48 protein-coding genes and 2 pseudogenes (2 of these 50 running past the window's edge) are annotated in these 57,671 nt (G+C 48.9%); 25 read left to right on the top strand and 25 right to left on the bottom strand.

Features of this window, described 5'->3' with window-relative positions; genetic code table 11:
- The 7 genes from fimA to fimH all read left to right on the top strand — a co-directional run.
- Positions 1-381, top strand: partial view of a type 1 fimbrial major subunit FimA gene (gene fimA / locus FQ015_RS20110; RefSeq protein ID WP_160524419.1) — the 3' portion only. 168 nt of this gene lie to the left of the window's left edge; only the last 381 of its 549 coding nucleotides appear in the window; its start codon lies beyond the left edge, outside the window; the stop codon is at positions 379-381.
- A 64-nt stretch (positions 382-445) separates the two neighbouring features.
- Positions 446-985, top strand: a complete 540-nt coding sequence (locus tag FQ015_RS20105) for a fimbrial protein (protein WP_000824095.1) — start codon at positions 446-448, stop codon at positions 983-985.
- 36 nt (positions 986-1,021) lie between these two features.
- Positions 1,022-1,747: a type 1 fimbria chaperone FimC gene (fimC, locus tag FQ015_RS20100; protein WP_160524418.1), complete on the top strand. Its 726-nt coding sequence runs from the start codon at positions 1,022-1,024 to the stop codon at positions 1,745-1,747.
- Positions 1,748-1,813: 66 nt separating this feature from the next.
- On the top strand, positions 1,814-4,450 hold the full coding sequence (gene fimD / locus FQ015_RS20095) for a fimbrial usher FimD (RefSeq protein WP_160524417.1): 2,637 nt from the start codon (positions 1,814-1,816) through the stop codon (positions 4,448-4,450).
- Positions 4,451-4,459: 9 nt separating this feature from the next.
- Complete coding sequence (gene fimF, locus FQ015_RS20090; protein ID WP_001355117.1) at positions 4,460-4,990, top strand: type 1 fimbria minor subunit FimF; 531 nt, start codon at positions 4,460-4,462, stop codon at positions 4,988-4,990.
- Between the two features lie 72 nt (positions 4,991-5,062).
- Complete coding sequence (locus FQ015_RS20085; protein WP_373569429.1) at positions 5,063-5,506, top strand: fimbrial protein; 444 nt, start codon at positions 5,063-5,065, stop codon at positions 5,504-5,506.
- Between the two features lie 19 nt (positions 5,507-5,525).
- Entirely contained in the window at positions 5,526-6,428 is a 903-nt protein-coding gene (fimH, locus tag FQ015_RS20080; RefSeq protein ID WP_000832227.1) for a type 1 fimbria D-mannose specific adhesin FimH, read from the top strand.
- Positions 6,429-6,601: 173 nt separating this feature from the next.
- Here fimH and gntP read toward each other — a convergent pair whose 3' ends face one another.
- On the bottom strand, positions 6,602-7,945 hold the full coding sequence (gene gntP, locus FQ015_RS20075; protein ID WP_000558243.1) for a gluconate permease GntP: 1,344 nt from the start codon (positions 7,943-7,945) through the stop codon (positions 6,602-6,604).
- Between the two features lie 339 nt (positions 7,946-8,284).
- Between gntP and uxuA the strand changes: the two genes are divergently transcribed.
- From uxuA to uxuR, 3 genes are all read left to right on the top strand, one after another.
- Positions 8,285-9,469, top strand: a complete 1,185-nt coding sequence (uxuA, locus tag FQ015_RS20070) for a mannonate dehydratase (RefSeq protein WP_000438605.1) — start codon at positions 8,285-8,287, stop codon at positions 9,467-9,469.
- A gap of 80 nt (positions 9,470-9,549) precedes the next feature.
- Positions 9,550-11,010, top strand: a complete 1,461-nt coding sequence (locus FQ015_RS20065; protein ID WP_106907634.1) for a fructuronate reductase — start codon at positions 9,550-9,552, stop codon at positions 11,008-11,010.
- 213 nt (positions 11,011-11,223) lie between these two features.
- Complete coding sequence (gene uxuR / locus FQ015_RS20060) at positions 11,224-11,997, top strand: Uxu operon transcriptional regulator (RefSeq protein ID WP_000833681.1); 774 nt, start codon at positions 11,224-11,226, stop codon at positions 11,995-11,997.
- Between the two features lie 140 nt (positions 11,998-12,137).
- On the opposite strand, the gene FQ015_RS20055 is transcribed toward uxuR, so the two are convergent.
- Positions 12,138-12,959, bottom strand: coding sequence for a DUF2686 family protein (locus FQ015_RS20055; RefSeq protein ID WP_000062493.1), 822 nt, complete (start codon positions 12,957-12,959; stop codon positions 12,138-12,140).
- A gap of 239 nt (positions 12,960-13,198) precedes the next feature.
- Here FQ015_RS20055 and FQ015_RS24765 point away from each other — a divergent pair, with 239 nt between their 5' ends.
- The 4 genes and pseudogenes from FQ015_RS24765 to iraD all read left to right on the top strand — a co-directional run bounded on the left by FQ015_RS24765 (position 13,199) and on the right by iraD (position 14,024).
- On the top strand, positions 13,199-13,315 hold the full coding sequence (locus tag FQ015_RS24765) for a hypothetical protein (protein WP_418933164.1): 117 nt from the start codon (positions 13,199-13,201) through the stop codon (positions 13,313-13,315).
- Positions 13,294-13,436, top strand: a pseudogene (locus FQ015_RS24570) (hypothetical protein). The gene FQ015_RS24765 and the pseudogene FQ015_RS24570 overlap by 22 nt, the downstream one beginning before the upstream one ends.
- 115 nt (positions 13,437-13,551) lie before the next feature.
- Positions 13,552-13,635: an iraD leader peptide IdlP gene (gene idlP, locus FQ015_RS20050; protein ID WP_123009414.1), complete on the top strand. Its 84-nt coding sequence runs from the start codon at positions 13,552-13,554 to the stop codon at positions 13,633-13,635.
- Positions 13,632-14,024, top strand: coding sequence for an anti-adapter protein IraD (iraD, locus tag FQ015_RS20045; protein ID WP_000986225.1), 393 nt, complete (start codon positions 13,632-13,634; stop codon positions 14,022-14,024). Before idlP ends, iraD begins: the two co-directional genes overlap by 4 nt.
- On the opposite strand, the gene hypT is transcribed toward iraD, so the two are convergent.
- The 4 genes from hypT to FQ015_RS20025 all read right to left on the bottom strand — a co-directional run bounded on the left by hypT (position 14,017) and on the right by FQ015_RS20025 (position 17,319).
- Entirely contained in the window at positions 14,017-14,928 is a 912-nt protein-coding gene (gene hypT / locus FQ015_RS20040; protein ID WP_000340767.1) for a hypochlorite stress DNA-binding transcriptional regulator HypT, read from the bottom strand. The two genes, iraD and hypT, sit on opposite strands and share 8 nt — an antisense overlap.
- 64 nt (positions 14,929-14,992) lie before the next feature.
- The gene (gene iadA / locus FQ015_RS20035; RefSeq protein WP_160524416.1) at positions 14,993-16,165 is read right to left on the bottom strand and encodes a beta-aspartyl-peptidase; all 1,173 of its coding nucleotides are present in this window, start codon (positions 16,163-16,165) and stop codon (positions 14,993-14,995) included.
- A 12-nt stretch (positions 16,166-16,177) separates the two neighbouring features.
- Entirely contained in the window at positions 16,178-16,639 is a 462-nt protein-coding gene (locus FQ015_RS20030) for a YjiG family protein (protein ID WP_000211971.1), read from the bottom strand.
- Positions 16,636-17,319, bottom strand: coding sequence for a nucleoside recognition domain-containing protein (locus FQ015_RS20025; RefSeq protein ID WP_001295597.1), 684 nt, complete (start codon positions 17,317-17,319; stop codon positions 16,636-16,638). Before FQ015_RS20025 ends, FQ015_RS20030 begins: the two co-directional genes overlap by 4 nt.
- A gap of 249 nt (positions 17,320-17,568) precedes the next feature.
- Here FQ015_RS20025 and kptA point away from each other — a divergent pair, with 249 nt between their 5' ends.
- Positions 17,569-18,141 (top strand): RNA 2'-phosphotransferase, encoded by a 573-nt coding sequence (kptA, locus tag FQ015_RS20020; protein WP_160524415.1) that lies wholly within the window; start codon positions 17,569-17,571, stop codon positions 18,139-18,141.
- Positions 18,142-18,321: 180 nt separating this feature from the next.
- Here the strand turns inward: kptA and iatD are convergent, their stop codons facing one another.
- From iatD to mdtM, 9 genes are all read right to left on the bottom strand, one after another.
- Positions 18,322-23,496 carry an inverse autotransporter IatD gene (iatD, locus tag FQ015_RS20015; RefSeq protein WP_160524414.1) on the bottom strand — a complete coding sequence of 1,725 codons (5,175 nt, stop codon included), beginning with the start codon at positions 23,494-23,496 and terminating at the stop codon, positions 18,322-18,324.
- 209 nt (positions 23,497-23,705) lie between these two features.
- On the bottom strand, positions 23,706-24,884 hold the full coding sequence (locus tag FQ015_RS20010; RefSeq protein WP_103253460.1) for an MFS transporter: 1,179 nt from the start codon (positions 24,882-24,884) through the stop codon (positions 23,706-23,708).
- Positions 24,885-24,951: 67 nt separating this feature from the next.
- Complete coding sequence (locus FQ015_RS20005) at positions 24,952-25,794, bottom strand: SdiA-regulated domain-containing protein (RefSeq protein WP_160524413.1); 843 nt, start codon at positions 25,792-25,794, stop codon at positions 24,952-24,954.
- A gap of 259 nt (positions 25,795-26,053) precedes the next feature.
- Positions 26,054-28,144 carry a pentapeptide repeat-containing protein gene (locus FQ015_RS20000; RefSeq protein ID WP_160524412.1) on the bottom strand — a complete coding sequence of 697 codons (2,091 nt, stop codon included), beginning with the start codon at positions 28,142-28,144 and terminating at the stop codon, positions 26,054-26,056.
- 307 nt (positions 28,145-28,451) lie between these two features.
- Positions 28,452-28,718, bottom strand: coding sequence for a DUF3343 domain-containing protein (locus FQ015_RS19995; RefSeq protein WP_105271141.1), 267 nt, complete (start codon positions 28,716-28,718; stop codon positions 28,452-28,454).
- Positions 28,715-29,482, bottom strand: coding sequence for a putative 2-hydroxyacyl-CoA dehydratase activator YjiL (yjiL, locus tag FQ015_RS19990; RefSeq protein ID WP_160524411.1), 768 nt, complete (start codon positions 29,480-29,482; stop codon positions 28,715-28,717). Before yjiL ends, FQ015_RS19995 begins: the two co-directional genes overlap by 4 nt.
- Before the next feature lie 9 nt (positions 29,483-29,491).
- Positions 29,492-30,643 (bottom strand): double-cubane-cluster-containing anaerobic reductase, encoded by a 1,152-nt coding sequence (locus tag FQ015_RS19985; protein ID WP_106907627.1) that lies wholly within the window; start codon positions 30,641-30,643, stop codon positions 29,492-29,494.
- 115 nt (positions 30,644-30,758) lie between these two features.
- A complete protein-coding gene (locus tag FQ015_RS19980; RefSeq protein WP_160524410.1) occupies positions 30,759-32,039 on the bottom strand; it encodes a DUF445 domain-containing protein in 1,281 nt (426 codons plus the stop codon).
- Positions 32,040-32,079: 40 nt separating this feature from the next.
- On the bottom strand, positions 32,080-33,312 hold the full coding sequence (gene mdtM / locus FQ015_RS19975) for a multidrug efflux MFS transporter MdtM (RefSeq protein WP_039020410.1): 1,233 nt from the start codon (positions 33,310-33,312) through the stop codon (positions 32,080-32,082).
- Between the two features lie 479 nt (positions 33,313-33,791).
- On the opposite strand from mdtM, the gene FQ015_RS19970 reads away from it, so the two are divergent.
- The gene (locus FQ015_RS19970; protein WP_160524409.1) at positions 33,792-34,748 is read left to right on the top strand and encodes an Rpn family recombination-promoting nuclease/putative transposase; all 957 of its coding nucleotides are present in this window, start codon (positions 33,792-33,794) and stop codon (positions 34,746-34,748) included.
- Between the two features lie 242 nt (positions 34,749-34,990).
- Here the strand turns inward: FQ015_RS19970 and FQ015_RS19965 are convergent, their stop codons facing one another.
- Positions 34,991-36,403, bottom strand: coding sequence for an aminotransferase-like domain-containing protein (locus FQ015_RS19965; protein WP_039020408.1), 1,413 nt, complete (start codon positions 36,401-36,403; stop codon positions 34,991-34,993).
- Positions 36,404-36,579: 176 nt separating this feature from the next.
- Between FQ015_RS19965 and FQ015_RS24760 the strand changes: the two genes are divergently transcribed.
- The 3 genes and pseudogenes from FQ015_RS24760 (at position 36,580) to FQ015_RS24365 (ending at position 38,934) form a co-directional block, all read left to right on the top strand.
- Positions 36,580-36,744, top strand: coding sequence for a DUF1127 domain-containing protein (locus FQ015_RS24760; RefSeq protein WP_160524408.1), 165 nt, complete (start codon positions 36,580-36,582; stop codon positions 36,742-36,744).
- A 96-nt stretch (positions 36,745-36,840) separates the two neighbouring features.
- Positions 36,841-37,494, top strand: a pseudogene (locus tag FQ015_RS24370) (DUF262 domain-containing protein); the annotation flags it as partial.
- Between the two features lie 276 nt (positions 37,495-37,770).
- Positions 37,771-38,934, top strand: coding sequence for a GmrSD restriction endonuclease domain-containing protein (locus tag FQ015_RS24365; protein WP_160524407.1), 1,164 nt, complete (start codon positions 37,771-37,773; stop codon positions 38,932-38,934).
- Between the two features lie 46 nt (positions 38,935-38,980).
- Here FQ015_RS24365 and symE read toward each other — a convergent pair whose 3' ends face one another.
- The 4 genes from symE to hsdR all read right to left on the bottom strand — a co-directional run bounded on the left by symE (position 38,981) and on the right by hsdR (position 45,262).
- The gene (gene symE, locus FQ015_RS19945) at positions 38,981-39,322 is read right to left on the bottom strand and encodes an endoribonuclease SymE (RefSeq protein WP_039020406.1); all 342 of its coding nucleotides are present in this window, start codon (positions 39,320-39,322) and stop codon (positions 38,981-38,983) included.
- Between the two features lie 220 nt (positions 39,323-39,542).
- Positions 39,543-41,294 (bottom strand): restriction endonuclease subunit S, encoded by a 1,752-nt coding sequence (locus tag FQ015_RS19940; RefSeq protein ID WP_160524406.1) that lies wholly within the window; start codon positions 41,292-41,294, stop codon positions 39,543-39,545.
- Entirely contained in the window at positions 41,294-42,763 is a 1,470-nt protein-coding gene (locus FQ015_RS19935) for a type I restriction-modification system subunit M (RefSeq protein WP_001387312.1), read from the bottom strand. The genes FQ015_RS19940 and FQ015_RS19935 overlap by 1 nt, the downstream gene beginning before the upstream one ends.
- A gap of 66 nt (positions 42,764-42,829) precedes the next feature.
- Positions 42,830-45,262 (bottom strand): EcoAI/FtnUII family type I restriction enzme subunit R, encoded by a 2,433-nt coding sequence (gene hsdR, locus FQ015_RS19930; protein WP_032205355.1) that lies wholly within the window; start codon positions 45,260-45,262, stop codon positions 42,830-42,832.
- 140 nt (positions 45,263-45,402) lie between these two features.
- On the opposite strand from hsdR, the gene FQ015_RS19925 reads away from it, so the two are divergent.
- A complete protein-coding gene (locus FQ015_RS19925; protein ID WP_160524405.1) occupies positions 45,403-46,371 on the top strand; it encodes a hypothetical protein in 969 nt (322 codons plus the stop codon).
- Between the two features lie 39 nt (positions 46,372-46,410).
- On the top strand, positions 46,411-46,602 hold the full coding sequence (locus FQ015_RS19920) for a hypothetical protein (RefSeq protein WP_000061760.1): 192 nt from the start codon (positions 46,411-46,413) through the stop codon (positions 46,600-46,602).
- Between the two features lie 86 nt (positions 46,603-46,688).
- On the opposite strand, the gene yjiA is transcribed toward FQ015_RS19920, so the two are convergent.
- The 4 genes from yjiA to FQ015_RS19900 all read right to left on the bottom strand — a co-directional run bounded on the left by yjiA (position 46,689) and on the right by FQ015_RS19900 (position 51,547).
- The gene (yjiA, locus tag FQ015_RS19915; protein WP_001297640.1) at positions 46,689-47,645 is read right to left on the bottom strand and encodes a GTPase; all 957 of its coding nucleotides are present in this window, start codon (positions 47,643-47,645) and stop codon (positions 46,689-46,691) included.
- Between the two features lie 10 nt (positions 47,646-47,655).
- The gene (locus FQ015_RS19910; RefSeq protein ID WP_000467859.1) at positions 47,656-47,859 is read right to left on the bottom strand and encodes a YbdD/YjiX family protein; all 204 of its coding nucleotides are present in this window, start codon (positions 47,857-47,859) and stop codon (positions 47,656-47,658) included.
- Positions 47,860-47,908: 49 nt separating this feature from the next.
- A complete protein-coding gene (gene btsT / locus FQ015_RS19905; protein WP_001314407.1) occupies positions 47,909-50,059 on the bottom strand; it encodes a pyruvate/proton symporter BtsT in 2,151 nt (716 codons plus the stop codon).
- A gap of 267 nt (positions 50,060-50,326) precedes the next feature.
- Positions 50,327-51,547, bottom strand: coding sequence for an amino acid deaminase (locus FQ015_RS19900; protein ID WP_160524404.1), 1,221 nt, complete (start codon positions 51,545-51,547; stop codon positions 50,327-50,329).
- 200 nt (positions 51,548-51,747) lie between these two features.
- On the opposite strand from FQ015_RS19900, the gene FQ015_RS19895 reads away from it, so the two are divergent.
- From FQ015_RS19895 to FQ015_RS19885, 3 genes are all read left to right on the top strand, one after another.
- On the top strand, positions 51,748-53,190 hold the full coding sequence (locus FQ015_RS19895; RefSeq protein WP_160524403.1) for an N-acyl-D-amino-acid deacylase family protein: 1,443 nt from the start codon (positions 51,748-51,750) through the stop codon (positions 53,188-53,190).
- Positions 53,191-53,199: 9 nt separating this feature from the next.
- Complete coding sequence (locus tag FQ015_RS19890) at positions 53,200-53,589, top strand: RidA family protein (RefSeq protein WP_000023754.1); 390 nt, start codon at positions 53,200-53,202, stop codon at positions 53,587-53,589.
- 102 nt (positions 53,590-53,691) lie between these two features.
- Positions 53,692-55,161, top strand: coding sequence for a sodium:solute symporter family protein (locus tag FQ015_RS19885; protein ID WP_001084236.1), 1,470 nt, complete (start codon positions 53,692-53,694; stop codon positions 55,159-55,161).
- Between the two features lie 9 nt (positions 55,162-55,170).
- Here the strand turns inward: FQ015_RS19885 and FQ015_RS19880 are convergent, their stop codons facing one another.
- A complete protein-coding gene (locus FQ015_RS19880; RefSeq protein WP_039020398.1) occupies positions 55,171-56,034 on the bottom strand; it encodes a MurR/RpiR family transcriptional regulator in 864 nt (287 codons plus the stop codon).
- 181 nt (positions 56,035-56,215) lie between these two features.
- On the opposite strand from FQ015_RS19880, the gene tsr reads away from it, so the two are divergent.
- Positions 56,216-57,671 carry the 5' portion of a methyl-accepting chemotaxis protein gene (gene tsr / locus FQ015_RS19875; RefSeq protein ID WP_039020397.1) on the top strand. 200 nt of this gene lie beyond the right edge of the window, so the window shows 1,456 of its 1,656 coding nt (coding positions 1-1,456); it begins with the start codon at positions 56,216-56,218; its stop codon lies off the right edge, out of view.

Here is a 57,671-nt window from a genome sequence, read left to right as displayed (position 1 = left end):
TTAGGACAGGTTCGTACCGCATCGCTGGCACGGGAAGGAGCAACCAGTTCTGCTGTCGGTTTTAACATTCAACTGAACGATTGTGACACTACTGTTGCAGACAAAGCAGCTATTGCCTTCCTTGGTACCGCAATTGATGGAAATCATCCTAACGTATTGGCTTTGCAGAGTTCAGCTGCGGGTAGCGCAACAAAAGTTGGTGTGCAGATCCTGGACAGAACGGGTGCTGCGCTGGCGCTGGACGGTGCGACATTTAGTGCACAAACAACCCTGAATAACGGAACCAACACCATTCCGTTCCAGGCGCGTTACTTTGCAACCGGTGCCGCAACCCCAGGTGCTGCTAATGCGGATGCGACCTTCAAGGTTCAGTATCAATAACCTACCCAGGTTCAGGGACGTCATTATGGGCAGGGATGCCCACCCTTGTGCGATAAAAATAATGATGAAAAGGAAGAGATTATTTCTATTAGCGTCGTTGCTGCCAATGTTTGCTCTGGCCGGAAATAAATGGAACACCACGTTGCCCGGCGGAAATATGCAATTTCAGGGCGTCATTATTGCAGAAGCTTGCCGGATTGAAGCTGGTGATAAACAAATGACGGTCAATATGGGGCAAATCAGCAGTAACCGGTTTCATGCGGTTGGGGAAGATAGCGCACCGGTGCCTTTTGTTATTCATTTACGGGAATGTAGCACGGTGGTGAGTGAACGTGTGGGTGTGGCGTTTCACGGTGTCGCGGATGGTAAAAATCCGGATGTGCTTTCCGTGGGAGAGGGGCCAGGGATTGCCACCAATATTGGCGTAGCGTTGTTTGATGATGAAGGAAACCTTGTACCGATTAATCGTCCTCCAGCAAACTGGAAACGGCTTTACTCAGGCTCTACGTCGTTACATTTCATCGCCAAATATCGTGCTACCGGGCGTCGGGTTACTGGCGGCATCGCCAATGCTCAGGCCTGGTTCTCTTTAACCTATCAGTAATTGTTCAGCAGATAATGTGATAACAGGAACAGGACAGTGAGTAATAAAAACGTCAATGTAAGGAAATTGCAGGAAATAACATTCTGCTTGCTGGCAGGTATCCTGATGATCATGGCAATGATGACTGCCGGACGCGCGGAAGCAGGAGTGGCCTTAGGTGCGACTCGCGTAATTTATCCGGCAGGGCAAAAACAAGTGCAACTTGCCGTGACAAATAATGATGATAATAGTACCTATTTAATTCAATCATGGGTGGAAAATGCCGATGGTGTAAAGGATGGCCGTTTTATCGTGACGCCTCCTCTGTTTGCGATGAAGGGAAAAAAAGAGAATACCTTGCGTATTCTTGATGCCACAAATAACCAATTGCCACAGGACCGGGAAAGTTTATTCTGGATGAACGTTAAAGCGATTCCGTCAATGGATAAATCAAAATTGACTGAGAATACGCTACAGCTCGCAATTATCAGCCGCATTAAATTGTACTATCGCCCGGCTAAATTAGCGTTGCCACCCGATCAGGCCGCAGAAAAGTTAAGATTTCGTCGTAGCGCGAATTCTCTGACGCTGATTAACCCGACACCCTATTACCTGACGGTAACAGAGTTGAATGCCGGAACTCGGGTTCTTGAAAATGAATTGGTGCCTCCAATGGGCGAAAGCACAGTTAAATTACCTTCTGATGCAGGAAGCAACATTACTTACCGAACAATAAATGATTATGGCGCACTTACTCCAAAAATGACGGGCGTAATGGAATAACGCAGGGGGAATTTTTCGCCTGAATAAAAAGAATTGACTGCCGGGTAATTTTAAACCGGAGGAATAATGTCATATCTGAATTTAAGACTTTACCAGCGAAACACACAATGCTTGCATATTCGTAAGCCTCGTCTGGCTGGTTTTTTTGTTCGGCTCTCTGTTGCCTGTGTTTTTGCCACACAGGCACCTTTGTCATCTGCCGAACTCTATTTTAACCCGCGTTTTTTAGCGGATGATCCCCAGGCTGTGGCTGATTTATCGCGTTTTGAGAATGGTCAAGAATTACCACCTGGGACGTATCGCGTCGATATCTATTTGAATAATGGTTATATGGCAACGCGTGATGTCACCTTTAATACGGGCGACAGTGAACAAGGGATTGTTCCCTGCCTGACGCGCGCTCAACTTGCCAGTATGGGGCTGAATACGGCTTCTGTCTCCGGTATGAATCTGCTGGCGGATGATGCCTGCGTGCCATTAACCTCAATGATCCATGACGCTACTGCGCATTTAGATGTTGGTCAGCAGCGACTCAACCTGACGATCCCTCAGGCATTTATGAGTAATCGCGCGCGTGGTTATATTCCTCCTGAGTTATGGGATCCCGGTATTAATGCCGGATTGCTCAATTATAATTTCAGCGGAAATAGTGTACAGAATCGGATTGGTGGTAACAGTCATTATGCATATTTAAACCTACAGAGTGGGTTAAATATTGGTGCGTGGCGTTTACGCGACAATACCACCTGGAGTTATAACAGTAGCGACAGTTCATCTGGTAGCAAAAATAAATGGCAACATATCAATACCTGGCTTGAGCGAGACATAATACCGTTGCGTTCCCGGCTGACGCTGGGTGATGGTTATACTCAGGGCGATATTTTCGATGGTATTAACTTCCGCGGCGCACAATTGGCCTCAGATGACAATATGTTACCCGATAGCCAAAGAGGATTTGCCCCGGTGATCCACGGTATTGCTCGTGGTACTGCACAGGTCACTATTAAACAAAATGGGTATGACATTTATAATAGTACGGTGCCACCGGGGCCTTTTACCATCAACGATATCTATGCCGCAGGTAATAGTGGTGACTTGCAGGTAACGATTAAAGAGGCTGACGGTAGCACGCAGATCTTTACCGTACCCTATTCGTCAGTCCCGCTTTTGCAACGTGAAGGGCATACTCGTTATTCCATTACGGCAGGAGAATACCGTAGTGGAAATGCGCAACAGGATAAACCCCGTTTTTTCCAGAGTACATTACTCCACGGCCTTCCGGCTGGCTGGACAATATATGGTGGAACGCAACTGGCGGATCGTTATCGCGCTTTTAATTTCGGTATCGGGAAAAACATGGGGGCACTGGGCGCTCTGTCCGTGGATATGACGCAGGCTAATTCCACACTTCCTGATGACAGTCAGCATGACGGGCAATCGGTGCGTTTTCTCTATAACAAATCGCTCAATGAGTCAGGTACGAATTTTCAGTTAGTGGGTTACCGTTACTCGACCAGCGGGTATTTTAATTTCGCTGATACAACATACAGCCGAATGAGTGGCTACAACATCGAAACACAGGATGGTGTTATTCAGGTTAAGCCGAAATTTACCGACTATTACAATCTCGCTTATAACAAACGCGGGAAATTACAGCTCACTGTTACTCAGCAACTCGGACGCACATCAACACTGTATTTGAGTGGTAGCCATCAAACTTATTGGGGAACGAGTAATGTCGATGAGCAATTCCAGGCTGGATTAAATACTGCTTTCGAAGATATCAACTGGACGCTCAGCTATAGCCTGACGAAAAACGCGTGGCAAAAAGGACGGGATCAGATGTTGGCTCTTAACGTCAATATTCCTTTCAGCCACTGGCTGCGTTCTGACAGTAAATCTCAGTGGCGAAATGCCAGTGCCAGCTACAGCATGTCACACGATCTCAACGGTCGGATGACCAACCTTGCGGGCGTATACGGTACGTTGCTGGAAGACAATAACCTCAGCTATAGCGTGCAAACCGGCTATGCCGGGGGAGGCGATGGTAATAGCGGAAGTACAGGCTACGCCGCGCTGAATTATCGCGGTGGCTACGGCAATGCCAACATTGGTTACAGCCATAGCGATGATATTAAGCAGCTCTATTACGGAATCAGCGGTGGGGTATTGGCTCATGCCAATGGCGTAACGCTGGGGCAGCCGTTAAACGATACGGTGGTGCTAGTTAAAGCGCCTGGCGCAAAAGATGCAAAAGTTGAAAACCAGACGGGGGTGCGTACCGACTGGCGCGGCTATGCCGTGCTGCCTTATGCCACAGAATATCGGGAAAATAGAGTGGCGCTGGATACCAATACCCTGGCTGATAACGTCGATTTAGATAACGCGGTTGCTAACGTTGTTCCCACCCGTGGGGCAATTGTGCGAGCAGAGTTTAAAGCGCGTGTTGGGATAAAACTGCTCATGACGCTAACCCATAATAATAAGCCGCTGCCGTTTGGGGCGATGGTCACATCAGAGAGTAGCCAGAGTAGCGGCATTGTTGCGGATAATGGTCAGGTTTATCTCAGCGGGATGCCTTTAGCGGGAAAAGTTCAGGTGAAATGGGGAGAAGAGGAAAATGCTCACTGTGTCGCCAATTATCAACTGCCACCAGAGAGTCAGCAGCAGTTATTAACCCAGCTATCAGCTGAATGTCGTTAAGGGGGCGTGATGAAAAGCAAACCTTTTTATCTTCTGTGCGCTTTTTTGTGGCTGGCGGTAAGTCACGCTTTGGCTGCGGATAGCACGATTACTATCCGCGGCTATGTCAGAGATAACGGCTGTAGTGTGGCCGCTGAATCAACCAATTTTACTGTTGATCTGATGGAAAACGCGGCGAAGCAATTTAACAACATTGGCGCGACGACTCCTGTCGTTCCATTTCGTATTTTGCTGTCACCCTGTGGTAATGCCGTTTCTGCCGTAAAGGTTGGGTTTACCGGCGTTGCAGATAGTCACAATGCCAACCTGCTTGCACTTGAAAATACGGTGTCAGCGGCTGCGGGGCTGGGAATACAGCTTCTGAATGAGCAACAAAATCAGATCCCCCTTAATGCGCCATCCTCCGCGATTTCGTGGACGACCCTGACGCCGGGTAAACCAAATACGCTGAATTTTTACGCCCGGCTAATGGCGACACAGGTGCCTGTCACTGCGGGGCATATCAATGCCACGGCTACCTTCACTCTTGAATATCAGTAACTGGAGATGCTCATGAAATGGCGCAAACGTGGGTATTTATTGGCGGCAATGTTGGCGCTCGCAAGTGCGACGATACAGGCAGCCGATGTCACCATCACGGTGAACGGTAAGGTCGTCGCCAAACCGTGCACGGTTTCCACCACCAATGCCACGGTAGATCTCGGCGATCTTTATTCTTTCAGTCTCGTGTCTGCCGGTGCGGCATCGGCCTGGCATGATGTTGCGTTAGAGTTGACTCATTGTCCGGTGGGAACATCGAGGGTCACCGCCAGCTTCAGCGGGGCAGCCGATAGTACGGGATATTATAAAAACCAGGGGACCGCGCAAAACATCCAGTTAGAGCTGCAAGATGACAGTGGCAACACATTGAATACTGGCGCAACCAAAACAGTTCAGGTGGATGATTCCTCACAATCAGCGCACTTCCCGTTACAGGTTAGAGCATTGACGGTAAATGGCGGAGCCACTCAGGGAACCATTCAGGCAGTGATTAGCATCACCTATACCTACAGCTGAATCCGAAGAGATGATTGTAATGAAAAGAGTTATTACCCTGTTTGCTGTACTGTTGATGGGTTGGTCGGTAAATGCCTGGTCATTCGCCTGTAAAACCGCCAATGGCACCGCTATCCCTATTGGCGGTGGCAGCGCCAATGTCTATGTAAACCTTGCGCCTGCCGTGAATGTGGGGCAAAACCTGGTCGTAGATCTTTCGACGCAAATCTTTTGCCATAACGATTACCCGGAAACCATTACAGACTATGTCACACTGCAACGAGGTTCGGCTTATGGCGGCGTGTTATCTAATTTTTCCGGGACCGTAAAATATAGTGGCAGTAGCTATCCATTTCCTACCACCAGCGAAACGCCGCGCGTTGTTTATAATTCGAGAACGGATAAGCCGTGGCCGGTGGCGCTTTATTTGACGCCTGTGAGCAGTGCGGGCGGGGTGGCGATTAAAGCTGGCTCATTAATTGCCGTGCTTATTTTGCGACAGACCAACAACTATAACAGCGATGATTTCCAGTTTGTGTGGAATATTTACGCCAATAATGATGTGGTGGTGCCTACTGGCGGCTGCGATGTTTCTGCTCGTGATGTCACCGTTACTCTGCCAGACTACCCTGGTTCAGTGCCGATTCCTCTTACCGTTTATTGTGCGAAAAGCCAAAACCTGGGGTATTACCTCTCCGGCACAACCGCAGATGCGGGCAATTCGATTTTCACCAATACCGCGTCGTTTTCACCAGCGCAGGGCGTCGGCGTACAGTTAACGCGCAACGGTACGATTATTCCAGCGAATAACACGGTATCGTTAGGAGCAGTAGGGACTTCGGCGGTAAGTCTGGGATTAACGGCAAATTACGCACGTACCGGAGGGCAGGTGACTGCAGGGAATGTGCAATCGATTATTGGCGTGACTTTTGTTTATCAATAAAGAAATCACAGAACATTGCTAATGCTGGTACGCAATATTGCCTGAAGCTAAAAACCTGCACGTTAGCCCTTTGTAGGCCAGATAAGACGCGTCAGCGTCGCATCTGGCATAAACAAAGCGCACTTTGCCGACAATCCGAACTGAGCCTGCCATTGGCAGGCTCTGGTGTTCTTTTACGCTACCATGCTAATAATCAACACAATAATCAGCCCAACCACGGAGTTGACCAGCTCCAGCAGACCCCATGTTTTCAACGTGTCTTTTACTGACAGGTCAAAGTAACCTTTGAACAACCAGAATGAGGCATCGTTAATGTGGGTGAGGGTGTTGGAACCCGCAGCCGTCGCCAGTACCAGCAGCGCCGGATTCACGCCAACCAGTTGACCGGTTGCTGGATCAAGGATTGCAGCACTGATAATCCCGGCGGCGGTCATCGCTGATACCACACCCTGACCCGTCGCCAGACGAATCAGTACGGTGATCAGCCATGCCATGATGTAGGGCGAGATATTGCCGTGGGACATCAACATGCCGATGGTGTCACCAATGCCGGTGTCGATGATGGTCTGCTTCAGCACGCCGCCCGCACCGATGATCAGAATCACCATCGCAATGCTTTTTACCGCGCTTTCAAAGGCGTTCATCACCCACTGCATGTCATGACCACGCGCGGTGCCAAAGAGTACGAATGCAACCACCATCGCAATAAACATTGCAATCGGCGATGAACCTATAAAGTTAACCACTTCCCACGCAGGGGTGTCTTTGACCAGCCAGATATTGGCGATGGTGGTGGAGATCATAATGATTGCCGGGATCAGCGGCACCAGAATCGAAACGCCGAAAGAGGGCAGATTATTCATATCTACCGGTTGATCTGCTTTCAGGAATGATGGCGTTGGGCGCTCAAGATTACCGAGGAACTTCGGCAGAATCAGGCCTGCGCAGATTACGCTTGGGATTGTCACCAGTACACCATAGATATAAACCATCCCCATATCTGCACCATAAGCATTCACCAGCGCCACCGGACCCGGCTGCGGAGGGAAAAGTGAATGTGCGGTGGTAGCAGCCGCTACTGCCGGAATAGCCAGTTTCAGGAACGGAATTTTAGCTTCGGCGGCAATGACGATAACCAGCGGCGCTAACATGATAAAGGCCACTTCATAGAACATCGCCAGACCAAAAATCAGGCCGATGATAATCACCGATATCTGGACATAGCGCAGGCCGAGACGCGCCAGCAGCGTATGCGCTATCTGGTGCGCCGCGCCGGAGTCGACCATCAATTTACCAATGACCGCACCGAACACAACAATGATTGCCAGTTCCCCCAGCGTGTTGCCGAAGCCCGCTTTCATGGTGTGCAGCAGCGACATCAAATCCATGCCCGCCAACATCCCGACGGATAGCGCCGCCACTAGCAAAGCCACCATTGAATTGATTTTGAACTTCAAATTCAGTACCAGCATCAGGCCGATACCGAATACTACCCAAAGAATGTTAAGCACATGCATAACGTTTTACCTTACCTGGTTGAACCGTTGTTATTTTGGGCGACATGTTATGTAAATTGGTCAACCATTGTTGCGATGAATGTCACACCCTCTGATTAATAACTATCAATTACCCTTTGCTGCAATTTGCAGCAACGAGCGTGCGCGTGAAAATCTTGTGATGTGGTTAACCAATTTTGGAATTCGGGTTGACATGTATTACCAAAAGGTAGAACTTATACGCCATCTCATCCGATGCAATGCCACGGCTGCGGTCTGGTTGTTCATCCGGATACCTAAACAACTCCAGGGTTCCGCGTCTCTTTGCTGTGGAACCCACTATGTGAAAGAGGAAAAATCATGGAACAGACCTGGCGCTGGTACGGCCCTAATGATCCGGTCACTTTAGCTGATGTCCGTCAGGCGGGCGCGACTGGCGTGGTTACCGCTTTGCACCATATCCCGAACGGGGAAGTATGGTCCGTAGAAGAGATCCTCAAACGCAAGGCGATCGTTGAAGACGCAGGCCTGGTGTGGTCTGTCGTAGAAAGCGTGCCAATTCACGAAGATATCAAAACTCATACTGGCAACTACGAGCAGTGGATCGCTAACTATCAGCAAACTCTGCGCAATCTGGCGCAGTGCGGCATTCGCACCGTGTGCTACAACTTCATGCCGGTGCTCGACTGGACCCGTACTGACCTCGAATACGTGCTGCCAGATGGCTCCAAAGCTCTGCGCTTCGACCAGATCGAATTTGCTGCGTTTGAAATGCACATCCTCAAGCGTCCAGGCGCGGAAGCGGATTACACCGAAGAAGAAATTGCTCAGGCCGCTGAACGCTTCGCCACTATGAGCGACGAAGACAAAGCGCGTCTGACCCGTAACATCATTGCCGGTCTGCCGGGCGCGGAAGAAGGGTACACCCTTGACCAGTTCCGTAAGCACCTGGAGCTGTACAAAGATATCGACAAAGCCAAACTGCGCGAAAACTTTGCGGTCTTCCTGAAGGCGATCATTCCAGTTGCGGAAGAAGTTGGCGTGCGTATGGCTGTTCACCCGGACGATCCGCCGCGCCCAATCCTCGGCCTGCCGCGTATCGTTTCCACCATTGAAGATATGCAGTGGATGGTTGATACCGTAAACAGCATGGCGAACGGTTTCACCATGTGCACCGGTTCCTACGGCGTGCGTGCTGACAACGATCTGGTTGATATGATCAAGCAGTTCGGTCCGCGTATTTACTTCACCCATCTGCGTTCCACCATGCGTGAAGATAACCCGAAAACCTTCCACGAAGCGGCGCACCTGAACGGTGACGTTGATATGTACGAAGTGGTGAAAGCGATTGTTGAAGAAGAACACCGTCGTAAAGCGGAAGGCAAAGAAGACCTGATCCCGATGCGTCCGGACCACGGTCATCAGATGCTGGACGACCTGAAGAAGAAAACCAACCCAGGTTACTCCGCAATTGGTCGTTTGAAAGGTCTGGCTGAAGTTCGCGGCGTCGAAATGGCGATCCAGCGCGCTTTCTTTAGCCGTTAATATCCACCGGCATGGCTGCGCGCCGTGCCGGTTCCTTCTTCCTTGCCGTCACTCTCTGAAGACGGATTCTGGAGTTTACGATGACTACTATTGTTGACAGCAATCTGCCGGTTGCCCGCCCGTCATGGGATCATTCTCGTCTGGAATCACGCATTGTGCATCTCGGTTGCGGGGCGTTTCACCGCGCGCACCAGGCGCTGTACACCCATCACCTGCTGGAAAGCACGGATAGCGACTGGGGGATCTGCGAAGTTAACCTGATGCCAGGTAACGACCGCGTGCTGATCGAAAACCTGAAAAAACAGCAACTGCTGTACACCGTGGCGGAAAAAGGCGCAGAAAGCACCGAGCTGAAAATTATTGGCTCGATGAAAGAAGCGCTGCACCCGGAAATCGACGGTTGTGAAGGTATTCTCATCGCGATGGCGCGTCCGCAGACGGCGATTGTCTCCCTGACGGTCACAGAGAAAGGTTATTGCGCCGATGCGGCAAGCGGTCAGCTGGATCTCAATAATCCGCTGATTAAGCACGATCTGGAAAACCCGACTGCGCCGAAGTCCGCGATTGGTTACATCGTCGAAGCGTTGCGTCTGCGTCGTGAAAAAGGGCTGAAAGCGTTTACGGTGATGTCCTGCGACAACGTGCGTGAAAACGGTCACGTGGCAAAAGTTGCCGTTCTGGGGCTGGCTCAGGCGCGCGATCCGCAACTGGCGGCATGGATTGAAGAGAACGTCACCTTCCCGTGCACCATGGTTGACCGTATCGTTCCTGCCGCTACCCCAGAAACGTTGCAGGAAATTGCTGACCAGCTGGGCGTTTACGACCCGTGCGCCATTGCCTGCGAACCGTTCCGTCAGTGGGTCATTGAAGATAACTTCGTTAATGGTCGCCCGGACTGGGATAAAGTGGGCGCACAGTTCGTTGCAGACGTTGTGCCGTTCGAAATGATGAAACTGCGTATGCTGAACGGCAGCCACTCTTTCCTGGCGTACCTCGGTTACCTCGGCGGCTATGAAACTATTGCCGACACCATGACTAACCCGGATTATCGCAAAGCGGCCTTTGCCCTGATGATGCAGGAACAAGCGCCAACGCTGTCGATGCCGGAAGGTACGGACCTGAACGCCTATGCGACGCTGCTGATCGAGCGTTTCAGCAACCCGTCTCTGCGTCACCGTACCTGGCAGATTGCGATGGACGGCAGCCAGAAGTTACCGCAGCGTCTGTTGGACCCGGTGCGTCTGCACTTGCAAAACGGCGGTAGCTGGCGTCACCTGGCGCTCGGCGTGGCTGGCTGGATGCGTTACACCCAGGGGGTGGATGAGCAGGGGAATGCCATTGATGTGGTCGACCCGATGCTGGCGGAGTTCCAGAAGATCAATGCGCAGTATCAGGGCGCAGACCGCGTGAAAGCGCTGCTGGGCCTGAGCGGTATTTTTGCCGATGATCTGCCGCAGAATGCCGACTTTGTTGGCGCGGTGACGGCGGCATATCAGCAGCTGTGTGAACGCGGTGCGCGCGAGTGTGTGGCTGCGCTGTAACTAACTGATTACCCTACAGACTTACTGGTCAATCAAACGCATATTTGGTTGACCAGTTTTCGTTTTTTGCCCACCTGTACGTGCCAACTTCCAGTGCTAATGGTATAGTTTGAGATTGACGGGTGCCGTAAAATCGCCCGTTGTAGGCCGGATAAGGCGTGCACGACGCATCCGGCAAAAATTTGATTAACTGCACCTAACGGACACAACACCATGAAATCTGCCACCTCTGCGCAAAGACCTTACCAGGAAGTCGGGGCGATGATCCGCGATCTGATCATAAAGACGCCGTACAATCCTGGCGAACGGCTGCCGCCGGAGCGTGAAATTGCAGAAATGCTTGATGTCACGCGGACGGTGGTACGTGAAGCGCTGATCATGCTGGAGATCAAAGGGCTGGTGGAAGTGCGCCGGGGTGCCGGTATTTATGTTCTTGATAGCTCAGACAGCCAGAACACAGACGGTCCGGATGCCAACGTTTGCAATGATGCCGGTCCTTTTGAGCTGTTACAGGCGCGTCAGTTACTGGAAAGTAACATCGCGGAATTTGCCGCCCTGCAGGCTACCCGCGAAGATATCGTCAAAATGCGTCAGGCATTGCAACTGGAAGAGCGTGAACTGGCTTCCAGCGCGCCGGGTAGCAGCGAAAGCGGTGATATGCAGTTCCATCTCGCCATTGCCGAAGCAACGCATAACAGCATGCTGGTGGAGTTATTCCGTCAGTCCTGGCAGTGGCGGGAAAACAATCCGATGTGGATCCAGTTGCACAGCCATCTGGATGACAGCCTGTATCGCAAAGAGTGGTTGGGCGATCACAAACAGATCCTCGCCGCGTTAATCAAAAAAGACGCCCGAGCGGCGAAGCTGGCAATGTGGCAGCATCTGGAAAACGTGAAGCAACGTCTGCTTGAATTCTCGAACGTTGACGATATTTATTTTGATGGCTATCTATTTGATTCATGGCCGCTGGATAAAGTCGACGCCTGACTTATTATGATAAGCGCAAGGGTAAACGTTCCTTGCGCTTTCTTAAATTAAGAAGTCGCAATGAGTATTACTTTATAAATTGCAGGGTATTGTTTAAATATCTGTATAACCTGAATGTTAGTACTCATTCTTCCCAGTGGTTATTTACCAATATAATTCCATTCACCATTTTTTAATTCAAACAGTTCTGGGAGAGATGACGGTTGCAGAGTCATACGTTTGACATGTGCATTTTCATCCCCGGGGATAACTTTATATCCAATCTTAGCGTGGATCTCAGCGGTACCAGGATAGGCTTCTATACCAATTATTGGGTCATTTCCCATTCCAATATTAGCATTAAGTAATGCAGCAAGGGCGAATCCGGAAGAATTTGCTACCCCTGACACAGTCATTATCTGATCAATATAGATATCAATTCTTGGCAGTGTTGTATCTTGCCAATTTTCAACCTTTTCAAGGGGGAGTGTTGCCAGGTATCCTATCGTGGTTCCCGCATAGCCTGGAACATTGCAACCAGGGCCTAGGGTTATTTCATGTATCGTGTTTGGAATTTTAGAATCCATAGTTAGGTTAAACCGTAGACCAGCTTCTAACGCTGCGGAAACATGCGCCTTTTTACATACTCCACCGTATATTCCGTCTAATACTGAGCTGGCCTTCCAGGTACCACAGCGTATGTTTCCTGTGATTGAAATACCATCGGATTCTTTACATGCGGCTGTTACGTAATTGAATGGCCAATACCCTTGTTTACCAATTTCAAGCTGTCTAATTTCGACAACACTTCCCCCATCATAGTTATGGTTATTTCCACGAACAAGAGGTCTGACATAGATGTTTTCCGAGTTAAGATGCGAGGGCATACTGTCTGCTAATTCTTTATCGGCATTTGGATGATGAGCGAAATGATTATCTGTAAAAATTTTGTTGTTAGCGGCATTGCTTATTGGCATAGACATATTAATAACCTTTTATGAGTATTTCACTGATGTTTTAGAAAAATAGATAAATTTTTCTGTAGTAAAAAGAGAAGTAAACAAATGACATGCATGTTTCTGTTGTAGTGATATCAACTCTACACAGTGATATTAAAGGGTGGGAAACACTCTAAAGTATCAAAAAACGCTCATTTAAAATTATTTGCATGCAATTTAAAAGCATATCTTATTACTAATTGGAATTTGATGTTGTTATATTGATGTCTATATTAATAATGCCTGTGAATGGTGTTTTTGATGTATTTGATATGTTATCAATTTATATTATTTACAAACTAATTGTTTCAAATAATACATGGTTGATTATACGAAAATAAATAATCTCCCGCCGGGATTAAGTAGCGGCGGTGACAAGTATTTTCATCTACGTAACTATTCGGAATATTCAGAATATACTAGCAGTTTTTTTTGAGTTTGATGATTTTTATCAAATCATGACTTTTTTCCTGAAAAGTCAGTAGATATTCATAGGCAAGTAAGGTTTTATACTTTGCTGACAGGATTCAGGCCTGTCTCAGACTGACATGGATGTAATGAACAAAAGGGAATGGCTATGGAAAATGAGCATCAATACAGTGGTGCCCGGTATTCAGGGCAAGCCACATATGTTGCTAAACGTCAGGAGTGCGCAAAATGATGCGCCAATCACTTCAGGCTGTTTCACCTGAAATTTCAGGCAATAAAACGTTATCACTGCGTAAATCGGTATGCAGCGATCTCCTCACTCTTTTTAATTCTCCTCATTCGGCATTACCTTCATTACTTGTTTCAGGTATGCCTGAGTGGCAAGTGCATAACCAGAGCGACAAACATCTCCAGAGCTGGTATTGCCGTCAACTACGTTCTGCACTGTTATTTCATGAGCCTCGGATTGCGGCGTTGCAGGTCAATTTGAAAGAAGCGTACAGCCACACGCTGGCGATCAGCCTTGAGATAATGCTGCACCACGACGATGAACCGCTAACGTTTGATCTGGTCTGGGATAGTGGCGGTTGGTGTAGTGCGACGCTGGAGAATGTCAGCTAAGCACAATCTCCAGCTCGCGCAGTTCGCGCCAGAAGCGTTCGGCCACGGGATTCATACGGGTGTTCATCCGGTATGCATAGGCCTGAATCGGGATCACCAGTTCGTCCCGATTCAGAACGATAAGCTTCCCGCTGCGAATTTCTTGTTGGATGGCGTACTCCGGCAGCCAGGCAATCCCACAGCCGTCGAGGGCAACCTGCTTTAAAAGCTCGCTCATCGACGAGACAAAAAAGGTGCTGAAACTTAACTCACTGTGGCGCGTCAGGGTACGGTTAATCAATCGCCCCATGTAGGAGTTGCGGCTGTAATTCAGTAACGGAAAGTGTGGCTGTGCGAGGTTAAAAAGCGCTTCTCCGTGTTCGTCACTGGCGCAGACGGGGAACAATTGAGATTCAAATAAGCGAATGTGGTCAAACGGTGCTTCCAGCAAATCTTCGTCATGAAAGGAAAAAATACAGTCGCTTTGCCCTTCACGCAGTTTATCGACCGCTTCATCAACATCAATGGCTTCAATCGCCCAGGTAAAGAGCGGCGGCATCTGGCTGATAATGGACGGTAAAAGACCGAGAGAAAGAGAGTGTGCAGCGGCTACCTTGATTTTACGTTGCGCGTAATCGCTGCCGCCACGCAGTTCTGCAAGGTTGCTCTCTAACTGTTGCAGCAGATGGCGGATCTGCGAATGGAAGATTTTCCCTTGTTCCGAGAGTTGCAGAGGTGTCACCTGGCGGTTAAACAATTCAACGCCAATTGCCTGTTCCAGCGCGCGGATGCGACGGCTAAATGCGGGTTGTGAGACGTTGCGACTGACTGCCGCCTGGGAAAAGTTGCGGCATTTTTCCAGGGTCAGAAAATCATAAAGCCATTTTGTTTCAATATTATGCAAAACCGCACCACAGTCATCCATTACGTTTTACTCTGTCAGCCGCCCTTGCGGGCATTCTACGTCCATTCGGGCGGCTGACAACCGTTTATGCCGTTTCAAACGTTCCTTTCACGCAGGCTTTGCCGTCTTTAACCATCAGTTTGCCGCGGGCGTATACCTGTTCAATGCGCAGTTCTGGCGTCATGACCAGCAAGTCTGCGTCATTGCCTGGCAGAATTTCGCCTTTCCCGGTCAGGTTAAGGAAACCGGCTACGCTACTGGTGAGCGGGCGCAGGGCATCGCTGATACTGAAATCATAGTCTTTGACCAGCACCTGCACGGTTTCCAGCAACGTTTCAAAACCTGCAACACCGATATGGGTTAAATTCCCTTCGTCATCGAAGAACGGCTGGCTACCGTTGCCGTCAGAGCTGAGGGTGACGCGTGCCAGCGGAATACCGGCCTGAACGGCGCGGGCAATACCTTCGGCAGGGGCGACTGGTTCGTCAATGCTGCTGGTGATGTCGATAGTGCCGCCTTTGTGCGCAAACTCCAGCGCCTGCTCAAACAACGGTACGTTGCGGTTAACGTGGGTCGGCAGCAACTTATTGATGGGAACATCGCAGTTTTCCAGCAGGTCATAGATAGGCTGCAATGCCTTTTTGCTGTCGCCCATGTGGAACACAGTGACGCCAGGCTTACCGCCGAGCAAACCGCCAACGCGGGATTCCGCCGCCATATTGGCCAGGTGATAAACGTCCGGTGCGGCAGAGCGGTGATCAGAGATAGCGCATTTCACGCCAATCACGCGATCGATAATTGCCACGTCTTTTTCCACGGAACCTGTAATGGTGCGGGAAGGTACATGATAAGCGCCGGTCAGCATCCAGGCGCTGATGCCTTCCTCATTGAGCGCACGGGTCTTGGCGAGCAGGGATTCCGGGTGGCGAGAGACAGAGTCGGTGCCCAGCAGTCCAACCACTGACGTGACGCCCGCTTCTGTCAGACGACTTAACGCCACTTCCGGCGTACGCGTAGTGGGACCAGCTTCTCCGCCACCGCCAATCAAATGGACGTGTTGATCAATAAAACCTGGGCAGAGGATCTGCCCGCGGAGATCGACGACCATGCAGTCAGGTACGATGTCAGACGGGATATTGCTGGCAACGGCGATAATTTTGCCGTTAGCGACGAGGACATCGCAAATTCCCCGATCTTCCGGCGCATACAAATGCGCTCCCTGCAGCAGGGTAAAACCGGCTGCGGAATAATCAATCATGATAACTCCTTGTTAAACAATAAGCTGCATAACCCAGATCGACAGCAATGCGTTAATGACGCAGACCGTAATGATGTGCGGGTAATATTTGGCATTCACTTCGGCTGTCCCCAGGCAGCGACCGACATTTTGCACCGGGTTGCCCATTAAATACATTGCAGGCAGTAAAACAGTGACATCGTGGCCGGTTAATGCGCCGGCGGTTGCCAGACTGGCGGCAACACCGACTGCGCCGCCCATACTCATTAATGCGGCTAAAAGGACGGTTGCCGCTTCACCTGGCAATCCCCACAGCGCCATTACGGGTTCACAGATATGCCCCACCCAGTCGAGCAGGCCAGTAATTTTCAGTGCCTGAATGATGACAAATGCCATCACCACGTTGGGCAGCAGGTTGGTGGTGGCGATAGTAAAGCCACGGCGCGCGCCATCAATAAACATATCCATGACGTTTTTGCGGACCTGAGTTGTCATGCTTGCGCTCCTTGCGTTGGGTTGCGACGTTCTTCAAAGTTAAGCCAGACGCGCAAAATATTGGCACCGACAAATTTAAATACCAGGATGACGGCTAAAGGTACGATTACGGACGTCCCCAGAAAGGCAAACACCGCGACGCCGGAAGAGAAGTAGTTGGTGATGATGGCGCTACCGCTGGTTTGATATGCGGCGAAAATCACTTTATCGCGTTCGGTAATTTCACCTTCCTGCGCCAGCTCTTTGGTCATACCGGCGGCGGCATCAGTGTTTTGCAAGTTAGCGATCAGCGCCAGCGAGCAGATTCCTGGAATGCCCAACAATGGTTTTAGCACAGGTGTCATTAACTGCTGCGCGGCGCGTAATCCACCAAGACCATCGGTAATTGAAATAATCCCCAGAGAGAGAATGACTGACGGTGCCAGCTCCAGCGCAAAGAGAAAGCCATCTTTAGCCCCCGCGCCACCCGCTCCGCGAAATGAGGTGGTGGCTCCGTTCGCACCAGGCAGTTGCCCAAACGATCCGTTCAGAACGGAAAAATCAAAAACGCGCCACCAGCTGTCTGTCCCGGAAAAAACACCGGAAAAAAAGATTATGGTAAGAAAAAAAGCCAGATACCCTTTAATGCCCACTTTTTCTGTCGCCAGCTCCCCGGCTACAGCATCCCCTTGTTGTGTCATAACAATCCCCATTGTTTTTTTGTGTTTGTGTGTTGCTTGAGCCAGGAAAATTCCTGGAGCTGAAAAACCTTATCAGCCATGTGGGTATGGGGAAAATGCAAGTATGTTTCTGGCTATGCGTTTTTTGCATAGCGGAAAAATTACGCTGTTTGAACAAGATGCTGCGAAGGATTTCGTTGCAGAAAATTCATAAATCCAGTGACAATGACGTGAGTAAATAAAAACGGAAAATCCAGGGACGAAAATGCGATGGCAAAGTACAACGAAAAAGAGCTGGCGGATACGAGCAAGTTTTTAAGTTTTGTTCTCCGACATAAACCGGAGGCGATTGGTATCGTACTTGACCGTGAAGGATGGGCGGATATTGATAAGCTCATACTTTGTGCACAAAAAGCAGGTAAGCGGTTAACCCGTGCATTACTGGATACCGTTGTCGCCACCAGCGATAAAAAGCGTTTTAGTTATTCCAGTGATAGTAGGTGCATTCGCGCGGTTCAGGGGCATTCGACTTCGCAGGTCGCCATTGCCTTTGCCGAAAAAACACCGCCACAATTTCTCTACCACGGTACAGCAAGCCGCTTTCTTGACGAGATAAAAAAACAAGGGCTGATTCCAGGAGAGCGTCATTACGTGCATCTCTCTGCTGATGAAGCAACGGCACGCAAAGTGGGAGCAAGACACGGATTGCCGGTTATTTTAACCGTCAAAGCACAGGAAATGGCGAAACGAGGCATCCCTTTCTGGCAAGCGGAAAACGGGGTCTGGCTGACATCAACGGTTGCTGTTGAGTTTCTTGAGTGCCCGAAGAAAAGAGCTGATTAATGTTTGCTCGTGCCAGATGCGGCATAAACGCCTTGCGCTCCCTACAAAAGCATAAAAATTCAATATATTAGAGAGATAGTGTAAGCCTGATAAGCGTAGCGCATCAGGCAATTTGGCTTTTGTCATGAGTCTGAAAGGATACCCTCGCAAAAGGGTATCCTTTAATAACTACTTCAGAAATTAAAGTGATTTACGGCAGGCAGTTAGTTGAGCGCTGGAATCTGCGTCGCTTCCAATCCTGCCCGTCAGCATCTGCACATAGACGTGACTATTGTAATCATCCTGTTGATTGGTCCAGTAAGCACCCGCGGTAAATTGCGAATCACTGGAAAACTCCCCAACGTTCCCCCACTCACCATATAGCGATCCCAACGTGCGTTTGTTTTCGCCAGACGTTAAATGTGCGACGCCAGGAAGATTATATCCATCACTTTTCGCGTTGCAGAACGCATTGGCAGTTAGCCAGATATTGGTTTGATTCCCATGATTCACCCACCAGCCTTTCAGCTTAATTAATGTCTGGTAGGTTGTACCTCCTTGTCTGGGAACAGCGCTTATTACGACTGAAGTTTGGTCGCCGGTATTTGTGAAAGAAACTTTACCTGAAGCATCGACAGACACCCAACTCTGTGAACTTGTGAACATATAATCACTAACGGTTTTACCCGCTTCAAAGTTGTCATCATTAAGTGTGTAGTACGCCCCTATAAAACCTTCACTGGGGAATGTAGCCGTTGTGAAGGTATGGTTGTTGACTGTTACATGACCGTGCATGTCTTTTATTGAGCGGACAAGATCCAGTGATATGCTTAAGTTTGCTTGATGAACACCGTTCAGCATAGGAATGAGAGTCGCTCTGCCCTCTACGCCGCCAGTGACAGTGACGGTGTACTCGCCATAATTTCTTTGGCTGTAATCAATATTGCTCAACTTCAGGAGGTTCACGTAGGCACCTGACTGGACAAATTCCAGATGATCAGACGTCACTATCGGGTTACCGTACTTGTCTTGCAATATTAACGTAAGTGTCGCGCTCTCCTGGAAGTCAGCCATAAAAGAGCTAACGCTAGATTTCAATGTTGATTTACTTTCATCTGCCGTACCAGGAATCAATGTAATGGCTGCGGATTTGTGGACTTGCCCGGACTGATCGGTACGCGTAGTTGGATTATTAATCACCGGGCTGCCTTTGGTGTCTAAGCTGTAACTAACGTCGACACCTTCAACCGGGAATCCATAATCATCTTCTACTCGTGAAGTGATGGTGCTGCTATCAACCCCGTCGGCGATTATGGTGTCAGGAGAAGCCACTACACTCACAACATGTGCCGTTGTAGCATCAGCCTTAACCGCAACCGTCACCTGGCTCTGAACGGGAACGTCTTTGCCCATTGTGGCCGTAACGGTATATACATTGACTTTGTCACTGGTCAGCGTCACTTTGGCCTGACCTGACTGATCAGTCAGGATTTCCCCTGTATTGCTTAGCGTTGCACCATCAGGTGTTACGCTAAAGGTGATAATTTGCCCCGGCATCAATTCACCCTGAATATTTCTTGCCGTTGCGGTCAGTGTAATACCTTCACTGTTATGGACCGTGGTTTCTGGCTTCGATGATGTTAACTCGAGTTTGCCCTTTGCCACACTCACGTCAACTTTACGACTACTGTTATTGTCCAGCGTTGCTGTCACCTGATAGACCCCAGGCTGGGTGCTGATAAGGTTAACGTACGCATAGCCGTTATTATCGGTGTAAGCCGTATCGTCTATCGTAATGTTAGCGGTTGGCAGCGCACTTAATCTGACGCGTTGACCGGCTATGACGTTATTAAACGCATCCTGTACGTGTATTCGTAGCGTGATGTTTTCGCCAACCATTATCGTTTTTTCGGCTCCGGTTATACTTATTATCTTCGCCGAACTTTCATCCGGGAGCACTGATAAACTAAACGTTTTATTATCGGATGATTGCGCTTTCCGGCTCACCACTACGTTATGTTGTCCGGCAATATTGCTGGTCATTATTACCGTCGCTTGACCCTGCGTATTGGTGGTGACTTCTGTTCCGCTTAGTGTGACATCGTTACTCTGGAAAGTGACCTGTTGGTCTTTAAGCGGATTTTGGTATGCGTCCAGGATCGTTGCTGTCAGGGTACTCCCCGTACTGTTGCCAGCAACTATGGTATTTAATGAGGCAGTCAGCGGCTGGAGCTGCGCGCTGCTTGTATCCCCAATAAAATAGACTAGCTGATTAGCACTGGTATTATTTCTGCTCAGCGTTGCCGTCACTGTAAACTCACCCGCCTTTGTGCCTCGCAATGTGACCACGGCATTGCCGTTTGAATCGGTGCGAGCGGTGTCACTACTTAGCGTGAAGTTCCCTGTCATAGATGCTGGCAAGGTAAATTTCACATCCTCATCCGGTAGTGAGTGTCCATAAACATCTTTCACACTGGCAGTCAGGGTAACGGTATCTGTATTGTTAGCAATCGTACTGCCCGATCCGGCATTCAAAATAATTACCGATTGTTCCCTGTTTGGGACCACGGTAACCGTAACCGACTGGTGAATATTTTTATCCGCCTCAAGCGAGGCATCGACGGTATAGTTACCTGCTTTTGAACTGGTCAGGTGCACCCGCGCAATCCCGGACTGGTCAGTTGTGGCGGTCGTGTTGTCCAGTTGCGAGTCAGTTGGTGCCACAAAATTCACTTTCATATCTTTTAACGGGTTGTTATGAAAGTCTGTGACGGTGGCGGTCAGGGTACTACCCTGGCTATTACCAGCACTAATGGTATCTGGCGCGGCAACCAGTTGTTTGAGTTTTGGCGTATTCGAATCGCTAACAAATTTCGCAGTTACCCGTTGAGTAGAACCATTTGGCAGCGTAGCGCTAATCGTATTTTCTTCCGCAACCTGACTTATCATGTTGATTGTGGCAACACCATGTGCATCAGTATTTTGCTGCGTCGGTTCTACAAATTCCGCGCTTCCTTTCTCATTCTTAAAGGTGACCTGATGATTTCTCAGGGGATTATCACTCTCATCAGTGACGTTAATAGTGATGGTATTAAACGTCTTTTTATCGGCGTAAACGTCATTATTCGTTGCGGATAATGTGGCGACGTGAGCCTTATTCTGGTTTGCTTCGATATTATAAATATGCGATTGCAGAGGAGTATTCCAGTTGTGAAGGCTAAGTTGTGCCCTCAGGGCTGCTCCTTGCTTATGGGCCGGATAATTCGCTGCATAAACGCCCGGATGCTCTTCGTGCCAGACAACCGTGGCGCCTGGTTTGCTGTTCTCGACAGTGACAGCTTTTACCAACGCGTCTTCTTGATATTCAACCGGTTTATTGTTGTCGTCTTTCAGTTCTACCCTGACTTTGATGTCGTCTCCGGCATAATACAATATGTTATCTATGGATATTGAAGAATGGTCGCGGGATGAGACAACAGGGACGATATTAACGACGATGGATTCTTTTACCGCACTCTCACCGTTAAGTTGCGGTGTCAGTGTTACTGAACCTGAAGTCGTTCCTGCAGTCAGCATCTGTGTGTAGCTACCATCCCCGTTATCTGTCCAGTCAGACAGAGTGATATCCTGAACACCTTCACTGCGGGTTTGCAGTGCCAGCCCCGGAACCGGGGTACCGTCGGAATCGTGCGCAGTCACAGTCAATGTGGTAGTCGATTTTTTATCTGCTGCCAGGGTTAGCGGATTAACGGATAACAGAGAATCTTTCTGGCTTAATGCCGGAGCCTGGATGACGACCATGCTTTGCTCACGATGTGACAGATTACCTTTTACATCCTCAGCGGTAACGTCTATCGGCCACGTATTATCGGTTTCCGGGGTGTTAGTGAAGCGGTAACCAGGCAGCGTGACTGTGATATCTTTTCCGGAAGTGCTGACTTTTCCTCCAGCAGATTCCAGCGCAGCAGCGTCGATTTTATAGCCTTTCAGGGCATATTTGGTCTGTAGCGAGGAAACCAGCGATTTTATTTCTCCAGACTTTCCTTTCACCGGATCCAGCAGACTCAGGCGAATCAGCTCTTTCTTGCGATATTCCAGAACGATGTTGTTGTTGCGATCAATCAGGTCATAACGACTACCGGCCAGACTGCGCCGTCCGGCCACTTCGTCCGGGTTAAGCTGTTTCTGCATTGAACTGCTGGGTTGCCAGGTCAGATCAACGGCAAAACGTGTGTCATTTTCACCTTGCTTCCCCTGACGTTGTTCTGCACTGAGAGTCAGAAGCGGGAAGGGGGTATAGTTGAGGCCCGCGGTAATAGCATGGGGATTACTTTGACGATCATTCTTGTCAAACAGCGCCACTTCATCACCATAGTATTGTTCATAGACCAGTTTTCCACCCAGTTGTGGCCAGGCTGGTAACCAGCCTTCCGCGCGTAAATCCCAGCCGTTAGCCGGGCGGGCTTCGTAGTCATTATCCAATTCTGGTGCGCTACGCCAGCCGGTCAGGCCGATATAAGCATTGCTGCTCAACTTCAGATAATCACGCCAGTATTCTGCGCCAAGTCCCGCGCGGGAGTGATAGCGGCTCAGGTCGTGATCAAAAAACAGGTTGATGCCTGACATCCAACTGGGGGTGAAGTAACGCCAGCCTAAACCGGTGTTGATCTGGGTACGATCGTCTGTTCGGTGAAGGGTATGCTGGCTGAAGAGCAGAGAATCGGGTGTGTCATACCACGGATGCAGGAAGTCGAATTGCGAATTTTTCAGGCTGAAATCTTCATCCACACCCAGAGAGATTTTCGCAGTGCCAAAGTTATTTAACCAATCAGTCATCGCGCCTGAGGCTTCTGAAGACGCCCAACCACGCGCCATGCCGCTGGCCTGCTCACTATTCATATCTTGTGAAAGCAGAGTGCCAACTCGCTGCGAAGTGCTGGCTATTTGATTCTCCAGCGTGTTTTCGCCATTCGCAGGCGTTACAGCATTTTGTTGCTCAGGACTTTTCTGCGAGGTTGTTGCCGGAACATCCAGTTCTTCACCCTGGCGCACGTTATCAAAGCCGCGAGCAAAAGTACGAAACTGATTAAGACGACGAAGCTCTTCCAGTGAAATACCAAACCGGTCAGCAACACTTTGCGCTGATTCCAGCGCGCCAAGCGTGTAAGGTACGGTTTTATTTTCTGTAAGAGGGGGAGGAGATGAAACTGTCATCTGGGGTTTAGCGTGTACCACATTTTGTGCCGTCGCGATGACGGGGAAAAAAATTTGTGTGAATAAACAAACTCCGGCGGCCAGGCGGCGTATTTTGTCACCCAGACCGCATAAAGAGTTTTGATCATTATTTTTTATTTGCTGCGCATTTGTCGAAGCCATAGTGACCTTCCGTGAAAAAACAGAATTAAACGTGTTTTTTCTAGCACGGAGGTATAAAACGATCCTGACTATAATATGACCAGAAATAATGAATTAGCCGTAAATTTGCTAAACCATGAATAATAGTGGCGGTGGCTGAGCACCTCCAAAGAACAAGGGTGTTTTAGTTATTTTACGTGCTGTGCTGAAAAGTTAAATAATTAAATCAACTAAGAGTAATTCGTATGTATTTTGAATATTTGCATCCCGCAGATTAACGCTGCGATAAATAGCGCAGCTGCGCCGCAGAGCGTGGCACTGGCGAGCGCCGACGTTCCGTTGCCGAGCATGCTGGTCAGCACCGGGCCAAGAATTTGCCCGATACCATAAATAAGTGTCACAAAGCCCAAAAGATTAAGATTTCCCGGCACGCTAAGCTGGCGGGCGATGGTCATCACCAAAGAGGTAGTCCCCATAAAGGTGCCGCCAAAACCAATACTGCTGATGATGAGTAATAAAGGAGAGCTACTGGCGAGGGTTAACAGTACGCAGACAGCCTGCACCAGCAAATTCGCGGTCAGGCAAGGTAATGCTCCCCACCGTTTGGCTGCCCATAGCCAGCCAAAGCAACCTGGGACAATTGACAAGCCAACCAGTGTCCAGAGGTGAGCCGTCAGCACAGGCTGGCCCGCGTCTTTCGCCATGAGCGGCAGGTAGGTGGCGACGATGATATAACCAAAACCCGCCAGACCATACAAAATCGCCAGTAACCACCAGCTCATGGGTTGTTGGGCAATTTTTGCCAATGGTGCTGGTGCGATAATATGTTTCTTCGACGGAATGAGCAGCGCCAGAACAAGCAATATTATGGCAGAAAGTGCCCCGGCACCTTGCCACAACGTTTGTGAAGAGAGGGCAAAATGCAGGCCTGCCAGCACATATTCATTGCCCAGAGCGATGCCGACGCCAACGCCAGAAAATAGCGCCGCAAGAACAAAGGGATGGCGGGTGTGTTGCATGATAAGCGTCGAGCCGAAAATCAACATCCCGGCGCTGGCGACCCCTGCCAGAAAGCGAATGATGAAAACCAGAAGAAACGGCGGCAACCACGCCATCGCGAGGATTAATAATCCGGTTGCGAGGGCGGAAGTTAACAGGAATGGGCGCAGGCGTGAGGGCAAATGAAACGCGCCGAATGAAAACAGCAGGCTCCCCGCCAGATACCCGGCATAGTTACCACTGGCGATCCACGAGAGTTCGCTAAAGGAAAACTCGCCTTCCGCCAGCATGACTGGCAGCATCGGCGTATAGAGAAAGCGGCCTAAACCCATACCTAAGGTCAGAACCAGCATCCCGAATAACGCGGTGCTGAAAGAAAAACGTTCTACGGGATGCGATGTCGAATTCATGTTCTTCCTTGTTTGTATTATTTTGAGTTAACAAGTTAATAACAAAAAAGGAGAACCTGCCAGACTGTTATCGTGATTTTGTCGACGTAAAGCGATAAAAAAGATTGGGTTCGCCAACGATATAGATGTTGCCACTGGCATCCATCGCTATCCCTTCCGCCTGCTTGATATTGTGTGAAAGGCCATACCTGCCTTTGGTTAACGACATTTCGCCGATAACGTCACCTGTCACGGTCACTTCCTGCAGGGCGCGTGACTCATGTGACAACACCAGCAACGTATTTTTTTGTGGGTTAAATTCCGCGCCAGAAACATCATCCAAAGTAAACTGACGCTGCAACGCTTTATCTTTGCTGATATGCAACTCATCGCTACGCAATAGCCCGGTAACTTTGTAGACCTCTATCGGATTTTTCTCTTTAAAAAACCAGAAGGTATGGTCCTGAGAGGAATAAGCCAGCCCTTCAAATCCAGAGTTTGTTGGCGTTTCCTGCAATGGGATTTTTATTTTTTTGAGGATGCTCACTTCCGAATCAGCGTTAAGTGAAATCACATAAATGGCATAATCACGTTCATCACTGATGACAAATTTATTATCACCAATGTATTCAATCGTCTCGAGATCCTTAACGAAATCGAGCGGAATGGTGCGGATCAGATCGCCCTCGGTCGTCATTTCAACGATGGTTGCAGGTTTGTTGATAGTGCTAAACAAGGTATTGCTCTGCGCAGACCAAGTCAGTGAGGAGATATTTTTAGTTACTCCTGTAATCTCTTTACCATCGATAGTGGCCTGATAATTCTGAAACCCTGCGACATGCTGGCTTTTACGGACGCAGGATTGCACAAAAAACAGGCTTGCCGCCACGATGGCGCAAAGAAAAACGATAAAGGTGATGCGCTTTTTCAACTTGTTGCTCCTTATTATTGCTTTTTTCTCGTCAAATTCAGTGCGACAGATAAGGAGTATACGGATGAAGCTTAATGAATTCTTAACGCGGGGCGATGAAATAGTAAACGCCGCAGGGGAGTTGCGGCGTTTGTCTTTGGATGGCGGAACATTTTCAGCTTACATCGACTGATAAATGCGCCTCATCCATGAATGATAGATGAGGCGGTTAACAATTTATATCCTCTGCCATACTCACTCTTTTTGGGTGATTATTGAACTATTCGTCAACTATATACGTTGGCTGATAAGACGTTAAACCCGGAATGGAAAAACTGCTATTCACTTCTTTCTTTAAACGGGCTTGATTAAAACTGTTACTGTCCTGTTGCTCGGTACTGTTCTTGGCTTGTTTATCGGTACTGTCATTGGCTTTTTTATCGATATTATCATTGTAAAGATATGCACTCTTAAGAGAAACATTATTCACTTTGGCATTGAAAAAACAGGCATTTTTAAAAATCGTATCTATAAATATCGTATTGAACAACCATGCATGGTTAAATAGAATATTAGAACCTTCTGTACCAGTGAAATTAGTATTGTTAAATGTTGCAGCAGAAAAGTTTGTATTAAACAGTTTGCATTTTGTTAAATTAGCGTTTGTAAAATTGGTAAACATGCAGACAGTACCAGTAAGATCATATTCTGAAAGATCTTTATCCGATAGATCGGAATAATTTAGTATTGCTCCAGTAAGAATTACTTTAGGTGTACCAGGTATTCGAGGTGTTGCAGGTATTTTAGGTGCTCCAGGTATTTCAGGTATTTTAGAAGTATCAGATGTTGCAGATTTTGCAGATTTTGCAGATGTTGCAGATGTTTCATATAGAATGACTGATGTGAAATCTATGTGTTCAAGATAAGCCTTACTAAGGTCACTTCCAGTAAAATTAACGCCAGTGAGAACTTTTCCGCTGAAGTTACAGTTTCGTAGATTTGCGTTTTTGAAATTTACATAAGTCAAGTAGCGAACTTTACGAAAATCATTATTTTCTAATGTGGCATTTTCGAATTTTGCATTACGCAGATCACAATCTGTAAAATCCACGCCTTCACAGATCGTACCGGAGAAATCCGCTTTTCTAAGAATGCTGCCATTAAAATTGACATTCCTTAGAGCCATTTTAGACAAGTCTATGCCGGTTAAATCCATTCCCGCTAAATTCAACCCTTTGATACACCGTTGACCCGTTGAATCTTTAGGAATAGCAGTGCTAATAGTATTGATGACAATATCACCTATCTTGAAGGTCATTGTAATTCCTGCATCAGAGACAGAGAGTTTTCGCGTAAGACGTTCACTCTTATCTCCAGTGATACTCTTCTGAGCAACGTAAAAGCGCTCGCATGTATGACAAAATCTTTTCCAGCTCTCATTTGGTGTCAGATTATTGTCCGGGAGGAAGTTAGCAATGCTATAAAGATCGTTCAGAACGCTATTTCTTATTTCAGGAGAGGCGCACTCTATAATTTCAGAGGTGGATATTGTATTTTTTATTTTATCTCTATTATCCGTGAGATTTCGTGATCCTGCTATATTTGGCTGCTGGTGATTTTCTCTGTAGTATTGCAGCACATTTTCCCATTGTAAGTTTGTCAACGAGATAGTTTCAGTCTCGTTATTATTATCCCGTATGGTTAATTGACTTTCTACTGGGTCAAAAGAAATCATGAAGTTATTCAGATGTCGATATTGATGAGTAGCATCTAATTTCACTTCAAATGAATTTGAACTTTTGCAGGCATGTTTTAAAAACTTATCATAGGGAAGGTATTGATCTTTATCTGCATGTTGTGGGTCATTGTGCAAAACAGAGCAAATACTCTCTTTCAAATTGTTCTTGTCAATATAGATTGGTAGTTGCGCTTTTTGTTCCATTATTTTAATAAACTGCTGCAGTTGCTCGGTTTTAACATTGCAACTATGACTTATATCTTTGTGGTAAACAGTTAATACGCTTTCATTATCATCTTGTCGATTAAATATTATTTTTAGATCGTTAATTTCAAACTCATTTAAACCATTTCTTTTGGTTTTGGCGATGATTTGTTCTGTTGTTGATGAATATCGATTTAAGGTTAATTCGAGATTGTCGGGATTAGAGATAAGGTGAATAAAAACATTCAGTACACGCTTAATAAAACCATCATTCAAATGATTTATATCATAATTAATTTGTTTTTGTATGGTTTCAATTTCCGTGTTAATGTCAAATGGTTGGTTGCTTTTTTTATGGCAAGGTTTTAGTCCCGAATACATGTCGAGTGTTGGAAGAATATCGCCGTATATGTTAAATGTGGAGCCCATATTTTTATCCTTGAATTGTGAAATGTTCTTCTAAATCTAAAATAATTATGGGGGGTAAAGATAAGCTTCACACTGAAACTTATCTTTATCATTACCACACCCGGTAATCATTTTATTTCTCTATGCATAATTATGTTTTAAGTATAATACAATGTATATTGTATTTTAGACGCGCAATAGCAAGGTGCTATCAAAAATCGCTCATTTTGTGGATGGGAAATATTTCACAGCAGGCGAGATATTTAATACAACTTCCTTCATGCAGGATTATGTGCAGCCAAATATCCGGGCGTTATATTTAAAGATCTTATTGCCTGGTTGACGCTTCTGAATCGTAATGCACCACGCACTGCCAGTTGCTGCCCTGTTGGCAATATATCGCTTCGGTCTGCCCAGGGATCACCCATTGTATTTCCTCGCCGGGCAGACAGGTCAGCCAAATGCATAACCCGCAGCCGCCGCGTAAATCACGGGGAATATCGCTGACGCGAAAAGTCATGCCCGCTGCCTGCAACGCCTTGCGGGTTTGTATGACGCCGACCGTGGAGTGAAATAAAAACAGATACTCTTTCATGTGCGTTTTCTCATTCGTTGACCAATTACCGCCGCGCCAATTGCGCCAGCAAATTGCGCATCAGGATGGGTATTTACCGGCATTCCCAGATGAGTTTCCAACATCCGGGCAAACGTCTGGCAATGACTAACGCCACCAGTAAACAGAATCGGCGCTTCACAGGAGAGACGAGCAATGAAATTAGCGCTCCGCCGCGCCATCGCGTTAATCACTCCGGCGAGAATCGCTTCTGGCGCGACGCCCGCTGAGCGCAGGCTGATCACTTCCGATTCGGCAAAGACCGTACACATACTCGTGATAGCGTGCGGCGTGATATTTTCCGTTATGCAGTCGAGCTGCTCGACGCTGGTGCCAAGCGTGCGCGAGATCACCTCCAGGAAACGCCCTGTTCCTGCCGCGCATTTGTCATTCATCAGGAAATCGCACAGGTTACCGTCGTCATCAAGCTGAATCACTTTGCTGTCCTGACCACCGATGTCGATTACCCCGCGCGTTGCTGGCGCAAGAAACCGTGCGCCCAGCCCGTGACAGGAGATTTCCGTCACCTGTTTATCGGCAAAATCCACCAGTTGCCGCCCGTAGCCGGTGAGCGTCAGAAACGGCGTTGTTTCTAACCCTTCGCGCAGAGTTTCCCAGGCTTCAGTAATTGCTGTTGCCGGGCGAAAGGGTGTTGGAACGAGGAAACGGCGCGTAATCACGCCGTCTGCCAGTAAGATCCCTTTGGTGGCGGTTGAGCCGGAATCAATGCCAATCGAATATGCCACTGCCACTCCTTACAGCATCTCAATAAAGGCCGCGACACGGGTGCTGAGCTGCCCGACATCTGAGGTGGAGTAGTCTGTTTCAATAGCGATATAAGGAATGTTGTGCTGCTGACGCACATGACGTTTAATCGCCAGCGATTCCACCGCGTAGGTATGGCACGCCTGCAAAATCACATCAACTACGCCATCGACCTGATATTCTTCCACCATCTGGCTGAGCATTTGCAGGCGCTGATCGTTCGGCGAAACACAGGAGCAGCCAATCGCCAGATATTTATCCGCCAGCGCGTCGTAGACATCGCCCGTTTCTGCCACGCATTGCTCGGTCGCTTTTGCCCCGGTGCAGTTTTCATAACCGACAACCCAGCCGCCATTCTCTTCAATCGCGCGCACCACTTTCTCTGCTGCGCCGCCAATTGGGCAGCCGGTGATTAAAATGCGTGGACGCGGGTCCAGTCGCTGGCCTTCTTCCCACTGCTGACGAACGCGGGCGGTCATTGCATCCAGTTCGTCAACCAACGCCTCTTTATCGAACCGGAAGGTTGCGCCGTAGACCACTTTCAGAATGTCGCTGCCGCTAAGCGCTGGAGGATTTAACTGCCCAAGATGATAAAAATTGGCCAGTGCGCGACGTTCGCGGTTTTTCAGCGCAATGGCATCGCGGAGAGCATCTTCGCTAATCTCGTGTCCAAAACGTTCCTCTACCGCTTTTTGTAAGCGCAGCATCTCAGCTTTCCATAATGCACGCGAGGCATCGTCCTTAACGCTGTTGGGCAATTGCATCACATGCACGGGCTTAAACTCTGCCATGTATTCATACATTTTCTTTTTGCCGTCGCAGGTGGTTTCACCGACCACCAGATCAGAAAAGTAGAAGTAGGGGCATTTATCGGTTTTGCCGAAGCCGTAGCTGCTTTTAATCAGCGGGCAGAGATTGCGCGGCAGATCTTTCTCGGCTTCTTCAATGGTTTCATCAGAGGTGGAACAGAGTGAAACCACAACCGCACCGGCTGCCATTGGGATCTCTTGCGGCATAAAAGTACAGTAGGTACCAACCAGCGGAATGCCGCGCTCCTTGAGATCCATGACGGTGAGAAAGCCTTTCTGGCGAGCTTCAGAGAACTGAGCGAAAATGGCGGGTAGATCGGTGACAAGTGACATAATTTTCCTTCCCCGTACCACGGGAGATAATGAAAAGAGGCCACATTATTACCATTCTTTTAGTGTGGTTTATTTGATCTCTCTCGCGGTTAGCCACTTAGTTTTTCATGGATTTCTAAAAATTGCCGAGGGGGAACAAGGCCGGGAGCTGCGACAGCAAATACAAAATTAGCCCAATACAACCGCCAACTAGCGTACCGTTGACACGGATAAACTGCAGATCTTTGCCAATATTTAACTCGATTTGCCGCGACATATCCCGCGCATCCCAGCTTTTTACCGTATCGCTGATATGGCGCGTCAGGAATGCGGAAAACTCAGGCGCGACACGGTGCGCGGCTTGTTCCAGATGACTATTTAACGACGCCCGCAAGGCATCATCGGCAATTAACGTTTCGCCAAACCATTGACCCGCTCGTGCGATACGTTCTTTCACACGAGAATCTTCACTGTTGATATCCGCTTTCAGCCATTCCCGTAAATCCCCCCACAATTCACTTAGATAGCGGTTAAAAGCTTCATCTTCTTTCAGATAGCTTTTTACGGCATCGGCTCGCGCTGCAATTTCCGGATCGTTTTTCAGCTTGTCGATCAGGGCGAAGGTGGCGCGATCAAACGCATGGCGGATCTGATGCGCACGATCGCGACTAATATCATCAAGCAAAGAATTCACCGCGTCAGAAACTAACTCCGCGCTATGTTCGCCCAGCCATTCTGTGGGGAGAATTTTGGCTTTCAGTGGATGCTCGCTCTCCAGCCAGCGAACAATTTGCTGGGCGATAAACTTGCGCGATTTATCGCGCTGAAGCAGGGCGATCAACTGTGCGATCAGCGTATCCAGCAGCACCTGATGGCGATCGTTTTTAGTCATGCTTTCCAGCATCAGTGCACTGGTGCCAGAAAGATCGACCTTATCAATCGCCCGATGGACTGCGCGCTTAAGCAGGCGCTGAATGCGCGCATCATCGGTCAGTTCAAGAAAACCGCTCATGATCTGCAACAGATGCTGACCAACGCGGCGGGCGTTTTCCGGCTGACTAAACCAGTTGCCAATCAACAACGCCGGTTCGTGACGTCGAATCAATGCCACCAGCGACTGGGTATCGAGAAATTTTTCCTGCACGAACTGGCCGAGATTTTCACCAATCCTGTCTTTATTACGCGGGATAATCGCCGTATGACGAGAAATAATCGGAATCGGCACGCGGCGAAATAGCGCCACCACCGCAAACCAGTCAGCCAGCGCGCCGACCATCGCCGCTTCAGCAATCGCCTTCACGCCGCTCACCCAAAAATTGGGCGGCAAAAACAGCGTAACGACAAAGGTAGCAGCGGCGATAAGCAGTAAAGAGAGCGCCAACCTTTTGGCGCGTCTGAGTTCGATGAGTTTATTCATAACGTTAAGAATAGAGCCTGACGGCAGGATCGCGCAAAAATCACTGCTCCTCCACTAGCTCGGCTGCCTGATGCTGGCGCACGCGATTGAGCAATCCCGCCAGGGTGAAAACGACGATAACGCCCGCCACAACGGCTAACAGATGAAACGGCAAGCGACCGCCGTTAAACCATAGCCAGCGGCCGATTTCGACCGAGACCGACATCACCATCAGGATCACCATATTTAGCGATGCGGAGACGGTCCCTTTCGGTAAGTTATTGGAAAACAGCGTAAAGCGGAATAAGGTCGGAAAAATCAAACCAATCCCGAAAGCATACAGACTGGTGCCCAGCACCGACCACAGCCAGACATGCGGCGACAGCAGATTGCCGACAATCAACAGAGCGAGGCCGACCAGTTGAATAGGTACGGCACGCCAGATAAACCGCGGTTCGGTCGGATCTTTAACAAAACGCGCCACGATGGCATTCGCGACAATCACCGCGCCGAACACCGGAACTTGTGTCCAGGCGAACTGCGAAGTTGTTAAGCCGCCTGCATCGATAAGGATCACCGGCGAGACAGCCACCCAGCTCATCATCGGGATATAGCTTAAAGAGATGGTTGCTGCGCCAAAGAGGAACAGCCGATTGCAAAAGACATTACGAAAATCGCGCAAGACGCTTTTGGCGCTAAACGGAACCGCGCCGCGCTTCACCGTCTCTGGCATCGCCAACAGTAAGCCAACAAATGAGATAAAACCCATAACCGCAATGATGGCAAAAAGGACTTTCCAGTGCATAAAGTGCATCAGAGCTGCGCCGGAAAGCGGGCCGATAATCGGCGCAATCAGTACGATGGAGGTGATAATCGCCATCAACTTGATCCCTTTTGTCTGTCCGAACGCCTCCTGCACCGTGACATAACCAACGGTGGCAATAAAACAGATACTGGTGCCCTGAATTGCACGCGCGATAAGAAACTGTGTCATAGACGTTGTGAACATTGTCGCGGCGCAGGCAAGGGTAAAAATTAGCGCCCCGGTAATCAGCACCGGCCTGCGGCCAATTCTGTCGGAGAGCGGCCCCAGCAGCCACTGTAACGCCATACCGCCAGCGAGATAGAGACTGACGGCAGCCGGGGCCAGACTGACATCGGCGTTAAAATCACGGACCACATTAATGATCCCAGGCTGGATCAGATCCGTCGACAGATACGCGGCAAAGTCATACAAAATCAACGCCATCGGGAAAAACAGCGTGGCGGCATGGCGGGCAAAAAAACGTGGCATAACAAACAACTCCTTGTCCGGAGAACCTCAACGGGGAAAACGAAATTCAATACCATCGGTAATGACGAAAGGCAGGTGAGAAGGGCAACGAGACTGCAAATGTACTGAATTTCATGTAATCAACCACACTGCCTGTGAACACACAGACAGAGAAATACTTTCTGACTTCGGGTCAGAATGTATAACGATTACAAATAGTCATCAGCACATTACACCTCTTTAATTGATGGGTTGCATAGAAAATATACACCTTAAGTTTAATTAAAATTTGCGGTTAATCAAAAGAGCGCGGTGGAAAGGGGAATATCTGCCGGGTACAGGACATGTAAAAACACGAGCCTGTTTCCGGAAAAATGTATCGTTTGCAGAAGAATAAAAATAGCCTGGAAAGCGCCTCGGGGAATGGGAAATTGCCGGGTGAGAGTGGTTTTGTTAGTCGCTAAAGTCAGGCCATCTTTTTCAACAGGTGATGGATCGCCATGACAAACTTCACGACCAGCACGCCGCATGATGCATTATTTAAATCTTTTCTCACGCACCCTGACACTGCGCGGGATTTTATGGAGATTCACTTACCTAAAGATTTACGTGAACTGTGCGATCTCGACACCTTAAAACTGGAATCCGCCAGCTTTGTCGATGAAAAATTGCGGGCGCTACACTCCGATATTTTATGGTCGGTAAAGACCCGTAAAGGAGATGGCTATATCTATGTGGTGATTGAACATCAGAGCCGTGAGGATATTCACATGGCTTTTCGGCTGATGCGCTATTCCATGGCGGTGATGCAGCGCCATATAGAGCATGATAAACGCCGACCGCTACCGCTGGTCATTCCGATGCTGTTTTATCACGGTAGCCGTAGTCCTTATCCCTGGTCTTTGTGCTGGCTGGACGAATTTGCCGACCCGACTATCGCACGGAAGCTTTATACCGCCGCGTTCCCGCTGGTGGATATCACTGTCGTGCCAGACGACGAGATTGTGCAACACCGCAGAGTCGCCCTGTTGGAGTTGATCCAAAAGCATATTCGCCAGCGCGATCTAATGGGGCTTATTGATCAACTGGCAGTATTACTGGTTACAGGGTGTGCTAATGACAGCCAGATAACTGCGCTGTTAAATTACATTTTACTGACTGGCGATGAAGCGCGTTTTAAGGCGTTTATCAGCGAACTTACCAGGCGAATGCCACACCACAGGGAGCGAATAATGACAATTGCAGAGCGAATTCATAATGATGGATGGCTGTTGGGAAGGGAGAGGGGGAGGAAAGAAGGGAAAGTAGAAGGGGAACGGAGCCTCCTCCGATTGTTGTTGCAGAATGGGGCCGATCCTGAATGGATACAACGATATACCGGACTTTCGGCAGAGCAAATGCAGGCATTAGATCAGCCCTTGCCTGAAAGCAAGCGTGATCCATGGATCGAGTACTAATCAGAGACTGATGACAAACGCAAAGCAGCCTGATGTGCTACGCTTATCAGGTCTACATAACCCATTCACTATATTGAACTTTAAAGATTTTGTAGACCTGGTAAGGCGTTCACATGGCATCCGGCATGAACGAAGCGCACTTTGCCTAAGCCATGCAGGAACGTGACGATGACCCTGCAAAGATAAAACGAGTCACACGCGATTCGTGAGAGGAAATCAGGCGCTTCGCCACTATTTCGAATTCATTCCATTGCCCGATACACGGCCTCGCCAATTTGCTTCAGTGCTTCGCGATAGGTTTCGCTGAGCGGTAAAGCGCAGTTGATGCGTAGACAATTACGGTATTTGCCGGAAGCCGAGAAAATCGAGCCTGCCGCTACCTGGATTTTCATGCGGTACAGCTGTCGCGCGACGCAGACCATATCGACCTGTTCAGGCAATTCTATCCACAGTAAAAATCCGCCTTTCGGGCGCGTAATACAGATTTCGCAGGGAAAATATTCCCGTATCCAGCAGGTATAAAGCGCCAAATTGCGCTGATAATTCTGCCGCATCCGCCGGATATGGCGATGATAGTGACCTTCCAGCACAAACGTTGCCGCCGCCATTTGCGTGGACGGCACATTAAAGCTGCTGATGGCGTATTTCATATGCAGCAGTTTATCGTGATAGCGCCCCGGTGCGACCCAACCCACGCGCAGGCCTGGAGCAATACTTTTACTGAAAGAGCTGCACAACAGCACTCGCCCGTCGATATCCCAGGAATGAATGGTCCGCGGGCGCGGATACTCCGTTGCCAGTTCGCCATAGACATCATCTTCAAAAATCACAATATCATGACGCTGGGCGAGAGAGAGAACGGCCCGTTTGCGTGCGTCCGGCATAATAAATCCCAGCGGATTATTACAGTTTGGCACCAGAATGATGCCTTTAATCGGCCACTGTTCCAGCGCCAGCTCCAGCGCTTCAACGCTGATGCCAGTTTCTGGATCGGTTGGGATTTCAATCACTTTCACGCCCATGCCGCGCAGCATCTGCATTGAACCGTAATAACAGGGGGATTCGACCGCGACAATATCGCCCGGTTTACACACCGCCATTAACGCCATCGACATCGAATTATGGCAGCCGCTGGTGATGATGATGTCATCGGCGGTGACTACCGAGCCGCTGTCGAGCATCAGGCGGGCAATCTGCTCTCGCAACACTCGCTGACCGGCTAACAAGTCATAACCGAGAACGGTTTGCAGATTATGCTGTACCACCCGGCTTAGCTCCCGCCAGAGTGGTTTCAGGCTGGGCGTTTCGACATCCGGCGTGCTTTTGCTTAACGGAACAATGGAACTGTCGCTATGCGCCTCCAGCATATCCAGTACCTGATCCCACTGGGTAATTTCCACCGGGCGCTGCACCGGACGTGACATCGGCGGCACTGGCGGCTGGGCTTTACGTTGTGCGACAAAATACCCCGAACGCGGCTGCGGAGTGATGAGCTTCATCGTTTCCAGCATCTGATACGCCTGCTGCACGGTGCTGATGCTGACGCCGTGCTCCTGACTCAAGCTACGCACCGACGGCAATTTCTCCCCGTGACGATACAGCCCTTGCTCAATCCGCCCGGCAAGCAGAGTCGCCAGATGTTGATAACGCGTCATGCTGTATTCCTTATGTGGACCATACAGAGAGAAAAACCGGTACAGATGAGGCTAAAAAACCGGATGCAGATGCTGTTTTAACCTGTCTGTATGTTAAATAAAACTAATATTTGCATCTGTATTGTGAACTGCCAGAAGACGGATGATGAAGCCTCTGAAAGATGAGGAGGCAGCAGATGGAATTTCATGAAAACAAAGCTAAAGCGCAGTTTATCGGCCTGGTGCAACTCTGGCAGGCGGTGAGGCGTTGGCGGCGGCAAATGCAGACCCGACGCGTGTTACAGCAGATGAGTGATGAGCGGTTGAGGGATATCGGGTTACGCAGGGAGGATGTGGAGTGAGGGGGCAGTTCGTCGCGGATAAACAGGATTTCTCTATAACCTCCACAAGGAAGTGGTTATTATTGCGAAATCATCGCTTCACGGATAGACGTCAGAATGAAAGCTACAGAAGCCCGCCTACTCGATTTTTTAAAACGTTCGCAGCAGTTTGTTATTCCCATTTATCAACGGACTTATTCATGGACAGAACAACAATGTCGGCAACTTTGGGACGACATCATTCGTGCCGGAAAGCGTGACGATATATCAGCGCATTTTATCGGTTCGGTTGTTTATATTGAGCAGGGGTTGTATCAGGTTTCTGGTATTTCTCCGTTACTGGTCATTGATGGTCAACAAAGGCTGACGACCGCAATGTTGCTGATTGAGGCTTTATCGCGTCATCTTGGCGAAGACGAAGTGTTTGATGGCTTTTCGGCAATGAAATTGCGTAATTATTATTTACTCAATCCTTATGAGTCCGGCGAGAAAGGATTTAAATTACTGCTGACCGAGACTGATAAAGACAGTTTGCTGGCGTTAATAAAACAAAGACCAATGCCAGAAAACTATTCCCATCGAATAATGGAAAACTTTACTTTCTTTGATGAACAAATTGCCAAACTCGGGGATGACTTGATTCCCTTATGTCGTGGGTTAGCAAAGTTATTAATTGTCGATGTGGCGCTTAATCGTGGTCAGGATAATCCGCAACTGATTTTTGAAAGTATGAACTCCACCGGTAAGGCGTTAAGTCAGGCCGATCTGGTGCGCAATTTTATTCTGATGGGCCTCGAACCAGAGCATCAAACCCGGTTGTATGAAGATCACTGGCGACCCATGGAAGTCGCCTTTGGTCAGCAAGGTTACAGCGAATATTTTGACAGTTTTATGCGTCATTATCTGACGGTAAAAACGGGGGAGATCCCTCGGACAGATGAAGTCTATGAGGCATTTAAACTCCATGCCCGCAGCCAGAGTGTTGCTGAAAAAGGCGTAGATCGGCTGGTTGAAGATATTCACATCTACGCGGAGTATTACTGTGCAATGGCATTGGGAAAAGAAAGTGACAAATCGCTTGCTACGGCTTTTCAGGATTTGCGCGAGTTAAAGGTCGATGTAGCGTATCCTTTCTTACTGGCGCTTTATCATGACTATAAAAATGGCGATTTGTCTCACGAAGATTTCCTGAGCATAATTCGTTTAATTGAATCTTATGTTTTCCGCCGTGCAGTATGTGCGATACCAACAAATTCTCTTAACAAGACGTTTGCCACTTTTTATAAGATCATTAATAAAGAAAATTATCTGGAAAGTATTCAGGTACATTTTATGAACCTGCCTTCATATCGTCGTTTCCCCAACGATGATGAATTTAAACGGGAATTAAAAGTTCGCGATCTCTATAACTTCCGCAGTCGCAGCTACTGGTTACGACGACTGGAAAACGATAAACGCAGAGAGCGCGTGGAAGAGTTTACGATTGAGCACATTATGCCGCAGAATGAAAATCTGTCGGCTAAATGGCGCGAAGAGCTGGGAAGCGACTGGCAGCGTATTCATAAAGAATTGTTGCATACGTTGGGGAATCTCACTTTAACGCGCTATAACTCCCGCTACAGTGACAGACCTTTCGCGGAAAAACGCGATATTGAAGACGGCTTTAAGCATAGCCCGCTTTATTTGAATATCGGTCTTGGACAGTGCGAAAAATGGGATGAAGCTGCCATTCACGCCCGAGCCGATCGTCTGGCCGATCTCGCGGTTCAGGTCTGGCAAGCGCCTTCTCTTCCTGAAGAGGTTTTAGCTGTTTATCGGGGGCAGCCGGAAAACAAAACCAGTTACAGCCTGAGTGATTATCCTTTTCTTGCTGATGGTTCGCATAGCCGGGTGTTATTCGATCATCTTAGCGATGAAGTTATGCGCCTGGACGCAGGGATCACGCAGGAAGTATTGAAGCTCTATATTGCGTTTAAAGCGGAAACGAATTTTGTTGATGTTGTGCCGCAAAAAAGCCGACTGCGATTGTCGCTTAATATGCAGTTTCATGAACTGGTCGATCCGAAAGGTATTGCCAAAGATGTGACAAATGTTGGGCGCTGGGGCAATGGCGATGTAGAAATTGGTTTCAGCGACCTCGCACAACTTCCTTACATTATGGGATTAATCCGTCAGGCATTTGAAAAACAGATGGAGAGCGCGTTGGTATAACGTGGCGAATAATACCCGGTAGCACTGGCGCTACCGGGTCAATGTATCAGGCGACTTTCTGTTTACCGGCAATCACCCCAATAAACTCCTGCACCTGCTTCTGTTTACGCGCTGACAGTTTGCACACCTGGCGCAGCGACTGCATCAGTTCGCTCTCTTCGGGGGCGGGTGGTTGGGCGGTGAGGACAATACAGCCTTCCATCACTTTGACATCTACCGCCGTGCCGGTGACAAAACCGGCGGCTTCCAGCCACTGACCTTTCAGGGTGATGGCGGGAATACGGCTGTAATCCGGGTAGCGACTCGCATAACTCACGGTTAATTGACGGTTATTTGCCGGGGAGACTTCTGCTTCGAACGGTTGTGCAATAGAATGCGTGTCAGTCATAACTGCTATTCTCCGATAATAGTGATTGTGATGAGCGGTGCGGGTGTGTTGGCGCACATCCGCACCGCGCTAAATACCTGTATATATCATCAGTAAATATGGGGAAAGTCCAGCTAAAAATTAATGAAAATAAGATGAAAATTAGCGTGAGATATAATTTTTGGTGATGTGAATAAAGCGGCTATTGAGCCGCTTTATTGCTTTTTTGAGGGCGGGAAAATTAGTTTATCGCCGCGTTAGTCAGTGCGTCTGCAAGGTGCAGTTGGGTTTGTTTTTTTAGGTTTATATAATTTTCCAATCTATCACAATAAGCTAATAGCATATTTATTCGTTCTGTAATACGAAATTGTTCTTCTAATGGAGGCAACGGTAAAACCAAATTGAAAAGTTTATCTGAAACAAGTTTACATGTGCCATGAGAGGAGCGGTCAACTAAGCATATTACTCGAGTCTCGTTTGCTTTAAGTAAGTAAATTAAAAAATCAGTATTTAATTGATTAGTTGATATGGCTTTCATATCTTGATTAATAGTGACTTCTTTTTTTGTTATTGCTACGGGGAATGTATGGGCTAAAATCATGCCTCGGACAACAAAAATAAGACTATTTTCAGGAATTAGATGTACTGAACTCTCCAATACAGCCTCTTTTGAAATATTTAGTTGACTTTTGGAGATGTAATTAACCTTCATATCCTTTGGTGAAACCCATGGAATATTACCTTTCCAAAAATCAGGATTGTTTTTACTTGGGGTTCCGCCCCCTTTAACTTCACCAATATTTCCTAGTCTAATCCATTCCCACCCTTCCGGCAGTTCAAAAGGTTTTTCCTCATCGCTAATCGGGGGCAACGGTTTTTGTTTTTTTATTTTCCCTTCTTTCACCAGTTGAGCTTTTTCCTGCGCAATTCGTTTGAGCAGTTCAGAGGCAGGTTCGTCATTAGGATCCTGCGGCACAAGTTTACCCATTACGGCCAGTTGCAGAATGGTCTGTTTTAACGCATCCACGCTGGCTTCGGTGGTAAATAGGGTGTCGAAATGCTCGCTAATACGTGCCCAGTTTTCAGCCAGTTCCTCGGCGTTTTGGCTGTCTGTAAGTGTTCCCAACAGGGTTTCAACCAGTTGCTGATGTGCGTCGAGACTGGTCAGGGATTGCTGTTCCAGTTGGTCGCAATGGGAAATAAGTAACTTAACTCTGGCTATTATTTTAACTTGTTCATCTGATGGGGGGATTGGAATAATGATATTGTTTATTTGTGCTGTGCTAATATTTGGTATTGCACTACCTAAAGAAATAGATAGATTTTCTTCAATTCTTGTAGATAAATAGTGATAAATGAACTCTTTGTCAACTGAGTAAGTCACAATTTTACCGACTCGTTGATTTAGAAGGAACGTGCTTTTTGTTTTATTAAATCCTAGTTTCCCTGTTGTTGCTCCAGACATAGCAATAACCATATCACCAGGATTAACCCTCATCTCTTCGGGTAATACATTTATTTTTTTTTCACTAACATATGACATACCTGCGGTAGAAATAAACCCGGAACTGTCGATATCACCTATTTTGACTATACCAACTCCAGAATTCTGAAACTCGCTACTCTTAAATGCATATCCATTTGTAAATGAAGCTATGTCATTGATTCTTGCCCACTCCCATCCCTCCGGCAATTCAAACGGCTTCTCTTCCTCGCTAATTTCCGGCAGTGGTTTTTGCTTTTTAATTTTACCTTGCTTCACCAGCTCTGCTTTTTCCGCCGCAATACGCTTCAGCAGCTCCGACGCCGGTTCATCGTTCGGATCCTGCGGCACCAGTTTACCGCGCACAGCCAGTTCCAGAATCAGCTCACGTAATTTCTTAATGCCATATAAATCAATTTTTCCGGAACTGCCGCGCCCGGCGGTGGAACGGGTTTGCAACGCCGAGGTCCAGGTTTCCATATGATCAACGATCAGCTTTTCCACACTCATTAGTTAACCTCCTTGCCAGACAGCGCAGCGCCAAGAATATCGCGCAGTTGATTACGCAGCGTCTGGATCTCCGCCTGCTGTTTTGCATACTGCGCTAACAGTTCGTCCGGATCATGGCTAACGGTTTCCGCCTGATGTGGGTTTTTAATATCCAGATTGAAGTTACGCGCAATCACGTCATCAATGCTGACTTTCCACGCCTGCTCATTCTCGACGCGGCTGGCAAAACCATCGGCCTCGTTCCCCCACCAGTCGATTTCCGCCTGAAACTCTTCAAACTTCATCGGCTTGGTTTTACTGTAATTTTTCACGCCCGCCGGATACGGATGCTCATAGAACCAAATCTCTTTGGTTGGCTGACCTTTGGTAAAGAACAACAGGTTGGTTTTAATGCCGGTATAGGGGTTAAACACCCCATTCGGTAAACGCACGATGGTATGCAGGTTGCACTCTTCGGTAAGCAGTTTTTTGATTTTGGTTTTAACGCCTTCGCCAAATAGTGTGCCATCCGGCAATACCACCGCTGCGCGACCGTTTTTCGCCAGTACTTCCACAATCAGTTGCAGGAACAGATCCGCCGTTTCGCGGGTTTGCATCTCTGCTGGAAAGTTCTTCTCAATACCGTCTTCTTCCGTGCCACCAAACGGCGGGTTGGTAACAATGACATCCAGTTGCTCATCCCAGGAGGAAAGCGGTTTGTTCAGGGTGTTGTCGTGACGAATTTGTACAGGCACTTCAATGCCGTGCAGCAGCATATTGGTGGTCGCCAGCAGGTGCGGAAGCTGTTTTTTCTCGACACCGTGGATCTGTTGTTGCAGCGTCTGATGATCGGCGACGCTCTTCACGTATTTGTTCTTTACATGATCGAACGCGCAGGCAAGAAAACCGCCCGTACCGCAGGCCGGGTCCATAATGGATTCGCCGAGTTTCGGATCAACGCGATCCACCATAAAGCGAGTGACGGCGCGTGGCGTATAGAATTCGCCAGCATTGCCCGCAGATTGCAGATCTTTAAGGATCTGTTCGTAAATATCACCAAACAGATGGCGTTCGCTGGCGCTGGTAAAGTCAATTTCGTTCAGCTTGTTGATCACCTGGCGCAGTAGCGTACCGTTTTTCATATAGTTATAGGCATCGCTGAACGCCTGCTTCACCACGTAGCCGCGTGGGTTTTTATCGATAGGCGCAGTGAGGTTTTTCAACGCCGGGAACAGATCATCATTAACGAATTCCAGCAGGGAATCACCGGTAATGCCCTGAGCGTTTGCGGCCCAACTGCGCCATAAATAACGCTGTGGGATCGGATATTGATAGTTATCCTGCTCCAGTTCCAGCGCCTCTTCCTGGGCATCGAAGATTTTCAAAAACAGCAGCCAGGAGAGCTGACCGAGACGCTGCGCATCGCCATCCACACCGGCATCTTTGCGCATAATATCTTGTAATGATTTGATTACTGAGCTGATAGACATGTTGTATTCCATGAAAAACAAGGCCTTCTGCAACATGATGGTTGCAGAAGGCGCAAAAGAGAGTTGTTAAGCAGAGCGGGGCGGTAATTGGTAGATTTCGTTTTCCAGCTCGCTGAGCGCCTGATTATACCCGTTACGGTCGCCAAATCCGGTTTTAATAATCTCCGGTAAAGTGCCCATACTGTCGAATGGTTTAAGTTTCAGCACCTGAATACTTTCGATCTCCTGTACGCCCGCATCGGCGTATTTATCCAGCAGATTATCGAGCACGGCTTGCGCTGCTTCAGAGTATTTTGTGAAGTAGTTCCGCTTGCGCACGTTCTCGGCGCGCTCTTTGCGGGTTAACGGCGGCTGACCATACACTACGTGGCAAAGCATGTCGAACGGGTCGAGATCTTTACCGACTTCTTCTGCCAGTACTTCCCAGATGATCCCCTGTTGCTCCAGCTCGTGAATGATCGCTTCTTTGCGATCGGCGTCCTGCCACTTGCGGGTAAAGTCATCCAGCGAGGCATATTCTTTGAGCAGTGTTTTGCGGGTGTAATCTTTAAAAGATTCGGTAACCAGTTTACCGTCGGCATCGTAATACTGAACACGCTGCGCAATAACGCCCACCGCTACACCGTTGACGTGAAACTTGCGGATTTTCTTCTCGTCTTCTTCCGGAAGTGGGCCGACATCATCGCTATCGGTAACCTGGTATGGTGGCGCAGGCGGTTCATCAACGCCTGTTACCTGCTCTTCGTCATGTTCGCTGATTTCTTCGAGTTTCTCTTCAAAATCAGATTCTGGGTCGGCGATATCCTCTGGTGTGGTATCCATGACTTTTTCGGGAATGCCATCAAAACGCTCATCGGCAAACAGTTCGGTGGCTTTTTTAAAGTCGAGGATGGTAAACCAGAGTTTGCCGTAACGTTCGTCGATGCGTGTACCACGACCGATAATTTGCTTGAATTTGGTCATCGACTGGATGTTCTGGTCCAGTACTACCAGTTTGCAGGTTTTAGCATCCACACCGGTGGTCATCAGCTCTGAAGTGGTCGCGATAACCGGGTACGGTTTTTTCGGGTTGATGAAGTTATCCAGCTGAGCTTTGCCAATCTCATCATCGCCGGTGATTTTCATGACGTATTTGTCGTTCTTTTTCACCTGCTCCGGGTTGAGATTAACCAGGGCGCGGCGCATACGTTCTGCATGATCGATGTCGTTACAGAAGACGATGGTTTTATCCATCGGATTGGTGCGCTTGAGGTAGTCGGTAATGGTTCTGGCAACCAGTTCTGTGCGTTCGTCGATTACCATCGTGCGATCGAAATCTTTCTGGTTATAGATACGATCGTCGATCACTTCGCCGTTTAAGTCAGTTTGCCCTTTGGTTGGGCGCCAGCCTTGCAGGTCGACATCAATATCAACACGGACAACTTTATAAGGGGCGAGGAAGCCGTCTTCGATCCCTTCTTTTAGCGAGTAGACGTAAACCGGATCGCCGAAGTAATCCGTGCTGGAGACTTCATGCGTCTCTTTTGGCGTGGCGGTTAAGCCAATTTGGGTGGCGGAACTGAAATAATCAAGGATCTCTCGCCAGGCGCTGTCTTCGGATGCGCTGCCGCGGTGGCATTCGTCGATCACGATCAGATCGAAGAAATCTGGTGCGACTTGTTTAAACGCTTTTTGGTCTTCCTCCGGGCCAGTTATAGCCTGATAGAGCGCGAGGTGAATTTCATAAGCGGGATCAATGGTGCGTCCGCTGACTTTGGTCATTGCCGTACCAAATGGCTGGAAATCATTATTTTTGGTTTGGTCGACCAGAATGTTGCGATCGGCAAGGAACAAAATGCGTTTTTTATTTTTTGATTTCCACAGGCGCCAGATGATCTGGAATGCGGTATAGGTTTTCCCTGTTCCGGTCGCCATGACCAGCAGAACGCGGTTTTGCCCGTTGGAGACGGCTTCTATGGTTTTGTTGATTGCCTGAAGCTGGTAATAACGTGGCGATTTACCGCTGCCATCGTCGTAATAGTCCTGAGTAATCACCGGAAGCTGAGCTTGTGTGTATCCTTTCCAGAGGCAGAATTTTTGCCAGAGTTCAGCGGGGGAGGGGAAGTCATCCAGCGTTATTTGCTTTTCAAGGCATTCACCTTCAGCTGCGGTGGCATCGCGGAAGATAAAGCCATCACCATTGGTGGCAAAAACAAAAGGAACGTCCAGCAGGCGCGCATATTCAATGCCCTGTTGCATCCCTTTGCCAATTTCATGTTTGTTGGCTTTTGCTTCAATCACGGCTAAGGGAATGCCTGGTTTGTGATACAGCACGATGTCAGCAGATTTTACCGTTCTGCGTGCCGCAACTTTACCACGTACGATGACTTTACCGTCCCGGAGTTTGACCTCCTGTCTGATTTGCGTTGTGTTGTCCCAGCCTGCATTGAGAATGGCTGGCATAACGCATTTGGTAATGATGTCTGCTTCCGTCAGGTTACTTAGGTTCAGTTCCGCCATGGGGTGTTCTCATCTAAATGCGATGCGCAAATTCTACACAGAAAAATAGATGAATTCATCTGCTCAAAGAGTATTATCAGCATTAAGTCACTGTTTTAAATGTATTCTTGAGTTTCATCAATAGCTGGAGAAGGATTCATATGGAGAATGTTCGGTTCTTGCAAGGAGTGAAACAATATTTTTGTACTAAGGCATTAGATGTCATTCTGCTAATTTATCTATTTCTTGGTTTTATACTTCTCCCTTATAAATATCTGTGGAAAGATATTATTTTATCTCTGTGCTTTGTTGGTATTCTTCTTTATGCATTAGTGGAAGAAAATCGCATTACAGAATATATGGGGTATTTTGTTAAGTTCAGTAATAAAAACAGGTTGAATAGTTGTGCTGCCTGGTGTTCACTTATTGCATGGTTTATATTTTTGTTTTTTGTGCTTTCAATTAATATTTTTCCAGTCAGTGCCTCTGTATACGTTTTTAGTGCTTTTTCAGTATTTGTTTTTCTGGGAGGTATTTTTATTATATTAGAGTTAGAGTTTAAAGAAAATAAAAGATTAATGATTATTAGGTCTGTGACTATAGCAGTCATGCCAATTATATATTTATTCACAAGTAGTTATGCTTCCAGTTTATTTTTAAGTTTGAGTAATCTAAACATCACGCTAACTCCATGGGTTGAGTATTTCTGGAAAGGGATGGCTTTTATGTTGCTTTTCTTCATGTTAATGCAACTTATTATCTATTTTTCTTTTTTAACTCTGGGGACTAAATTAAATGTGTATAGGTTATTTATACTTGCCGGAGCATTTATCGTATCTACTATTTTAGTGGCTTTTGCTTCAAAAAATGTAGAAGGAATTTCGTACTACGTTTTAAAAACCACCATAGATTTTGAATGGCGTAATCAGGTTAAATGTGGAGAGTTGAATATTTCACGTCCGGATGAAAGATATTTCGGGTTTAATACCGATAAATATACTGTATTTTATTCCAATAGAGAGGGTAAATGGGGGTTCAATGAGTTGAAATGTAAGAAAGGTTCTGACAGGAGAGATGCATATTCCATTGAGAATGTCTCAGAATATAACGTGCCTGGATGGCTGAAATAAGTCATCTTTATAATTAAATCGTAAAGGTTCTGGTCATAAATGAGCATGATTAAACATAAACGGGGCACACTCTACACACTTGATGTGCAGCAAGAAGCTGAACTCATGGCTTTGGTTAATAAATCCGACGAAGACATTGATTACAGCGACATTCCTGCTTCTGGTAGCGAAGCATGGTCTGACGCCACACGCGGCAATTTTTTGCCAGATCCAGGTATTCACGCGCAATAAAACTTAGCGGAGGGGAGCACGTCGTTCTGTTTCCCCCCTCACTGCTAAATGGGGCATTGAGCTGCTTTACACTCAACCTTTCACGATTACTTCCTCAACCCCGCAAACGCAGCCCGAATCTCTTCCTCCGGCAGCTGAATCCCGATAAACACCATCGTGCTATGCGGTTTTTCATCGCCCCACGGGCGGTCCCAGTCGGCGCTGTAGAGGCGCTGGACACCCTGGAACAGCAGGCGATTTGGTTCGCCGTCAATCCATAGCATCCCTTTGTAACGCAGCAGTTTATCCGCCGACTCCAGCAGCAGGTTTTCCATCACGCGGGAAACTTCGCTGATATCTACCGGGTAATCCAGTTCCACCACAATCGACGAAATATCGTTTTGTTTATCCGCGATAAAGTGGAAACGCGGTTTGGTGCTGACGACGTTTTCTTCCAGCATAAAACCGTTGGTGTTGAACAGCAGACCCAGGTCGATGTCGCCGTGGGTGACGGTGTAGACCGGTGCGCGGGCGTTGATGCGCGCCAGGCGTTCACGCAGTTTTTCTGCTTCGCCTGCGACGTCGGTTTTGGTCAGCAGAATACGGTCGGCGTAGCCAACCTGTGACTGGGCGATGGTGAACTGGTTCATCTGCTCATCGGCATGTACCGCATCCACCAGCGCAATCACGCCGTCCAGCAGGTAGCGCTGGCATAAAATCTCATGGGAGAAAAAGGTCTGAATAATCGGGCCGGGATCGGCCATGCCGGTGCATTCAATAACCAGACGATCGAACTGAATATTGCCCTTGTCGAGATTATCCAGCAGGTCGAGTAGCGCGTCCTCCAGCTCGTTGGAGCGCGAACAACAGATGCAGCCGTTGGTCAGCGTTTTGATCTGCGTGGCGCGGTCGCCAATCAGTTGATCATCAACGGAGACTTCGCCGAATTCGTTTTCAATCACGGCAATTTTGTAGCCGTGCTGTTCATTAAGAATATGGCGCAGCAGGGTGGTTTTTCCCGCGCCTAAAAAACCGGTGAGTAGGGTAACTGCAATCGGGTTCATGCTCTCTCCATTAACAACAGCGCATACCGCCTTTACCATCGCCGCCGTAGCGCGCGTTCTGGCGTTCGCGGAAGAATTCTTCATAGCTCATGTACGGCTTGTCGGGATGGTTGGTCTTCATATGCTCGACGTAGTTGTCGTAGTCTGGAATGCCAATCAACATCTTCGCCGCCTGGCCGAGATATTTTTTTGCCTGTCCTAAGTTACCAAACATAGTTCACTCTGATAAGAACAAAGCCCCGCCGAAGCGGGGCTAAACACGGTTAGTGGTGCGAAGAGATCTTCACGCCGCCTTCCGGGATTGGAACGTACGGAGTTTCTTTGTCAGTACGTTTGTCGCTGTTACGCACCTTCAGCCAGGTTTTGAAACCGTAGAAGATGATGCTGTACACCACAATCAGGAACAGAATACTCAGGCCCGCGTTGGTGTAGTTGTTCACAACGATGTGGTTCATGTTGGCAATCTGCTGTGCCGTCAGGTCAGTACCGTTAGCAATCTTCTCTTTGTACTGGCTTGCCATGTAGAAGAAGCCTTCCATCTGCGGGTTGGTGCTGAACAGTTTCAGGCCCAGCGCCCAGGTGGTGCAGATAAGCAGCCATACAGCTGGAACAACAGTTACCCAGATGTATTGGGTGCGCTTCATCTTAATCAGCACAACGGTGCCCAGTACCAGCGCTACGGCTGCCAGCATCTGGTTGGAGATACCGAACAGCGGCCACAGGCTCTTAACGCCGCCCAGCGGATCGACCACGCCCTGATACAGCAGGTAGCCCCACAGACCCACACAGCCCGCAGTACCGATGATACCGGCAACCAGAGAATCGGTTTTTTTCAGGAACGGGATGAAGTTACCCAGCAGGTCCTGCAGCATAAAGCGACCAGAACGGGTACCCGCATCCAGCGCGGTCAGGATGAACAGGGCTTCGAACAGAATGCCGAAGTGATACCAGAAGCCCATGTCAGCCATCGGCAGCACTTTATGGAACACGTGAGCGATACCTACCGCCAGCGTCGGCGCACCACCTGCACGGTTCAGGACAGAAGGCTCACCAATGTCTTTCGCGGTTTGCAGGATCTGCTCTGGCGAAATCACGAAGCCCCAGGAGCTGACAGTCGCTGCCGCGTGTGCGGTAACGTCTTTCAGCTGCGCCATGATGATCGGCGCGTTCTCGCCACCCATTTCATGCAGGTTAGGCATGGTGATGCCAAGGCCCGCAGGCGGGGTATTCATCGCGAAGTAAAGACCCGGTTCGATGATGGACGCAGCAACCAGCGCCATAATCGCCACGAAGGACTCCATCAGCATTGCGCCGTAGCCAATGAAACGCGCGTCGGTTTCGTTAGCCAGCAGTTTCGGCGTCGTACCGGAAGAGATCAGCGCGTGGAAGCCAGATACCGCACCACAGGCGATGGTGATGAACAGGAACGGGAACAGAGCGCCTTTCCACAGCGGGCCAGTACCGTCAATGTACTGGGTCATCGCAGGCATTTTCAGTTCCGGGTTCAGCACCACGATACCCAGCGCCAGGCCGACGATAACGCCGATTTTCAGGAAGGTTGCCAGATAGTCGCGCGGTGCGAGGATCAGCCACACCGGCAGCAGTGCGGAAACAAACGCATAGCCAATCAGTGCGAAGGTAATGGTAGTGTCTTTAAAGGTCAGTGCCGGACCCCAGTACGGATCGTGAGCAATTACGCCACCGAAGTAGATAGAGGCAACCAGCAGCACGATACCAATAACAGAGACTTCACCTACACGCCCCGGACGGATAAAGCGCATGTAGATACCCATAAACAGCGCAATTGGTACGGTTGAGCAAACGGTGAAGACACCCCACGGACTTTCGGCCAGGGCTTTAACCACAATCAGCGCCAGAACGGCAAGGATGATGATCATGATTAAGAAACAGCCAAACAGCGCGATAGTTCCCGGTACTGGCCCCATCTCTTCTTTGATCATCTCACCGAGAGATGCGCCGTTACGGCGAGAGGAGATAAACAGCACCATAAAGTCCTGAACCGCACCGGCCAGCACTACCCCCGCCAGCAGCCACAGCGTACCAGGCAGGTAACCCATCTGTGCGGCGAGAACCGGACCAACCAGCGGACCCGCACCGGCGATAGCGGCGAAGTGGTGACCAAACAACACGTAACGGTTGGTCGGAACATAGTTCAGACCGTCATTGTTAATAACCGCAGGCGTCGCGCGCGTGGGGTCGAGTTTCATCACCTTCTGGGCGATGTACAAACTGTAGTAGCGATAAGCCACCAGATACACCGACACAGAGGCGACCACGATCCACAGGGCACTGACGTGCTCCCCCCGACGTAATGCAACTACCGCGAGGCAGAATGCACCGATGATTCCGAGAATCACCCAGGGTATGTGCTTGAATATCTTTTTAGTATCCATAGTAAAACCTGGCATGTATTGATTAATAGTTGGCCGAAGCCGTTCTAGGTTTGCGTTGCGTTTGAGGAGGTAAATTGACCGCTATCCTGCAGTGATGTTGCCAGAGTTACGCGCGCGTAAAGTAAGGTAAATAACTGAGTGGTTATATTTGGGACGTAAGCGGTCAGGAATGGCGGTGAGCGGTTGGGCAAGAATTATTCGTCGGGTGGATATGTGATTGAGATCACAATAAAAATGCCCCTTCGATAATTAACCGAAGGGGTATTCTTAGAAGAGAGTGTCTAATTCCGCCAGTACGTTGTAGTCGTCATCAGTCAATAACAACGCTTTCCATTTGTCGAAGGTCAGGCACGGATGCGATGTGCCAAACACCAGAATATCCCCCACTTGCACGTCGCTATTAGCTGACAGTTGCAACATGCAGTGCTGATCCATAATGCCTGTACTGCGAATCGCCTGTGGATCAAATGCCAGTGATTTGCCGTTGCGATAGTGGGCGATTGGTTGCGGCAGTCCGGCGTCGAAGGCGCAATCACGCTTACCAAAATTAACCACCGCACGAGCAGCTTCCGGCACCGATTGCACCATGGCGACCAGTTCCAGCGCAGATGTGAGATCGCCTGCCAGATCGCAGGCCACAGGATCGCGGGCAAGCAACTGTTGTTGTGCCGCGTCGTAGATCCCGGTGTCGTGAGTGATGTAGCAGCCAGGGCGAATAACAATGCGGCAGTTATCAGGCTTTTCTGCCGCCAGCCAGATATTGCACACCACGTCATACCAGACCGTGCCTGCTCCGGTGAGAATAAACTCGCCATCAACCAGACTTGCCATATCACAGGCCAGTTGTGCGGCATCCCGCAGCAGAGCTTCTACCTGCGGTTGTGGATCGTCACCGTGTAAAACACCTTCATATAACTCAAGCCCGCGCAGACGTAGCCCTGGTAATTGGGCCGCCTGTTTAGCCAGTGCCAGTGCGGCATCCGTTGAGCGGCAACCACAGCGTCCGCCGGGAACACCCAACTCAATCATCACGTTCAGTGTCTGTTGCTGACTGGCAAAAAAGGCAGACAAAGCGCGGGCGTTCTCAATGCTGTCGATACAGCAGATAAAATCGACCGTCGGGTAATGCCGTTGCAACTGGGCAATCAACTGCATATTCGCCTTGCCGACCAACTGGTTAACCATCAGCACTCGCTGAATACCGCTCGCCATTGCCGCACCAGCCTGCCATGCGCTACCGACACCTATTGCCCAGGCACCAGCTGCCTGCTGCGCCTGAAAAATCCACGGCGTCATGGTGGTTTTACCGTGCGGTGCCAGCGAAACGCCGCGCACGTCAGCGTAGCGTTGCATCCACGTAATGTTGTTCTCCAGGGCCTGCTTTTTAATGATCGCGGCAGGTAAACAGACATCTTCGGCAAGGAGATTTGCGGGCATTTGCATCAGGGCAGATTTATGGGGAACCAGAGGTTCTGAGTGGTATTTCATAACATTTACCTTTTAAGTTTTTCACCGTATCGGATGTGAGTATCATTTGTAACTAAATGAAATATAAATATTTAGTTTATTTATCTTATGATTTATGAATAAAAGTATCAGAAAATCATCTGGGTTTTGCGTAGTTTTCCACTGTTTTTCGTCCTTGTAAATGGTTAACTTGTCACCATTGCAGAAATGGAGTGACGAACATGCAGGTTGACTGGTTAATCAAAAATGTGACCGTTATCGACGGTAGCGGCGGCCCTGAATTTCGCGGTGACGTGGCAATAACAGGTGATCGGATTGTCGATATTGCCCCTGCGCTTAACGTTACGGCGCAGCAGGTCATTGACGGGGAAGGGCGGGTGCTGGCACCAGGGTTTATCGACGTTCATACCCATGACGATATCAACGTTATTCGCATCCCGGAATATCTGCCAAAGATCAGTCAGGGGATCACTACGGTGATTGTCGGTAACTGCGGGATTAGTGCGGCGTCGGCGAAAATGAAAGGTGAAGTTCCTGACCCGATGAATCTGTTGGGGGAAGCGGAGCACTTTATTTATCCTACCGTTGAAAGCTATGCCCAGGCAGTGGAAGCAGCCAGGCCGTCACTGAACGTTGGCACGCTGATTGGTCATACGGCGCTGCGTAATAACCATATGGACGACCTGTTTCGCCCGGCGACGGCGGATGAAATTGCCGCTATGCGTGCCGACTTACGTCTGGCGTTGAGTCAGGGGGCGCTGGGGTTAAGTTCCGGGCTGGCCTATGCCACAGCATTTCAGGCGACTACCGAAGAAGTCATGGCGCTGGCGGAAGAATTAGCCGGTGAGAAGGGCGTTTATACCACCCATCTGCGTTCTGAATTTGAACCGATTCTCGATGCCCTGGATGAGGCGTTTCGTATTGGGCGTCATGGCAAAGTGCCTGTCGTGGTTTCCCACCATAAATGCGCCGGGGCGAAAAACTGGGGGCGGACAAAAGAAACGTTGGCCTTTTTTGACCAAATGCGTCAACACCAGGAAATTGGCTGCGATGTCTACCCTTACTCAGCCAGCTCTTCAACGCTGGATCTCAAACAAGTCACCGACGAATTCGATATTGTGATCACCTGGTCACAAACGCATCCGCAGCAGGCCGGGAAAACACTGGCGCAAATCGCCATCGACTGGCAGATGAGTATGCTGGAGGCCGCGAAGCTGCTAATGCCTGCCGGGGCTATCTATTACAACATGGACGAGCGCGACGTCCGCCGAGTGTTGAGTTATCCGGTCAGTATGATTGGCTCTGACGGCCTGCCCAATGATCCCATGCCGCATCCACGTTTATGGGGCGCCTTCCCTCGTGTGCTGGGCCACTATTGCCGTGATGAAGGCTTATTCCCACTGACCACGGCTATCCACAAAATGACCGGGCTTTCTGCCAGCCGTTTTCGCCTGCCCCAGCGTGGACTGGTGAAAGTTGGCTATTTTGCGGACCTGGTGTTGTTCGATCCACAAACCATTCGTGATGTTGCCAGCTTTTCTGATCCCAAACGCCCGGCAGATGGCATTGAGGCGGTGATGGTGAACGGCGTTATGAGCTATGGTCGCGATAAACATATTACAGGCCGTGCGGGACGCTTCCTGTGCCGGCAGACCTCACATTAAGGAGTGAATATGAGCATTAAACGTTACGGTACGGAAGGTGGAACAGGCACTGGCGGGCAGCATTTGCCTTTTGCCAGGGCGGTTGAGGCGGGCGGCTGGCTGTACGTCTCCGGGCAAACACCCATGAAAAACGGTGAAGTGGTAGAAGGCGGAATCGTTGAACAGTCACGACTGGCGATCCAAAACTGTGTCGACATCATGACTGAAGCCGGTTATAGCTTGGCGGATGTGGTTCACGTGAAAGTGATCCTGACCGACGCCCGCTATTTCCAGTCATTTAATAAAGTATTCAGAGAATTTTTTGGCGAGAATCCGCCTGCACGTATTTGTTGTGTGGCTGATCTGGTTGTCGATTGTAAAGTCGAAGTCGATGTGACCTGTTATAACGCGACCCGCTAATAAATTTAAGAATTAAAAAAACAGACCGCAATTGAGTGCTGAATACATTCAGCACTCCGGGAACTCTTACATTATTCTCTCTCTACTGGCAGGATGTGAATTATGAACAGTCATATCTTTTTAGTCGGCTTTATTATTTATGCCATCGCCATGATTTGGCTTGGTTGGTTTGTTTCTCGTAATCAGAAAAGCGGAGAAGATTTTCTGTTGGGCGGGCGTTCGCTGCCGCTGTTTCTGACGCTGGGGTCAACCGTTGCCACGATGGTTGGCACGGGTTCCAGTATGGGCGCAGTGGGCTTTGGCTACAGCAATGGCTGGGCCGGAATGCTTTATGGCGTCGGTGGGGCCGTAGGTATATTACTGGTGGCGTGGCTGTTTGCACCGGTACGTAAATTACGTTTTATGACCATGAGTGAAGAAATATCTTATTATACTGGCGGCAGTCATTTAATTAAAAATATTGTCGGTCTGATGATATTTATTGCCTCTATTGGCTGGCTGGGGGCGCATATATTAGGTGGCAGTATGTATCTTGCCTGGGCGACGGGTATTGATCTTACTGTGGCAAAATTAATTATCGCCTTAGCCTTTGCGATATACGTTATTATCGGCGGTTATTCGGCGGTAGTGTGGACAGACACTATTCAGGCCCTAATTCTGTTCTTTGGCTTTATATTAATGGCTATTCTTGCCGTGGTTCACGTTGGCGGCTGGAGTGCGATTGAGCAGGCGATGGACCCAAAAGCGATGAGCCTATTTGCGATTGATAAAATGGGCGTGCTGCCTGCGCTTTCGCTGGCACTGGTTATTGGTGTCGGCGTACTGGCCACACCATCTTATCGCCAGCGTATTTACTCGGGAAAAGACGTTCCCTCTGTACGGCGTTCATTTGTTATTACTGGCGTGTTGTATCTGTTCTTCTCGATTCTGCCTGCCATTATCGGCATGGCGGCGTTCACCATGAACCCAAATCTGGAAAACAGCAACTACGCCTTCTTGTTCGCGACCAGCTTCTTACCTGCCATTCTTGGGCTGGTGGTGCTGATTGCCGGGCTTTCTGCCACCATGTCTTCTGCCAGTTCTGATGCCATTGCGGCAGTGGCGATTATGATGCGCGACGTCTACACCATGATTACCGGCAGAATGCCGCCGGAGGACAAGGCCATTACTTACTCACGCTGGATGTTGACCTTTGTTATTGGCCTGGCGCTGGTCTTTGCTCTGACCTCTAATGATATCATCAGCTACATTACCAAAATGATTTCGATGCTGATGTCCGGGCTGTTTATCTGCTCGATTCTCGGTCGCTTCTGGCTACGCTTTAACTGGCAGGGCGCGCTGGCGGCGTTAGTGAGCGGTATGGTGATGTCAATTGTGGTGCTGATGAATGCCGACTGGCTGGCTTACTGGGGTAACCCGTGTATTCCGTCAGTGCTGGGCAGCCTGGTCGCTGGCGTACTGGTGACGTTGGTAACGCCAGCAAGTCAGGTCAGCCGGGAAGAAGCTTTGGCTATTATCACCAATGAGCGTGAAAACCAGAGTGTCGTGATCACCAAACCTGAAGAAGCATAACCGACAATGCTAATCGCCAAGTGGCTGGCGGTTAGCGCCCCCACGGTGGCTGTCTAACACCAGTTTTATCCGCCGCAGGCGATCTTTCGCCTGCGCTTTATTTGCCATTGCCAGTTCCGTTGCCAGTACATCGACCATGGCTAACATCGCGTAGCGGGAAGGCGTGGGTTTAAAGATGTAATCACTCTCCTGAACCAGCAGCGGCAATACCAGATCTACCTGTTCTGCCAGCGGCGTTTGTGCTGGCGTAATGGCAATAACACGCGCGCCATACTGACGGGCGATTGCCGCACTTTCGATGATTTCCGGTGTATAACCGCCCAGCGACAGCACAATCACCACATCCTGCGGCATCACTGCCGAGCACATCATTCTCATCATCAGGGCATCATTCTGACTGACCACCGGTAGCCCCAGACGGAATAAACGGTACTGAATCTCCTGTGAACAGATAGTGGAACCGCCGCCAGCTCCTAACGCAAGAATTTGCCGCGCCTGACTTAACCAGCTTACAGCCTGGCTGATGGCATTCATATCCAGCGAACGACGATGCGTTTCCAGCACGCTAATAATCGCTTCGTAGATCCCCTGAACACCGTCAAGATCCGGTACATCGAGAATAAACCGCTGCCCGACAGCCAGTGACTGCGCCAGTTTGACTTTCAGCTCGCGGACATCTTTGCACCCCAGTGCACGGGCAAAACGCGTCACCGACGCCTGACTGGTTTGCGTTAACCGTGCCAGCTCAGCAATTGGCAGTTCCACCGCGGCGGGGACATCATCAAGAATAAATTGTGCGATACGCTTTTCAGTGGCTGTTAACGCCATAAACCGTTCGGTAATGCAGGAGATGATATCGATGCTATAAGCCATAGGAGTATCACTGGTTCGAAGAAGATTGATACTTTGTACCATAAACTGCCGCTATAGAGTGTGACCCTCACAAAAAACGCAAGTTTGCTGCAACAAAAGCAGTGCCGACGCTTTTCCACAGCATAAAGTTTTCCACCACCAGGCCGACAACCAGTGTATCTGTCTAGTGGAAAGAGAAACCATGTTAAAACGTATCAAGATCGTGACCAGCTTACTGCTGGTTTTGGCCGTTTTTGGCCTTTTACAACTGACATCAGGCGGTCTGTTCTTTAATGCCTTAAAGAATGACAAAGAAAATTTCACTGTTTTACAAACCATTCGCCAACAGCAATCCACGCTGAATGGCAGCTGGGTCGCGTTGTTGCAGACGCGTAACACCCTCAACCGCGCAGGTATCCGCTACATGATGGATCAGAACAATATTGGTAGCGGTTCAACCGTTGCCGAGCTGATGCAGAGTGCCAGTATTTCGCTGAAACAGGCGGAAAAAAACTGGGCGGATTACGAAGCATTGCCGCGTGACCCGCGTCAGAGCACCGCCGCAGCGGCAGAGATCAAACGTAATTACGATATTTATCACAATGCGCTGGCGGAACTGATCCAACTGTTAGGTGCAGGCAAAATCAACGAATTCTTTGATCAGCCGACTCAGGGATATCAGGACGGTTTCGAGAAGCAGTATGTGGCTTACATGGAGCAAAACGATCGGCTCTATGATATCGCTGTCAGCGATAACAATGCCTCCTACAGCCAGGCGATGTGGATTCTGGTGGGCGTGATGATCGTCGTACTGGCGGTCATCTTCGCCGTCTGGTTCGGTATTAAAGCCTCGTTGGTAGCGCCAATGAATCGCCTGATTGACAGCATTCGTCATATTGCAGGTGGCGATCTGGTGAAACCGATTGAGGTGGATGGTTCTAATGAGATGGGGCAACTGGCAGAGAGTTTGCGCCATATGCAGGGAGAGCTGATGCGTACCGTCGGTGATGTGCGCAACGGGGCCAATGCTATCTATAGCGGTGCCAGCGAAATCGCCACCGGTAATAACGATCTTTCTTCGCGCACTGAGCAACAGGCCGCTTCGCTGGAAGAGACGGCAGCCAGCATGGAGCAACTGACCGCAACGGTGAAACAGAACGCCGAGAATGCGCGTCAGGCTAGCCATCTGGCATTAAGTGCTTCCGAAACGGCTCAACGTGGCGGCAAAGTGGTTGATAACGTGGTGCAGACCATGCGCGATATCTCCACCAGCTCGCAGAAAATCGCCGATATTATCAGCGTAATTGACGGCATTGCCTTCCAGACCAATATTCTGGCTTTGAACGCGGCGGTTGAGGCTGCGCGCGCGGGTGAGCAAGGGCGCGGTTTTGCGGTGGTTGCGGGAGAAGTGCGTAATCTGGCCCAGCGTAGCGCTCAGGCGGCTCGCGAAATTAAAAGCCTGATTGAAGACTCGGTGGGCAAAGTGGATGTTGGCTCTACGCTGGTCGAAAGCGCCGGGGAAACCATGGCAGAGATTGTCAGCGCTGTGACCCGCGTGACGGACATTATGGGCGAAATTGCTTCGGCTTCTGATGAGCAGAGCCGTGGTATCGATCAGGTTGGCTTAGCGGTTGCTGAGATGGACCGGGTAACTCAAC

The organism is Escherichia sp. HH26CH (assembly GCF_009820205.1).
Classification (GTDB): domain Bacteria; phylum Pseudomonadota; class Gammaproteobacteria; order Enterobacterales; family Enterobacteriaceae; genus Escherichia; species Escherichia coli_F.
Note: the sequence above shows the minus strand (reverse complement) of the source record. Positions and strands in the feature narration are given on the sequence as shown.

Bases quoted from the DNA above. Each gene is read 5' to 3' on its own strand.
- FQ015_RS20010 (WP_103253460.1), bottom strand. From the start codon at position 24,884: ATGAATTCGACATCGCATCCCGTAGAACGTTTTTCTTTCAGCACCGCG.
- gntP (WP_000558243.1), bottom strand. From the start codon at position 7,945: ATGCATGTGCTTAACATTCTTTGGGTAGTATTCGGTATCGGCCTGATG.
- FQ015_RS19920 (WP_000061760.1), top strand. From the start codon at position 46,411: ATGAGCATGATTAAACATAAACGGGGCACACTCTACACACTTGATGTG.
- fimF (WP_001355117.1), top strand. From the start codon at position 4,460: ATGAAAAGCAAACCTTTTTATCTTCTGTGCGCTTTTTTGTGGCTGGCG.
- FQ015_RS19890 (WP_000023754.1), top strand. From the start codon at position 53,200: ATGAGCATTAAACGTTACGGTACGGAAGGTGGAACAGGCACTGGCGGG.
- FQ015_RS20000 (WP_160524412.1), bottom strand. From the start codon at position 28,144: ATGGGCTCCACATTTAACATATACGGCGATATTCTTCCAACACTCGAC.
- FQ015_RS19980 (WP_160524410.1), bottom strand. From the start codon at position 32,039: ATGAATAAACTCATCGAACTCAGACGCGCCAAAAGGTTGGCGCTCTCT.
- uxuA (WP_000438605.1), top strand. From the start codon at position 8,285: ATGGAACAGACCTGGCGCTGGTACGGCCCTAATGATCCGGTCACTTTA.
- FQ015_RS19880 (WP_039020398.1), bottom strand. From the start codon at position 56,034: ATGGCTTATAGCATCGATATCATCTCCTGCATTACCGAACGGTTTATG.
- FQ015_RS19910 (WP_000467859.1), bottom strand. From the start codon at position 47,859: ATGTTTGGTAACTTAGGACAGGCAAAAAAATATCTCGGCCAGGCGGCG.
- FQ015_RS19985 (WP_106907627.1), bottom strand. From the start codon at position 30,643: ATGTCACTTGTCACCGATCTACCCGCCATTTTCGCTCAGTTCTCTGAA.
- FQ015_RS20025 (WP_001295597.1), bottom strand. From the start codon at position 17,319: ATGACACAACAAGGGGATGCTGTAGCCGGGGAGCTGGCGACAGAAAAA.
- hsdR (WP_032205355.1), bottom strand. From the start codon at position 45,262: ATGGCGGAACTGAACCTAAGTAACCTGACGGAAGCAGACATCATTACC.
- btsT (WP_001314407.1), bottom strand. From the start codon at position 50,059: ATGGATACTAAAAAGATATTCAAGCACATACCCTGGGTGATTCTCGGA.
- FQ015_RS24365 (WP_160524407.1), top strand. From the start codon at position 37,771: ATGGCATTGGGAAAAGAAAGTGACAAATCGCTTGCTACGGCTTTTCAG.
- FQ015_RS19965 (WP_039020408.1), bottom strand. From the start codon at position 36,403: ATGACGCGTTATCAACATCTGGCGACTCTGCTTGCCGGGCGGATTGAG.
- iadA (WP_160524416.1), bottom strand. From the start codon at position 16,165: ATGATTGATTATTCCGCAGCCGGTTTTACCCTGCTGCAGGGAGCGCAT.
- FQ015_RS19940 (WP_160524406.1), bottom strand. From the start codon at position 41,294: ATGAGTGTGGAAAAGCTGATCGTTGATCATATGGAAACCTGGACCTCG.
- yjiA (WP_001297640.1), bottom strand. From the start codon at position 47,645: ATGAACCCGATTGCAGTTACCCTACTCACCGGTTTTTTAGGCGCGGGA.
- FQ015_RS19970 (WP_160524409.1), top strand. From the start codon at position 33,792: ATGACAAACTTCACGACCAGCACGCCGCATGATGCATTATTTAAATCT.
- FQ015_RS20030 (WP_000211971.1), bottom strand. From the start codon at position 16,639: ATGACAACTCAGGTCCGCAAAAACGTCATGGATATGTTTATTGATGGC.
- mdtM (WP_039020410.1), bottom strand. From the start codon at position 33,312: ATGCCACGTTTTTTTGCCCGCCATGCCGCCACGCTGTTTTTCCCGATG.
- iatD (WP_160524414.1), bottom strand. From the start codon at position 23,496: ATGGCTTCGACAAATGCGCAGCAAATAAAAAATAATGATCAAAACTCT.
- FQ015_RS19995 (WP_105271141.1), bottom strand. From the start codon at position 28,718: ATGAAAGAGTATCTGTTTTTATTTCACTCCACGGTCGGCGTCATACAA.
- idlP (WP_123009414.1), top strand. From the start codon at position 13,552: ATGGAAAATGAGCATCAATACAGTGGTGCCCGGTATTCAGGGCAAGCC.
- FQ015_RS19895 (WP_160524403.1), top strand. From the start codon at position 51,748: ATGCAGGTTGACTGGTTAATCAAAAATGTGACCGTTATCGACGGTAGC.
- FQ015_RS20065 (WP_106907634.1), top strand. From the start codon at position 9,550: ATGACTACTATTGTTGACAGCAATCTGCCGGTTGCCCGCCCGTCATGG.
- hypT (WP_000340767.1), bottom strand. From the start codon at position 14,928: ATGGATGACTGTGGTGCGGTTTTGCATAATATTGAAACAAAATGGCTT.
- FQ015_RS20105 (WP_000824095.1), top strand. From the start codon at position 446: ATGAAAAGGAAGAGATTATTTCTATTAGCGTCGTTGCTGCCAATGTTT.
- FQ015_RS19885 (WP_001084236.1), top strand. From the start codon at position 53,692: ATGAACAGTCATATCTTTTTAGTCGGCTTTATTATTTATGCCATCGCC.
- fimD (WP_160524417.1), top strand. From the start codon at position 1,814: ATGTCATATCTGAATTTAAGACTTTACCAGCGAAACACACAATGCTTG.
- FQ015_RS19935 (WP_001387312.1), bottom strand. From the start codon at position 42,763: ATGTCTATCAGCTCAGTAATCAAATCATTACAAGATATTATGCGCAAA.
- fimH (WP_000832227.1), top strand. From the start codon at position 5,526: ATGAAAAGAGTTATTACCCTGTTTGCTGTACTGTTGATGGGTTGGTCG.
- symE (WP_039020406.1), bottom strand. From the start codon at position 39,322: ATGACTGACACGCATTCTATTGCACAACCGTTCGAAGCAGAAGTCTCC.
- FQ015_RS20055 (WP_000062493.1), bottom strand. From the start codon at position 12,959: ATGTCTATGCCAATAAGCAATGCCGCTAACAACAAAATTTTTACAGAT.
- FQ015_RS19900 (WP_160524404.1), bottom strand. From the start codon at position 51,547: ATGAAATACCACTCAGAACCTCTGGTTCCCCATAAATCTGCCCTGATG.
- iraD (WP_000986225.1), top strand. From the start codon at position 13,632: ATGATGCGCCAATCACTTCAGGCTGTTTCACCTGAAATTTCAGGCAAT.
- FQ015_RS19925 (WP_160524405.1), top strand. From the start codon at position 45,403: ATGGAGAATGTTCGGTTCTTGCAAGGAGTGAAACAATATTTTTGTACT.
- uxuR (WP_000833681.1), top strand. From the start codon at position 11,224: ATGAAATCTGCCACCTCTGCGCAAAGACCTTACCAGGAAGTCGGGGCG.
- FQ015_RS24765 (WP_418933164.1), top strand. From the start codon at position 13,199: ATGTCTATATTAATAATGCCTGTGAATGGTGTTTTTGATGTATTTGAT.
- kptA (WP_160524415.1), top strand. From the start codon at position 17,569: ATGGCAAAGTACAACGAAAAAGAGCTGGCGGATACGAGCAAGTTTTTA.
- FQ015_RS24760 (WP_160524408.1), top strand. From the start codon at position 36,580: ATGGAATTTCATGAAAACAAAGCTAAAGCGCAGTTTATCGGCCTGGTG.